This window comes from Nitrosococcus wardiae (genome assembly GCF_004421105.1).
Classification (GTDB): Bacteria; Pseudomonadota; Gammaproteobacteria; order Nitrosococcales; family Nitrosococcaceae; genus Nitrosococcus; species Nitrosococcus wardiae.
In genome coordinates this window covers 1,716,988-1,774,658 of sequence record NZ_CP038033.1, presented here as the reverse complement: position 1 = coordinate 1,774,658, position 57,671 = coordinate 1,716,988, and the positions used below count along the sequence as shown (strand labels likewise).

General features: G+C 49.7%; 55 protein-coding genes (1 of these 55 running past the window's edge). 22 read left to right on the top strand and 33 right to left on the bottom strand.

The genetic code is table 11. From position 1 onward, the window contains the following. Positions 1 to 172 precede the first annotated feature (172 nt). Entirely contained in the window at positions 173 to 691 is a 519-nt protein-coding gene (locus tag E3U44_RS08575) for a MauE/DoxX family redox-associated membrane protein (RefSeq protein WP_134357754.1), read from the bottom strand. A gap of 543 nt (positions 692 to 1,234) precedes the next feature. Here E3U44_RS08575 and E3U44_RS08570 point away from each other — a divergent pair. Then, positions 1,235 to 2,698, top strand: a complete 1,464-nt coding sequence (locus E3U44_RS08570; protein WP_166805046.1) for a DUF2254 domain-containing protein — start codon at positions 1,235 to 1,237, stop codon at positions 2,696 to 2,698. 407 nt (positions 2,699 to 3,105) lie between these two features. Here E3U44_RS08570 and E3U44_RS08565 read toward each other — a convergent pair whose 3' ends face one another. After that, on the bottom strand, positions 3,106 to 3,825 hold the full coding sequence (locus E3U44_RS08565; RefSeq protein WP_134357752.1) for a TPR end-of-group domain-containing protein: 720 nt from the start codon (positions 3,823 to 3,825) through the stop codon (positions 3,106 to 3,108). 166 nt (positions 3,826 to 3,991) lie between these two features. On the opposite strand from E3U44_RS08565, the gene E3U44_RS08560 reads away from it, so the two are divergent. Further along, complete coding sequence (locus E3U44_RS08560; RefSeq protein WP_240761782.1) at positions 3,992 to 4,327, top strand: hypothetical protein; 336 nt, start codon at positions 3,992 to 3,994, stop codon at positions 4,325 to 4,327. Positions 4,328 to 4,707: 380 nt separating this feature from the next. Here E3U44_RS08560 and E3U44_RS08555 read toward each other — a convergent pair whose 3' ends face one another. Next, a complete protein-coding gene (locus tag E3U44_RS08555; protein WP_134357751.1) occupies positions 4,708 to 5,169 on the bottom strand; it encodes a hypothetical protein in 462 nt (153 codons plus the stop codon). Between the two features lie 564 nt (positions 5,170 to 5,733). Here E3U44_RS08555 and E3U44_RS08550 point away from each other — a divergent pair. After that, positions 5,734 to 6,195 carry a hypothetical protein gene (locus E3U44_RS08550; RefSeq protein WP_134357750.1) on the top strand — a complete coding sequence of 154 codons (462 nt, stop codon included), beginning with the start codon at positions 5,734 to 5,736 and terminating at the stop codon, positions 6,193 to 6,195. A 79-nt stretch (positions 6,196 to 6,274) separates the two neighbouring features. Here E3U44_RS08550 and E3U44_RS08545 read toward each other — a convergent pair whose 3' ends face one another. The 3 genes from E3U44_RS08545 to E3U44_RS08535 form a co-directional block, all read right to left on the bottom strand. After that, complete coding sequence (locus E3U44_RS08545; protein ID WP_134357749.1) at positions 6,275 to 7,108, bottom strand: M23 family metallopeptidase; 834 nt, start codon at positions 7,106 to 7,108, stop codon at positions 6,275 to 6,277. Positions 7,109 to 7,164: 56 nt separating this feature from the next. Next, on the bottom strand, positions 7,165 to 7,407 hold the full coding sequence (gene yidD / locus E3U44_RS08540; RefSeq protein WP_134357748.1) for a membrane protein insertion efficiency factor YidD: 243 nt from the start codon (positions 7,405 to 7,407) through the stop codon (positions 7,165 to 7,167). A gap of 69 nt (positions 7,408 to 7,476) precedes the next feature. Then, entirely contained in the window at positions 7,477 to 7,743 is a 267-nt protein-coding gene (locus E3U44_RS08535) for a hypothetical protein (protein ID WP_134357747.1), read from the bottom strand. 164 nt (positions 7,744 to 7,907) lie between these two features. Between E3U44_RS08535 and E3U44_RS08530 the strand changes: the two genes are divergently transcribed. After that, a complete protein-coding gene (locus E3U44_RS08530; RefSeq protein ID WP_134357746.1) occupies positions 7,908 to 8,213 on the top strand; it encodes a DUF6763 family protein in 306 nt (101 codons plus the stop codon). Between the two features lie 435 nt (positions 8,214 to 8,648). Here E3U44_RS08530 and E3U44_RS08525 read toward each other — a convergent pair whose 3' ends face one another. Continuing rightward, on the bottom strand, positions 8,649 to 8,894 hold the full coding sequence (locus E3U44_RS08525; protein ID WP_134357745.1) for a DUF1496 domain-containing protein: 246 nt from the start codon (positions 8,892 to 8,894) through the stop codon (positions 8,649 to 8,651). Between the two features lie 349 nt (positions 8,895 to 9,243). Between E3U44_RS08525 and E3U44_RS08520 the strand changes: the two genes are divergently transcribed. Beyond that, positions 9,244 to 9,792 carry an HPF/RaiA family ribosome-associated protein gene (locus tag E3U44_RS08520; protein ID WP_134357744.1) on the top strand — a complete coding sequence of 183 codons (549 nt, stop codon included), beginning with the start codon at positions 9,244 to 9,246 and terminating at the stop codon, positions 9,790 to 9,792. A 130-nt stretch (positions 9,793 to 9,922) separates the two neighbouring features. Here E3U44_RS08520 and E3U44_RS08515 read toward each other — a convergent pair whose 3' ends face one another. Beyond that, entirely contained in the window at positions 9,923 to 10,117 is a 195-nt protein-coding gene (locus tag E3U44_RS08515; RefSeq protein ID WP_134357743.1) for a DUF6316 family protein, read from the bottom strand. Positions 10,118 to 10,442: 325 nt separating this feature from the next. On the opposite strand from E3U44_RS08515, the gene E3U44_RS08510 reads away from it, so the two are divergent. Both E3U44_RS08510 and E3U44_RS08505 read left to right on the top strand, forming a co-directional pair. Next, the gene (locus E3U44_RS08510; RefSeq protein WP_134357742.1) at positions 10,443 to 10,730 is read left to right on the top strand and encodes a F0F1 ATP synthase subunit gamma; all 288 of its coding nucleotides are present in this window, start codon (positions 10,443 to 10,445) and stop codon (positions 10,728 to 10,730) included. Positions 10,731 to 11,214: 484 nt separating this feature from the next. After that, positions 11,215 to 13,080 (top strand): S8 family serine peptidase, encoded by a 1,866-nt coding sequence (locus E3U44_RS08505; protein WP_134357741.1) that lies wholly within the window; start codon positions 11,215 to 11,217, stop codon positions 13,078 to 13,080. Positions 13,081 to 13,158: 78 nt separating this feature from the next. Here the strand turns inward: E3U44_RS08505 and E3U44_RS19585 are convergent, their stop codons facing one another. The 6 genes from E3U44_RS19585 to E3U44_RS08480 all read right to left on the bottom strand — a co-directional run bounded on the left by E3U44_RS19585 (position 13,159) and on the right by E3U44_RS08480 (position 18,083). Further along, positions 13,159 to 13,926, bottom strand: a complete 768-nt coding sequence (locus tag E3U44_RS19585) for a PEP-CTERM sorting domain-containing protein (RefSeq protein ID WP_206054927.1) — start codon at positions 13,924 to 13,926, stop codon at positions 13,159 to 13,161. 135 nt (positions 13,927 to 14,061) lie between these two features. Continuing rightward, a complete protein-coding gene (locus tag E3U44_RS19290) occupies positions 14,062 to 14,241 on the bottom strand; it encodes a hypothetical protein (protein WP_166805045.1) in 180 nt (59 codons plus the stop codon). A gap of 26 nt (positions 14,242 to 14,267) precedes the next feature. Continuing rightward, a complete protein-coding gene (locus E3U44_RS08495; protein WP_134357740.1) occupies positions 14,268 to 14,585 on the bottom strand; it encodes an ATP synthase subunit I in 318 nt (105 codons plus the stop codon). A gap of 51 nt (positions 14,586 to 14,636) precedes the next feature. Next, positions 14,637 to 15,998, bottom strand: coding sequence for a sigma 54-interacting transcriptional regulator (locus E3U44_RS08490; protein WP_134357739.1), 1,362 nt, complete (start codon positions 15,996 to 15,998; stop codon positions 14,637 to 14,639). Continuing rightward, on the bottom strand, positions 15,991 to 16,692 hold the full coding sequence (locus E3U44_RS08485; RefSeq protein WP_134357738.1) for a hypothetical protein: 702 nt from the start codon (positions 16,690 to 16,692) through the stop codon (positions 15,991 to 15,993). Before E3U44_RS08485 ends, E3U44_RS08490 begins: the two co-directional genes overlap by 8 nt. Then, complete coding sequence (locus tag E3U44_RS08480) at positions 16,689 to 18,083, bottom strand: HAMP domain-containing sensor histidine kinase (protein WP_240761781.1); 1,395 nt, start codon at positions 18,081 to 18,083, stop codon at positions 16,689 to 16,691. The genes E3U44_RS08485 and E3U44_RS08480 overlap by 4 nt, the downstream gene beginning before the upstream one ends. A 333-nt stretch (positions 18,084 to 18,416) precedes the next feature. Between E3U44_RS08480 and E3U44_RS08475 the strand changes: the two genes are divergently transcribed. From E3U44_RS08475 to asnB, 7 genes are all read left to right on the top strand, one after another. Further along, a complete protein-coding gene (locus E3U44_RS08475) occupies positions 18,417 to 18,908 on the top strand; it encodes a hypothetical protein (protein WP_134357737.1) in 492 nt (163 codons plus the stop codon). Beyond that, entirely contained in the window at positions 18,908 to 20,146 is a 1,239-nt protein-coding gene (locus E3U44_RS08470; protein WP_134357736.1) for a Zn-dependent hydrolase, read from the top strand. The genes E3U44_RS08475 and E3U44_RS08470 overlap by 1 nt, the downstream gene beginning before the upstream one ends. A gap of 18 nt (positions 20,147 to 20,164) precedes the next feature. Then, positions 20,165 to 20,896: a cysteine hydrolase family protein gene (locus tag E3U44_RS08465; RefSeq protein ID WP_134357735.1), complete on the top strand. Its 732-nt coding sequence runs from the start codon at positions 20,165 to 20,167 to the stop codon at positions 20,894 to 20,896. Then, positions 20,893 to 22,341, top strand: coding sequence for a sodium:solute symporter family protein (locus E3U44_RS08460; RefSeq protein ID WP_134357734.1), 1,449 nt, complete (start codon positions 20,893 to 20,895; stop codon positions 22,339 to 22,341). Before E3U44_RS08465 ends, E3U44_RS08460 begins: the two co-directional genes overlap by 4 nt. A 109-nt stretch (positions 22,342 to 22,450) precedes the next feature. Then, the gene (locus E3U44_RS08455; protein ID WP_134357733.1) at positions 22,451 to 23,533 is read left to right on the top strand and encodes an aspartate/ornithine carbamoyltransferase family protein; all 1,083 of its coding nucleotides are present in this window, start codon (positions 22,451 to 22,453) and stop codon (positions 23,531 to 23,533) included. A 78-nt stretch (positions 23,534 to 23,611) separates the two neighbouring features. Continuing rightward, positions 23,612 to 23,821, top strand: coding sequence for a hypothetical protein (locus tag E3U44_RS08450; protein ID WP_134357732.1), 210 nt, complete (start codon positions 23,612 to 23,614; stop codon positions 23,819 to 23,821). Positions 23,822 to 23,952: 131 nt separating this feature from the next. Next, positions 23,953 to 25,965, top strand: a complete 2,013-nt coding sequence (gene asnB, locus E3U44_RS08445) for an asparagine synthase (glutamine-hydrolyzing) (protein WP_134357731.1) — start codon at positions 23,953 to 23,955, stop codon at positions 25,963 to 25,965. Positions 25,966 to 25,975: 10 nt separating this feature from the next. Here asnB and rfbD read toward each other — a convergent pair whose 3' ends face one another. The 5 genes from rfbD to zwf all read right to left on the bottom strand — a co-directional run bounded on the left by rfbD (position 25,976) and on the right by zwf (position 31,038). Continuing rightward, positions 25,976 to 26,866 carry a dTDP-4-dehydrorhamnose reductase gene (rfbD, locus tag E3U44_RS08440; protein ID WP_134357730.1) on the bottom strand — a complete coding sequence of 297 codons (891 nt, stop codon included), beginning with the start codon at positions 26,864 to 26,866 and terminating at the stop codon, positions 25,976 to 25,978. Next, positions 26,866 to 27,408 (bottom strand): dTDP-4-dehydrorhamnose 3,5-epimerase, encoded by a 543-nt coding sequence (gene rfbC, locus E3U44_RS08435; RefSeq protein WP_134357729.1) that lies wholly within the window; start codon positions 27,406 to 27,408, stop codon positions 26,866 to 26,868. Before rfbC ends, rfbD begins: the two co-directional genes overlap by 1 nt. Positions 27,409 to 27,414: 6 nt before the next feature. Further along, on the bottom strand, positions 27,415 to 28,293 hold the full coding sequence (gene rfbA / locus E3U44_RS08430) for a glucose-1-phosphate thymidylyltransferase RfbA (RefSeq protein WP_134357728.1): 879 nt from the start codon (positions 28,291 to 28,293) through the stop codon (positions 27,415 to 27,417). Then, positions 28,286 to 29,362, bottom strand: a complete 1,077-nt coding sequence (gene rfbB, locus E3U44_RS08425; RefSeq protein ID WP_134357727.1) for a dTDP-glucose 4,6-dehydratase — start codon at positions 29,360 to 29,362, stop codon at positions 28,286 to 28,288. The genes rfbA and rfbB overlap by 8 nt, the downstream gene beginning before the upstream one ends. 203 nt (positions 29,363 to 29,565) lie before the next feature. Beyond that, positions 29,566 to 31,038 carry a glucose-6-phosphate dehydrogenase gene (gene zwf, locus E3U44_RS08420; protein ID WP_134357726.1) on the bottom strand — a complete coding sequence of 491 codons (1,473 nt, stop codon included), beginning with the start codon at positions 31,036 to 31,038 and terminating at the stop codon, positions 29,566 to 29,568. Between the two features lie 412 nt (positions 31,039 to 31,450). On the opposite strand from zwf, the gene glgA reads away from it, so the two are divergent. The 4 genes from glgA to E3U44_RS08400 all read left to right on the top strand — a co-directional run bounded on the left by glgA (position 31,451) and on the right by E3U44_RS08400 (position 37,212). Further along, a complete protein-coding gene (gene glgA, locus E3U44_RS08415; RefSeq protein WP_134357725.1) occupies positions 31,451 to 32,899 on the top strand; it encodes a glycogen synthase GlgA in 1,449 nt (482 codons plus the stop codon). A 99-nt stretch (positions 32,900 to 32,998) separates the two neighbouring features. Then, positions 32,999 to 35,875, top strand: a complete 2,877-nt coding sequence (gene ppc, locus E3U44_RS08410; RefSeq protein WP_240761780.1) for a phosphoenolpyruvate carboxylase — start codon at positions 32,999 to 33,001, stop codon at positions 35,873 to 35,875. A gap of 42 nt (positions 35,876 to 35,917) precedes the next feature. Next, a complete protein-coding gene (locus E3U44_RS08405; protein ID WP_134357724.1) occupies positions 35,918 to 36,331 on the top strand; it encodes an NUDIX domain-containing protein in 414 nt (137 codons plus the stop codon). Next, entirely contained in the window at positions 36,328 to 37,212 is an 885-nt protein-coding gene (locus tag E3U44_RS08400; protein WP_166805044.1) for an eIF2B alpha/beta/delta subunit family protein, read from the top strand. Before E3U44_RS08405 ends, E3U44_RS08400 begins: the two co-directional genes overlap by 4 nt. 171 nt (positions 37,213 to 37,383) lie before the next feature. Here E3U44_RS08400 and ggt read toward each other — a convergent pair whose 3' ends face one another. Continuing rightward, complete coding sequence (gene ggt / locus E3U44_RS08395) at positions 37,384 to 39,057, bottom strand: gamma-glutamyltransferase (RefSeq protein ID WP_134357722.1); 1,674 nt, start codon at positions 39,055 to 39,057, stop codon at positions 37,384 to 37,386. A 129-nt stretch (positions 39,058 to 39,186) separates the two neighbouring features. Here ggt and E3U44_RS08390 point away from each other — a divergent pair, with 129 nt between their 5' ends. After that, positions 39,187 to 40,050, top strand: a complete 864-nt coding sequence (locus tag E3U44_RS08390; RefSeq protein ID WP_134357721.1) for an aldo/keto reductase — start codon at positions 39,187 to 39,189, stop codon at positions 40,048 to 40,050. Between the two features lie 407 nt (positions 40,051 to 40,457). Here the strand turns inward: E3U44_RS08390 and E3U44_RS08385 are convergent, their stop codons facing one another. Genes E3U44_RS08385 through E3U44_RS08365 form a run of 5 tightly spaced genes read right to left on the bottom strand, consistent with a single transcriptional unit; the run spans position 40,458 to position 44,501 of the window. Next, a complete protein-coding gene (locus tag E3U44_RS08385) occupies positions 40,458 to 40,712 on the bottom strand; it encodes a YfhL family 4Fe-4S dicluster ferredoxin (protein ID WP_134357720.1) in 255 nt (84 codons plus the stop codon). Between the two features lie 37 nt (positions 40,713 to 40,749). Further along, a complete protein-coding gene (coaD, locus tag E3U44_RS08380) occupies positions 40,750 to 41,232 on the bottom strand; it encodes a pantetheine-phosphate adenylyltransferase (RefSeq protein ID WP_134357719.1) in 483 nt (160 codons plus the stop codon). A 27-nt stretch (positions 41,233 to 41,259) separates the two neighbouring features. Then, positions 41,260 to 41,844, bottom strand: coding sequence for a 16S rRNA (guanine(966)-N(2))-methyltransferase RsmD (gene rsmD, locus E3U44_RS08375; RefSeq protein ID WP_134357718.1), 585 nt, complete (start codon positions 41,842 to 41,844; stop codon positions 41,260 to 41,262). Further along, a complete protein-coding gene (locus E3U44_RS08370; protein WP_134357717.1) occupies positions 41,828 to 43,132 on the bottom strand; it encodes a M16 family metallopeptidase in 1,305 nt (434 codons plus the stop codon). Before E3U44_RS08370 ends, rsmD begins: the two co-directional genes overlap by 17 nt. Beyond that, positions 43,122 to 44,501 carry a M16 family metallopeptidase gene (locus tag E3U44_RS08365; RefSeq protein ID WP_134357716.1) on the bottom strand — a complete coding sequence of 460 codons (1,380 nt, stop codon included), beginning with the start codon at positions 44,499 to 44,501 and terminating at the stop codon, positions 43,122 to 43,124. Before E3U44_RS08365 ends, E3U44_RS08370 begins: the two co-directional genes overlap by 11 nt. A gap of 80 nt (positions 44,502 to 44,581) precedes the next feature. Here E3U44_RS08365 and ftsY point away from each other — a divergent pair, with 80 nt between their 5' ends. Then, positions 44,582 to 45,661 carry a signal recognition particle-docking protein FtsY gene (gene ftsY, locus E3U44_RS08360; protein ID WP_134357715.1) on the top strand — a complete coding sequence of 360 codons (1,080 nt, stop codon included), beginning with the start codon at positions 44,582 to 44,584 and terminating at the stop codon, positions 45,659 to 45,661. Between the two features lie 217 nt (positions 45,662 to 45,878). Then, a complete protein-coding gene (gene rpoH / locus E3U44_RS08355) occupies positions 45,879 to 46,742 on the top strand; it encodes an RNA polymerase sigma factor RpoH (RefSeq protein WP_134357714.1) in 864 nt (287 codons plus the stop codon). Positions 46,743 to 46,759: 17 nt separating this feature from the next. Here the strand turns inward: rpoH and E3U44_RS08350 are convergent, their stop codons facing one another. The 5 genes from E3U44_RS08350 to E3U44_RS08330 form a co-directional block, all read right to left on the bottom strand. Continuing rightward, positions 46,760 to 47,878: a nucleotidyltransferase domain-containing protein gene (locus E3U44_RS08350; RefSeq protein ID WP_134357713.1), complete on the bottom strand. Its 1,119-nt coding sequence runs from the start codon at positions 47,876 to 47,878 to the stop codon at positions 46,760 to 46,762. Continuing rightward, positions 47,868 to 48,788 (bottom strand): HprK-related kinase A, encoded by a 921-nt coding sequence (locus E3U44_RS08345; protein WP_134357712.1) that lies wholly within the window; start codon positions 48,786 to 48,788, stop codon positions 47,868 to 47,870. The genes E3U44_RS08350 and E3U44_RS08345 overlap by 11 nt, the downstream gene beginning before the upstream one ends. After that, positions 48,788 to 49,072 (bottom strand): HPr-rel-A system PqqD family peptide chaperone, encoded by a 285-nt coding sequence (locus tag E3U44_RS08340; protein WP_166805043.1) that lies wholly within the window; start codon positions 49,070 to 49,072, stop codon positions 48,788 to 48,790. Before E3U44_RS08340 ends, E3U44_RS08345 begins: the two co-directional genes overlap by 1 nt. A 26-nt stretch (positions 49,073 to 49,098) precedes the next feature. Next, positions 49,099 to 50,157, bottom strand: coding sequence for a hypothetical protein (locus E3U44_RS08335; protein WP_134357710.1), 1,059 nt, complete (start codon positions 50,155 to 50,157; stop codon positions 49,099 to 49,101). Between the two features lie 427 nt (positions 50,158 to 50,584). Next, entirely contained in the window at positions 50,585 to 51,313 is a 729-nt protein-coding gene (locus E3U44_RS08330) for a S1 family peptidase (RefSeq protein ID WP_240761813.1), read from the bottom strand. A 277-nt stretch (positions 51,314 to 51,590) separates the two neighbouring features. On the opposite strand from E3U44_RS08330, the gene E3U44_RS08325 reads away from it, so the two are divergent. Continuing rightward, the gene (locus tag E3U44_RS08325; RefSeq protein WP_134357709.1) at positions 51,591 to 54,734 is read left to right on the top strand and encodes an exo-rhamnogalacturonan lyase family protein; all 3,144 of its coding nucleotides are present in this window, start codon (positions 51,591 to 51,593) and stop codon (positions 54,732 to 54,734) included. Between the two features lie 161 nt (positions 54,735 to 54,895). Here E3U44_RS08325 and E3U44_RS08320 read toward each other — a convergent pair whose 3' ends face one another. From E3U44_RS08320 to E3U44_RS08310, 3 genes are all read right to left on the bottom strand, one after another. Further along, the gene (locus E3U44_RS08320; RefSeq protein ID WP_134357708.1) at positions 54,896 to 55,552 is read right to left on the bottom strand and encodes a class I SAM-dependent methyltransferase; all 657 of its coding nucleotides are present in this window, start codon (positions 55,550 to 55,552) and stop codon (positions 54,896 to 54,898) included. Between the two features lie 608 nt (positions 55,553 to 56,160). Continuing rightward, a complete protein-coding gene (locus E3U44_RS08315) occupies positions 56,161 to 57,444 on the bottom strand; it encodes a putative O-glycosylation ligase, exosortase A system-associated (protein ID WP_134357707.1) in 1,284 nt (427 codons plus the stop codon). Positions 57,445 to 57,505: 61 nt separating this feature from the next. Beyond that, positions 57,506 to 57,671, bottom strand: partial view of an IS1595 family transposase gene (locus E3U44_RS08310; protein WP_134357706.1) — the 3' portion only. It continues 719 nt past the right edge of the window; 166 of the gene's 885 nt are visible here — the last part of the coding sequence; its start codon lies beyond the right edge, outside the window; its stop codon occupies positions 57,506 to 57,508.

The window sequence follows — 57,671 nt, the reverse complement described above, 5'->3', positions numbered from 1 at the left end:
TCATTGGATGAGCTGAAGTGATCACATCTCGGACGAGCTGTCAAATGGAATGCGGACTGATATATCGGCTTAAACGACTATTTTATCTGCCATTACCCTTAAGAGGCAATGCGCCAAGCTTGGGCAATATTACCTTTTGAGCACTACCTACAATGTACTTAGGGGCTAACGCCTAGACAAATAGCAGAATCAGTGCCATGACCAACATCCCAATATCTTCCGTTAGCGTTACGGTAGAGAGCGGGACTGAGAGTACACTGCCCATACAGGGACAATTAATATCGAGCCCTTGTCTCAGTGCTATTACGACACCAATCGCTCCGAACCCGAAGACCACCACTGTAGCCCAGTAGGTAAAATTAGGCGCAATGAAATTTAAGTACATGATCGCAAGGGCCAGCTCAATAAAAGGATACGCGTATCCGTATGCCTTGACCCGCTTGGCCAGCAAGTCATACATCACAAAGCCGTCCTGAAATCCGCTCAAGTTGAAAATCTTCAATAATGCGAACACCAACAGGAAAACACCCATGTAAGCGTGCATAAATGTGCGCATATCAACGCTAGAGAAACCATCGGCGATTGCCCACGCCGCTAGCGCTGCGCCACCAATCAGCGAGATTAGCGGCCAGTAATCCGCAAGTGTCTCACCGCGGGTTTCATCACCTAATTTTGTCGCTGAGTCGCTCATAACTTCTCTCCTTGAGATAGCCGGCTAGCCCAAAACAAAAGACACGCAACATTTTGCCAACACGCGTCTAATGGGGCACGCTGATTTGGATTCACTGCGACGGCTTGCTTCACACCCATCGGCCTCAGCAACTCGTCAATCTCAGGCTAAACGTCGGCGGATATTCCCGACTCGTCTCTAACTACTAAAAGCATAGTTCAAAATATAGTAGTGCTCAAAAAGTAATGCTACTCAAGTCTAGCGTAGTACCTGTTGGCTGTAGGGATTTAAGTTCCTCGACAAAAATTTTGAAGTGACAGGGTATTCCTCTATAGAACTCCAGTTAGTAGAAAAATAAACTTTAAACTTAGGCATGTCTCTCTGTGTTGAGAGGCGGGAAAATTGCAGCATATTCTCTCTAACCCTCTAGCCCGGATCTCCTCCAGGCTTTTTTTATGGATCCCTATGCCAAGGGTTATCGCTGGCAGAGGCAGCCCAGTGGCTAGTAATTTGGAAAAGGGTCTCGATGATAGGGTTAACAAGACTATAAGGAGGGAAACTCCCTTGAAAAATATCCGCTTCGATATACACCGTGGCAGCCAGAATCTAACCCAGCTCTGGCGTTCCGGGGAAAAACTCAAGGGAAAGGGGATCAAGTTCTTTCTGAAAAGACTTTGGTACCGCTTTACCATTAATTATTGGTTTCTGCCTGCCCTGATCTTGCTAGGGGCGGTGCTGCTGTCCTTTCTGACCCTGTTCATTGATGATCGTTACGGCTCCGGCTGGGCCACCCAGTGGCGCTGGATCTACTCCCATGAACCGGCCGGAGCCCGAGCTATGCTCTCCACCGTGGCCGGTTCCATGATTACCGTGGCCGGTGTTGTGTTTTCCATCACCATTGTGGTGCTGACGTTAGCCTCCAACCAGTTTGGACCCCGGCTAATCCGTAACTTTATGCTCAATAAGGGCAATCAGCTGGTCCTGGGGGTGTTTACTGCCACTTATCTCTATTGCTTGCTGATCCTGCGCCGCATCCAGGCCGTTGATAATATCACTTTTGTGCCCAGCTTATCCCTGGTCACGGCCATACTGTTGGCTATTCTCAGTATTGCAGTGCTGATCTATTACATCCATCACGTCACTACTTTCATGCAGGTGGAGAATGTGCTCAACTCCGTGAGCCGGGAATTACATGGCACCTTGGAACGACTATTTACTGACAGGGAAAATTCCTCTGCCGACGGCCGGGAAATCACCACGATCACTGCTCCAATCTGCACCATCCCTATCAGCCAAAGTGGCTATATCCAGGCGGTGGATCATCAAAGTCTGGTGCGACTAGCCTACCACCGCAGCGGGCAACTGGAACTGCTCTATCGACCGGGATGCTATCTAGTGGCCGGGGCCACAGTGGCGCGCTTCGGCCCCTGTGCGGAGGCCGACGACGAGCTGGTCACGGCAGTCAATACCGCCCTGCTGCTAGGCTCCCATCCCACCCCGGAACAGGACCCAGAGTTTGCTGTGCGCCAGTTGGTAGAGGTAGCGGTTAGGGCTCTGTCCCGCGGGGTCAATGACCCCTTCACCGCCATGACCTGTATCGACCGGATCGCCACCGCGCTGGCTATAGCCGCTTCCCGAGTGCCCCCACCCACTGCCTACCGGGATAACGACGGTCAGGTTCGGCTAATCGATTACCCGGTCACCTTCGCCGACCTAGCCAAAGCGGCTTACAGTCCCCTGCGCCGCTACGGCGGAGAGCAGATCACCGTAGTGCTGAAGCTACTGGAAAGCCTGGCCATGATTCTACCCCTGACCTACCAGGAGCGGGACCAGCAGGTTCTATACGAGCACGGCACTTTGATCTACGAACGCTGCCTCGCTCGGGTGGAGCAGGATCAAGATCGTCGGGAACTGGATAACTGCTACCGGATACTCAAGAAACTAAACGATGCTCACCACAGAATGCTCCAAGGTCGCTGGAACTGTTCAAACTTGTCTAAGATATTCAACCGAAAGAGACGGATGTAGAACCGCAAAACGACTCGCCATCCGAATCGGTAGCTACTTTAGCTATCCCCAAATCAACAGCGAAAGAGGCACGCTTTCCTCACCGCCTTAAACAGCAGGACTTCCTCGGCATTTAATTTATCAGACAGTACATATAGCTCTCTACCCCACCAAACGTATACTGCTCAATGGCGCCGATATACCCGCCAAGGTGGGTCAGATAAGGCCTATCACGCTGATTTAGCCACTTTAGCTTCCATTATCTTGTCCCAAATATTCCTGCCATCTGTTTTCTAGTCCACCAGGGATCGATGTCAGGGGTGTTCTTATTTTTCTTTTTTACAGGGCTTGCTAAATCAGCAGCCCGGATGAAGCGAAAGGGGATCCAGGACACCCTATTTCCGATGTCCCAGTTCCTAACATGAACTTTATGAGCGCTTTAATCGACGCCACCAAGAACTAACCTCCCGGCTTTTTTCTGGCTGCTTTTCTGCCTCTACTTTCTTTTCTACAGCCTCTGCTTCCGAAGCCTTTATTTCTTCTTCCTCAGCAAGTTTTTCGAGAAAATTCTTAAACCATTTCTCATTTCTGACATTATCCAGATCTTTATCCACTTTAAGGTGTCTTAGGGGAGGAAGGTTATCCGCCTGATGCGCTTGCTCTAAATATTTTTGGCATGCCTTCTGCTCTCCGCGCAAACTATGGATACAAGCTAGGTTATAGGCCCCTACCCCCGGCTCCAAGGCCTCCGCAGCAGTAATTTTTTCTTTTGCTTCTCCATAAAAGGCTTCGGCACGTTTATCAGGTTTATTCTTGGCCTGCTCAATTAAGGCCGCGGCCCAATCATTCATGACCTTTGCGTTGTCCGGCTCAAGCCTGAGCGCCACTTCAAATTTTTCGCATGCTGTTTTATAAAGCTCCTTAGCGTCCTTACCCTGTTTGCGTTGGGCCTGGTCGTAAAGCACTAATCCCCAATAATGGAAAATTTCTGCATTACTATTATCCAGTAAAGCCGCCGAGGAAAGCTTCTTATAGGCGGCTTCAAACAAATCATCCGCCTTAGAATCTAAGGTTTTTCTTGCTTTCTCAGCTTGCAATTTCCCCCGCGCTAACTCATTTTTTGCTAATCGCCGCTTAATTCTTTTCATTGATAAAATTCCCTAAAAATGTGGTTTAAGCTTATTTTCCGCGTTTCTCTATAGAAAACACATCCTAACATTGATTTCCCTGCCGCCTGGAATAGGGTTAAAAAATCCTCCTAAAGGAGCTCCCTAAGTCCTGTAATATTGCCATTTTATCCAACAACATAGGCGAGTGTCTTCCTTTTTCCTGCTTAGCTTTGACTACCGCTCTAACGACCTCCCAGAGAATACAGTATCAATCCACCTGTTTGAATATTCTGGGCTGTTTAGATATCCCCAGCAGGGGGCTTATTTTTTTCAAGGGATCGAGGTGGGCAGACTATCCCGCAACCAACGTGCCCGGCTACGCCGCCACTATCTGGGATTCGTTTTTCAGGGCTTCAATTTGCTAAACCGCACCTCAGCCTTAGAAAATGTAGAGTTGCCCCTCATCTACCGAGGTATATCGGCGGCAGTGCGCCATGCTTGGGCTCGGAACGCCCTGGCGGCGGTGGGCTTAAATGGCTAGGAGCACCACACCCCTGGAGAACTTTCCGGTAATTCGATCTGGCCAAAGAGTAGAACCTGGTCTGTCTTCCGCCACAGCCCCCTTTGACGTGGATGAGGCCGAACCATTGCTAGGGAAATCAGCACTATTGCCGCCGTAGCCTCCTCTTCCTGTCGCTCCTTGACCGCTATCTTCGGCAATGAGAATTGGTCCACGGCAGTGACCGGCGTGGACAACTTTTGGTGGAAGCGGTGATGCTGTCCTCCTTGCCTCTGAAACTTGTAGCCAGGGAGTACGTGGGTTCTGGATGAGGGAGGACTATCTCCCCAGAAATGGACAGCAAAGCCTGGTTATTTGGGCACCCCATAGTCGCCCAAAATGTCGTCCAAAATCTTGTTAGTTTAATTATTACTATCCGCCGGCATTTGAGAATCCAAGGACGGCTGCCTGAGCATGAGGCCTTTGCGCTCTTGCTTAAACTGAAATTGTTGCTCTTGATGCTCCCGCCGAAAGCGCTGTTTCAGCTCTAGCTCTCCTCGGCGGGTGGGGTCAAGTCGATGACCTTGCTGCTGCCGTAAGAGGTTTTGCTCCAGGATTTGTTGGCGTTGCAAATCCCCTTGGCGTATTCTTTGTTGCTGGAGTCGTAGATTAAACCCGCGCTGCTTTGCCAGCGGAAGTTGGTCGCTTTGGAAGCGATGGCGAAAATGCTGCTGTTCCATGCGAAGGTCAAAAGCTCGTTCGTTATGACGGGCGCGTAGTTCACTAACGGTACCCGCTGAATGGGCTTCAGTAAATAAACCCGACATCATCAACAAGCAGCCAAGGAGAACCCGGCGAAGAGGTAAATGAACGGTAATAGGCATTAGCCAGCAAACACAAATTTAGAAATGGCGATATTAAATAAATAAACCACTCCTAAATAGACCGCTCCGCCACTGATAAGTGCGCGAGGATTTGCTTTTAGTACTCCCCTTTCGGTAGTTCACCTCATCCGGCCCCACCACCCCACCAGAAATAAGGAAATTCATGGCCTCATCAACAGTCCAATCAGTCGATATCAATCTGTCGATATAAGTACCTATAGAATAAAATATGAGGTGTTTTAGGAGCGAGCCGGAGGTGTTCCGCAAACCCGTTTTTCCTCCTGAAAAAAGGGTTTTCCGGGACTTCTCTGTCCCCTGGCTCCACGCCACCGGCTCGCTCCAGAAAGACCTCAAAACTTTCACTGAGTTTAGCATTTCTCGTTTATGGAAGCCGCTATATCCAACGATTTGGCTCTCTAACCCCTGTCAGGGCTATTCAGGCAAGCATCCCTTAGTCCATAATAACCACAAGGTTGGTGTATTTTTGCCAAACTCTACCTAAAACCTATACTTGGGTAATTATATAAATACCGTAACCACTGAATCATGTAAGAGGTAAAAGAGGTGAAAAAGTCCTTGAAATATCTTTGGATTTTTCTTCCTATCCTGGTGGTGGGAATAGCCGCAGCTAAAACCCAGTGGCTAGATTCAAACGAAATTACTCTACCCAATGGAGAAAACATCAGTCCGGAAGAACTACAATCTCAAGCGGCCCTTAACATTATCGCCGCACAGATCAATAAGGCGCTCCCTAAGAAGGTGGACAGAGAAACAGAGCTTCGCAGCGTTGAGGGACGAGACGGGGAACTTAGGTACAATTACATTAAAATAAATGCTTCTTCCGATCAGTTCGATAGCAACCAGTTTGTAGAGGAAACCAGCCCGAAAGCACTTGAATTGGCTTGCAACAGCCCGGATCTACATGTTTTCTTAGAACACGGAGTCAATGCTCGCTACTCTTTTCATGGCAAGGATCTTAAACCTATCGGCGAAATTGTCGTGACCCCCAGCCAATGCGGCTATTAAGCTATTAATAACTACCGAACTGGGATGTCTAAAATTATTGGTCTGACCCAGGATTTCCTAGCTAGGGAACGAGGACCGCTCATTCCCTAGCCCCCGTCGGCATTGGAGCAACCAAGAGCTGAGGATCAAGCCGAGTTTGAAAAAGGTTGATTCTCCAATCCAAATGAGCGCCGGTAACCCGTCCCGTGGCACCCACCTCGGCGATAATCTCTCCCTGGGTTACCCGCTCACCTTCTTCGACTAGAATCCGCCGCAAATGCAAAAACGCGGATGAAAGTCCATGCCCGTGATCGAGAATAAGCGTTCCTCCTGAAAAAAACATATCGGGATGGACCAAGGTAACGAGTCCATCCGAGGGGGCCCGTACAGGCGTTCCGGTAGGTGCCGCAATATCAATTCCATAATGGGGGCGCCGGGGCTGGCCATTCAGAATTCGCTGACTCCCATAAACGCCAGAGATAGCACCTTGCACAGGCCAAATAAACCCGCTTAAAAAATCAGTACGGGGATCATCCAGTTCCCGCGCCTTTCTAACCCAGGCAGCCTCTTTGCGGATACGCACTAAATCTTCGGTGCGGGGGGTCACCTTACGGGGAGGCAGCCCCTCAATATGCTGGGTTTGATACTGGCGCTGGGCGATCTCAAGTTCTCGGACCTCATGTGTACCATCGGGAAAAACAAGCTTAAGGGTCGCCTCCGGCTTGGCATCACGGCCAAAGCCCATCAAAAATAGCCCATCCTCGGAGACCCGCAGCTGACGCCCATCCAGGAATACCTCTATTCCCGGTTCAGTTTTCCCTATGAGCAAACTTCCTTGCTGTAAGGGTCCGTGAAATTCCAGGGCCAGTTCCGCCGCCCACCCATAGCTTAGGAGCAACAACCCAAACCCCAGCAATCCAGTCAGTCCATGCACAAGCCTATCCCCTCTTTGATTTGATTACAGGAAAACTTTTTTCCGCCCCCAGTAAGTCAATGCTTGGATCGCCATTGCTTTTGAGGGATATCCGGTACTGGATCAACGCCACCTGGATGAAAGGGATGGCAACGCAAAAGGCGTTTTAACCCGAGCCAGCCTCCCCGAAATCCACCATAGCGCTGGATAGCCTCCTGAGTATACGCTGAACAGGAGGGATAGTAACGACAGTGATTGCCCATTAGGGGGCTAATGCCATAGCGATAAGCAGCTATTAAAGACAATAAGATAGTTTTCATTGCAGATACGGCCTATTTACTAAAGCTTAACATCTCTACCCATCTCGCTTCCCTGCCAAAAACAGCTCCTTAAGTCGAGGACAAGCGAGTCTCTTCCCGCTTACCGCTGTCAAATAACGTCAGCTCCCACCGCCCTGATGCCACATCATGACGCAGGATATATATACTCCCATCCCCACTCCGGATTTTAAAATAACGGTAATCCGGTGCCAGCCAACGATCAACGACTTCTAATACCTCTACTGGCCTCCTACCGAGAAAGAAACGGCGGGGAGTTTCTTCCCCCTGATAGCCGGCATAACATTCAACCCGCACACTTAGATCAGTCTGGCCCATAGCTATTTCCTCTTCTACTTATATAATACCTTGAATATTATATTTAGCTTTTTGTTCCCCAACTTCCGCCCCGATATCTGCTCTCTAAATTCTTTAAAAGTTCATAAATACTAGTCTATGCTGGTTTGTGGCGTGATTTGCTGCAATCCCTAGGAGATATAACAATGGCAATTGAGATAGAGCCCATCCCAGGCGAGTGGTACGAAAATATCGAGACACACCAAATCTTTCGGGTTATCGATATAGATGAAACTAGTAGCCTCATCGAAATCCAGTATGTAGACGGTGATATTGGGGAAATGGATATGGTGGCCTGGGAAGGATCGGATTTAGAGTGGATCGAGCCGCCAGAAAATTGGACCACTCCCTATGATGATATCGAGCCGGATGATTTGGGGTATTCGGATACGGATACCCACCCGGAGGAGGAACCGAAGATTATCAAAAGATATGGGAATGAGGGTGAGTAAACGCCCCTTCCGGAATAGATTTTCTAGCCGGCGAGGGCTGTAAAGGGGACCAATCGAGTCTAACGCAAGCGGCGCCTCGACAGCCCTTCTTGGAAAAACGAGGGGTAGTGAAAATTTCTTACTAGCTTACGATAAGGAGACCTCCCCAATGTGGAAAATACAAAGCTTAACCTTAACACCTGCCTGTGGGCCTTTTCCTGATAGAGTGATGGAAAACGGGGGAAAGTCGCTACATGGAGACCCTGAGATTCCAACAGAATTCCCCCCGGAAATGCCTCCAGAGGAAGTACCCCAAGAAATCCCACCAGAAGCTCCACCCGAAGAACCTCCCCTACCGGAGGAGGTGCCGGAAGAAATTCCGCCAGAAATTCCTGAGCAGCCCCCCCGGAGAGAAATCGATTCCTCTAAACTTCTTCTCTCTATCAGATCGGCTACTCAGGGATTGTCCGGGTCACAAGGCCCCACCCGCACCCAAACGCCATAGTCACAACGAAGCAAAACACCACTACTACAAACATGGGTGCCATTTTTATAGCTTTGATTATTAAAGTAGCAGACGGGCTCACCCGGCACTTCCAACCGCAATACTTCAGTTTCTTCGTCGCTTTCCAAGGCGATGGGGGAATTTTTTAATTCTGGGTCGGGTGCACCCACATTGGGGACACCACTGCTTTCTGGCATACTAATCTCACTTTAAATTTAATTGACAATACCTTAGCTAATCTTCTTGATAAGCTTTCCAATTATTGACGCCGTTCTCTAAATTGAAATTTACTCTGCTGCCCTCTTTTCTTTTCTATCATGGATGGTCTATAAATCAAGTAAGGAGTGCAAACTGGTTTCTTTAGTTTAGCCAGAATATGTCCGAAAAGATTAGAAATAACCCATCATCCAATAAGCTCATATCTTTGAACTATTCTTACACTGCATTTAACAAATTAAAAAATCCAGGCCAGCAGGGCTGGATAATCTATCCACATCAATACCTTATTAAATTTTTGAAGCCCAACCTTGTCGGAGAGGCACCCGTATGCAATTACCTATACAAATTAGCTTTCGTCATATGGAGCCGTCCATCGCCGTAGAGGACAGAATTCGTGAAAAAGCCGCTAAATTAGAGCAGTTCTATGATCGTATTATGGGCTGCCGAGTGGTCGTTGAGGCCCCTCATCGGCACCGCCACCAAGGCAAACTTTATCATGTCCGCATCGACTTAACGGTGCCTGGCGGAGAACTGGTGGTCAGCCGCGAACACCATGGAAAAAAAGCTCACGAAGACGTTTATGTTGCGCTCCGAGATGCCTTTAACGCAGCCCAACGTCAACTTGAGAGTTTCTCCCAGCGGCAACGGGGCAACGTTAAGCATCATGAACCGCCCCCCTCTGGTCGGATATCGTTGCTAGTCCCTGAACAAGACTACGGGAAGATTGAAACTATTGATGGTCGGGAAATTTATTTTCACCGAAATAGTGTCTTGAATGAGGACTTCCAGGACTTACAAGTAGGCAAGGAAGTGCGCTTCACTGAAGAAGAGGGAGATTTAGGCCCTCAGGCAAGCACCGTCCACCTCAAGGGTTAGTAAACTATTCTCAGGGCGGCGTTACAGTTTATAGGTGAAAACGCCGCCCTTCTCTCCTCCTTACATACCTCACAACCTTCCCCTTCCTTGGCCAACAGCGATATCTATTTTAATCTGGGTAGTTAATTTCTTACGCTATTTTTCTGATCTCCTGCGGGACCCTTCCTTGTTGCTCCCTGCGGAGAATGATCATCTCATCAAGGTAGCGCTGGCACATTACTTCGGCTTCTCGCCGGGTATCGAAAGGACCGATACGGCCTTCCCGAGTCAGAAAATACCACCCTTTTTGGGCAACGCAACGGAAGCGGGTCTTTTTCCTAACCATGATCACTCCTTAGAACAATATCATAAACACCACCCGTAAAAGTTTCAGATCGCTTAAACGGGCTCATACAAAATAAGCTTTAGAAACTCGCGAACCAGACTTGAGTTAGAGGAGAATAAGCAGAGGTGCTGCAAAAAAATCATATTCCCAATACCTGAGCCACTAAAAAAATGACAACTCTTTGTGGCCTTCAATAAGCCAAATTCATACTTTAAGTATAGAACCTCGGATAGGCCGATAATATTAGGAGTTCTACCTATTTTTATCGGAGCAACTGGCTACACATATTGGAAAAATGGCTGTTGACCACCTCCAAAGATAAGCAATGAGCCGACGCAGGGAAATCAAGCAACACCTTCATTCCCTGCAGGAGATCAGTAGCATCATGGACAGCATGAAAATGCTTGCGCTGTTGGAGCCCCGCAAGCTCGGGCGTTTGCTCCCCGCCCAACAACAGGTGGTGAATAGCGTTAAGGCGGTTGCCGCTGACTTTCATCACTTCTACCCCCCACACCAACCCCTTGCCCAAGATTCCCGGCACATCTATCTGCTGATGGGTTCAGAACGGGGGTTCTGCGGGGATGTTAACGAGATGGAACTCCATCGGGCTTGAGGTCAACGTGACCAGACCGTCGGCGGCAGGGGTGAGCCGGGACCGTGGGTCCGGTGGACCCACGCAGACCGGTGAACGCCCGTCCAGGCAGGACTTGCCCGCCGGCAGGAAAGGCTGGCGTGGCAAGCCGACATCGAGCTTCCAGGAATGGATTGACAGCGTATCTGGTTACGCCTGCCGCTAAGAACCCCAAGCGCCTTAGGTCTCATTTAAACGAGAAATGCTATAAAACTCAAAAAGCAATAACAACGACTGCCGATGAACATCCTACCTAGCGACTACACTCCACTCCCCCATTTGTTTCACTGCGGTTTTCTGCCCACCCTATCTCCACCAATTCTCAAGGATGTGAAGCAACTCCCAATTGCCCCCATGAATTCTCGGTAAAACCTGCCGTTAAGGTTTTCAAGCTGAAGTTGCCGAACCCAGATTCGGTGATTTTCCGATCACCAAAGTTTTGTCCTGCAACCTAAAGGAGCCATTTATGGAACACTATATCGCGCGCCAAGGAGCGCGCTTTGCTTCACGCATCAAAACTGTCTCCATACTTTTTCTATTGGCAACCGCCCTCCCCCTATTCATGTCCCCGGCTCAAGCTGAGCCCCCAGCCAAGCCCTGGGCTCCCGGACGCCTCCTGGTGCAACCTAAGGCGGGATTGCCAGACTTAGAATTGAATAAAATCTTTGCCCGGGCGGGGGCTACCTCTAAGGGCCGTATCGGTCCCCTCAATGTCCATATCGTGAATGTGCCTGAACAAGCCGAAGATGCCGTGGCCCGGGCCCTGGCTCGCAATCCCCACATCAAGTTTGCCGAAAAAGATTGGGTGGTGGAGCTAAGTGAAACCATTCCCAATGATCCGAAATATCCAAGTGCGTGGCACTTGCCAAAGATCGCGGCGCCTTTAGCCTGGGACACTGCCTTCGGGGATAACATTACTGTGGCTGTTTTAGATACGGGGGTTGATGACACCCATCCCGATCTGTTTGGCAAAGTTCTCTCTGGGTGGAATACGGCCAGCAATAATAGCAACACCTGGGATATCCACGGCCATGGCACCAAGGTAGCTGGCACTGCCGCAGCCAGCAGCAACAATAGCCAGGGGGTCGCCTCCATCGCTTGGAATGCCCTCATTATGCCCCTTCGAGTCACGGATTCCAGTAATGGCTGGGCCTATTGGAGCGATATTGCAGAAGCCCTCACATGGGCGGCTGATCAAGGCGCCCAGGTGGCCAATATCAGCTATGATGTGACCAACAGCTCGACCGTCTCCAATGCCGCCCAATATTTCCGTAGCCTAGGGGGAATTGTGGTGGTCGCCGCCGGCAACAGTGGCAGCAACCCCGGTTACAGCGATAACCCCTACATGATTTCAGTTTCTGCCACCACCAGCAGCGACAGCAAAGCTAGTTGGTCTAGCTATGGCCACTATGTGGATGTCTCCGCTCCCGGTGAGGGAATCTGGACCACTACCCGGGGCGGCGGCTACGGCTCGGTTTCTGGCACTTCCTTTGCCAGTCCGGCTACTGCCGGGGTCGTTGCACTCATCCTATCCGCCAACCCCTTCCTCTCACCGGGAGAAATAGAATCCATTTTAGAAAGCACCGCCGATGACCTGGGTAGCAGCGGTTGGGATAGCTTCTACGGCTATGGCCGTATTAATGCTTACAGCGCCGTAATTGCCGCCAGCGAGACAAATTCTATCGATACCCAAGCCCCTTCGGTGGCCATCCTCTCTCCCAGCGAGGGAGCCACCGTGTCCGGTACCGTCGCCATCGACGTCAGTGCCGAGGATAACGCCGGTGTAACCCGAGTCGACCTTTATGCCAATGGCCAGTTCCTTGGCAGTGATACCACTTCCCTCTATGGCTTTAGCTGGGATTCCACAACGGTAGCCGATGGTTCAGTATCCCTTACCGCTTATGCCTATGATGCTGCCGGTAACGAAGGGGTTTCCTCCACCGTCACCGTACTCGTGGATAACACCCCGGATTCAAGCGATATCACCCCTCCCAGCGTGAGCATCACAGAACCTGCAGAAGGTAGCACCATTAGCGGTACAGTGCATATCACGGTGAATGCCAGCGATAACACCGCCCTTGCCGCCATTCAACTCTTCATCGACGGGGCAATGAGAAGCGCAACCGACACCAGCCCCCTCTCCTACAGTTGGAATACCCGTAAAGACACCATAGGGTTCCATAGCATCAGTGCAGTCGCCGAGGACAGGGCAGGAAATACCGCTACGACATTAATAATAGTCAACGTAGGTTCCGATAATAAAGGAGACTCCGGGGGAGGAAAAGGCAATAGCAATGGCAATGGCAATGAGAAGGGAGGTAAAAATAAATAACAGAAATCTGGTAGCAGAATTCAACCCCAAAGACACCGGCTTTAAGCCGGTGTCTATTTTTTATACAAAAATTTTGTTTTAAGCTAAATGCTTACGACGACGGCCAATGAGACCTAAGCTCAGAAGACCGGTGCCGAAGAGGGCCAGAACACCGGGTTCGGGGATTTCCTGGGGTCCGCCACCACCGCCTTCACTACTGCTGTAAATACCCAAAGCAAATCCACTATCGCTGCACTCACCCTCAGGACAAGTGATGCTATTCACTGCAAGTGACTGAAGATGAGCGCCCAATTGACCGGAACCCAAATCACCATCCGTACTCATCGAACTAGGCGCCATCAAAAAATCATCTGCTACAAAATCGCCAATGTTAGAAATCATTGTAAAACTCAATAACGTTAAATTATTAACATTTGGTCTTGAGCTTGAGTATTCAAATAAGAAATTTGGCGTAAAGGTCCCCCCACCTACAGTGTCGGCAGGCGACTGAATCAACCAGTTAGCTGGATCAAAATCGGTAAAATAAAAATCAGCACTTCCAGTATTTGATCCCGCTGACGGGTTTGTTTCAACTGTCCAAGGCGAATCAGAACTGACACCGTTAAACGGATCTCTTAGATTAAAATAAAACTCATGGAGCTTGATGTCGGGGTGGTCAGTTGTATCGACAGTAATATCCCACTCTGCAACATTACCGGTCACATCTATCAAAACATCGATCTGGAGCAAGTCAGGGTTATCAGCCCGGCCATCTCCCGTAAGCTGTGCGTTTATCAATACAGCTTGGGCTGAACCAGCTATAAATCCAAGAAACAGCAATAGACTAGACCATAAAAGTTTATGCATAATCTCCACCCATCGTATTCAGGCATAATCAACACCACATTATCCCTGAAGCTATGTTTTATGTTTTTATGAATGTCACCCTACTAAATAAAAGGGTACTTTCTGCCCACAAAAACACCTTTGCAAAAACAATGCCTAATCAGTAATTGCTTGTTTTTTAATATCTTTGAAATTAAATTTGCACCCTAACTGTAAATTTTTATGACAGCCAGAGTAGGATGGGTAGAGTTTTAGAGAGCATAAAAGTCTTTCATTTTTCCCTATTCCAGCAGAAAACAACCACCAGCTTACATATCCCAGCGCATCAAAAAACAATAGGTTCCCCTAACGCTTTACCGGCCCTATACTTGCTGTCTCCGGGATGAGGGGGGAGCCATCTCTTCGCTCTTTGGCCGGAGGCGACGTACGAAAAAGGTGCGGATAATCAGCATGCCCCCCAAAGCAGCCAGTATTTGTTCCCAGTGCCTCCCAAAGAGGAAATAGAAACCGGCAAGTACTACCGCGGAGCGCAGCATTAGGCTTAACATCATCCATAAGGCAGGATGCCCCACATAAGGCAAACGACGAACGGTAAACCAGAGCCCTCCAAAATAAAATCCGCCCAGGAGCATCCCCCCAAGAAGGGCCACGATAATGAGCCCAAATTCTGCGTACTCCATAACTCACTGCTCAAGAGATGGCATGCATTCGCGGCTTTATTAAATTAGTATTTACTGCTGCTTCACAGGCTTAAATGCAGAAGGATCCAAGTTATGACGTTGCAGAAGCTTATAAAAATCGGTGCGATTACGTTGGGCCAGACGAGCCGCCTGAGTCACATTGCCATTAGTGATTTTGAGTAGACCCGCCAGATATTCCTGCTCAAACTGCCTCCGGGCTTCAGCAAAGGAAGGAAATTGGCCTGACTGCTGCCGCAGTGCTTTTTTGACCAATTTAGCAGAAATAATGGGGGTAGTTGACAAAGCGACGGTTTGTTCCACAACATTATGGAGCTGGCGCACATTGCCGGGCCAAGGAGCACTCACCAATAGCTCTATGGCCTCGGCGGAAAACCCCCGAACATTTTTCTTGATTCCACTCCCAATAGTTGACAGAAAATGGCTAGCAAGAGGGAGGATATCTTCTCGCCGCTCAGCGAGGGGCGGAATCTCTAACATCACCACGTTAAGCCGATAGTAGAGATCTTCTCGAAAGTTGCCATCGCGCACTTCCGCATCCAGATCTCTGTGGGTGGCCGAGATAATACGCACATCCACCATAACAGTGGAAGTACTCCCTACCGGCCGTACTTGCTGCTCCTGCAAAGCCCGCAACAATTTTACCTGGAGCGAAAACGGCATATCCCCGATCTCATCCAGAAACAAGGTACCCCCATGGGCGGCCTGGAACAGTCCCGGATAGTCCCGGGTTGCACCAGTAAATGCGCCTTTAGCGTGGCCAAATAATTCAGACTCCAATAGCAATTCTGGAATGGCCGCACAGTTAACGGCAATAAAAGGTTGTTCGTTTCTGGAGCTGGCCTTATGGATAGCTTTGGCCAGTAACTCCTTGCCCGTTCCACTGTCACCTCGCAGACAAATGCTGGCGTCACTTTCAGCCACTAGCCGGGCCTGACTCAGGAGATCCTCCATCAGTGGACTGCGGGTGATGATCTCCTCGCGCCAATTCTCTGCCGGCTCTTTCTCCGAGTCGTAGTGGGTACCTGAAATCTGAAGCGCCTTCTCCACTTGGGCCAAGAGTTCCCGGCTATTGAAGGGCTTAGTTAGAAAAGCAAAGACTCCATTCTTAGTGGCATGCACTGCATCAGGGATCGAACCATGGGCAGTCAAAATAATCACGGGCAGTGCTGGGTTTTTGCGGTGAATGCAATCGGCCAACACCATCCCATCCATTCCTTCCATTCGCAAATCGGTGATCACGGCTTGAGGGCGGGCCAACTCCACCTGAGCCAAAGCCTCTTCCCCGCTTTCCGCTACCACAGTTTCGTAGCCACGCCCAGCCAAACGCAGTGATAGCAATCGCAGTAGATCACGGTCATCGTCTACCAACAGAATCCTATTTTTTTCACTCATCTAATTCTTTTCCCTGTTCGGGTAGTTCCAAACTCTCCTTAGATTGATTTCGGTGCTCTAACCTTTTTTCTATGGTTTTCAACGCTTCAAGCTTTTGTTCTAATGTTTCCGCTCTTCCTCGCTCGTCTTCTAGTTGCTTCTCCAAGCTCTTGGCCCACTCCTGCTCCTGCTTACGGCGACCATCAAGGTACTTCAGTCCACTTCTCAAGCGTCTCACTTGCTCCTCTTTTTGTTGAAGCTGTTCTTGAAGGAGACGGTAGTGACGTTTCTGTTGTGCCTCTTCCATTACAAACTCTTGGAGCAACAGGGCCAAATCACAGAGTCCTTCCGTATTCTCGGTCTCTAGAAAATCATGCAACATCTCCCGGGCTTGCTCCAAGTCCTGGAAGGGTGTCTCGGGCAAAGAAAGGAGCAAAATCAATCGCAAGCGATCAAAGGCTGTCGGTTCTTTGGCGGTCGCCTGCCAGGCTCGATCTAGTTCCTGCCGCAGCGCCACCTCTGACAAAGAGCGTAAACCACGATAGTAACGGAGCAGAAGTTCCAAATTATTCGGATCCGGTGCTAAGTGGTTGGGTGGCGGAATAGAAAGTTCATCAACAGGAGTTGGATATGCCAGCCTCACTGCAGAACAACTGCCTAATAGCAAAGCCAGCATAAATATCCCTAGCACTACTCCATAGCTTATCTCCCTCATGGGTGCTGCTCCGCCACTGTCAAGGGCAGAGTAACTCGAAAATGGGCTCCCTTTTGACCCCCATTGATAAGTTCAATATTACCTCCATGGGCGAGGACGCTTTCTTTTACAATTGAAAGGCCTAAACCGGTCCCTTTAATGGGGCCTAGGGGCTGCGCCCTGCCTTGATAGAAGGAATCAAATATCCGCTCTCCATCCTCAGACGCAACTCCTGGACCCGAATCACACACATCAAGGTGAACTTGATTGCTTTCTTGGACTAATTTGACCTTCACTGAACTATCAGGTGGTGAATACTTAAGGGCATTGGACATTAAATTATCAATAATGACTTTCAAACGCTCCCGGTCACCCAAAATCCTCACCGGCTTCAAATCCGCGATGAGCTTAACCCGCTTCGATAGAGTAGTGGGCTTGTGATCAGATAGCACGATTTTAACCAACTGATCCAGCCGCACGGCTTCGGGGACATGTTCGATTTGGCTACTCCCTGCTAGGCTAAAACTAAGCATATCCTCAATCAGCTTTTGCAAACGCAAACTATTGTCACGTAAGATCCGGGCCACTTCTAATTGCTGCGCATTTAAACGGCCCGTGACCTGATCACAAAGCAATTCCGCCCCTTCCCGCAGGGCGGCCAGAGGTGTTTTGAGTTCGTGGGAAACGTGGCGAAGAAACTTTGTTTTAGCTTCTTCTAGCTCGACCAAGCGTTGTCGTAACCAATCCAATTGTTGCCCTAGTGCTTCCAGATCCCGGGGACCCATCACCTCAATAGGGGTCTCAAAATCCCCATCACCCAGGCGTCTTATAGAGTTATCAAACTGACGAAAATACCGTCTAATCAAGACCGTAACCAAACCGGCCAGGACCACTGCCGCAGGAATGAGAATTAATGCTTGCCAAAAAAGCCACTCCTTCGCCTTGCGTGCCGTCTCTTGCAAAGCATTGACCTCTTCGCCCACTAACTGGTTACTCTCCGCTAGCAGTGCCTGTGCCTGGCGTGCCAAACCAGGAAACTGGTTGATAGCTTGTTTGCTGGCATCGGAATCTAAAATATTAAGCCTCAAAATATCGTAAATTTCGTTCTCTTTGCGCGCCAGTGCGCCAAATCCTTGCCGCTGCTCCTCGCTGAGAGGTAATTCTAACATTTGCCCTAGAATATCCTGGAATTTGCTGCGATTAGTCATATAGGCCTGATATAGCGCCGGGTCATTCAACACCTGAAACTGCCTCACAGCACGCTCCATCGCAATAAGCTGTTGTCCCAAAATTCGGCTTCCCTGGGTTACCCGAACGCTTTTATAAACAGCTGCCGTACTTTGGCGCGCCAAATATTCCATTTCCACAGTGGCGATAATTAGCCCGGTGGACAAGGGCAAGGCTACAATCAAGAATCCCCCTAAGATCAGTGCGATAAAAGAATTTGGGCGCGCCCAGTAGAAGCGCCCTAAGGGGGCTATTTTGGCCTGTACTAATTTGAACAGCCGCTGCCTAAATGGGACAATTCCAAACTTTCTGAAAATCCAAACGCCTTTTTTAGCACCAGACTTACGAGATCGGTCGTGAGCAGTAACGGATTGATTCTCCATTTATGGAACCTAGGACCTAAGCTTGTATAATGAAACAAGATTTGCCTTGGATATGATGACCCAACAACCCCTGGCCCGTTCGCCATATCTTCTGACATGGCAGGAGAAATAGGGCCGAAACAGCCGTAAATGATCATGAGGATTCGAGCTAGTATCACGGAAAAATTAAGATTAATTATTTCAGTTATTGTGGTCTTTCTCCCTATAGCCTCATCGGCATGGGCAACTGAAACGGCTGCCGTTGTCCCGGAACTCGTCTCTGACAGCCGTACTGCAACAGCAGGATTTTACCATTTAAAATGGCAGGGAAACGGATTGTTAGCCTCAAGCTATGAACTCCAAGAAGCCCATGATACGGAATTCACCCACCCCACAATAGTTTACCAAGGCCCTGATCAAGCGACCCTAATTAGCGGACGGGACAACGGCCAATATTTTTATCGGGTCCGTGCCCTGAACCAGGGACAGCCGACAAGCCCATGGAGTTCCCCAATAGCGGTAACCGTCAGGCACCATCCTCCCGAGCGCGCTTTTGCTTTCTTTACTGCTGGGGCCATAGTATTCCTTGCTACCCTAGTCCTTATCATCTCTGGTGCCCGGTCTAGTAAAAAAGAGAGGTCGAAGTAATGGCGAAGTCCCTCAGGGTAAACTTCGAGCGGCTTCAAGCGGATGTGGAGGCCTTGGCCCGCATTGGCCGGCATGAAAATTACAGCCTTTACCGCATGGCCTTTAGCGAAGGTGACCGAGCTGCCCGCGAATGGCTCCAAAAACGGATCCAAGAAGCAGGATTAGATCTGTATGTGGATGGCGCTGCCAATATCCATGCCCGCTTCAATTGGGATGGTCAGCGCCCCAGCATCATGATCGGCTCCCATATTGATACGGTACCGGGGGCCGGCCACCTCGATGGGGCCCTAGGGGTATTGGTTGGACTGGAGTGCCTGCGCCGCTTCAAGGAGCTGGGGCTGTCTTTGCGCTATGGGGTAGAAGCTACCGCTTTTACCGATGAGGAAGGGCGTTTCGGTGGCCTGCTAGGCTCTCAGGCCATCTGCGGTCAGCTTACCCCTGAGGCTATTTACAATGCCCGCGACCTGGACGGAATTAGCCTCTCCCAGGCGATGACGGCCCAGGGCCTTAATCCCTCGGATATCCTGCGGGCCCGGCGCAAGCCGGAAAGCCTGCTAGCCTTTCTAGAACTTCATATTGAGCAGGGCCCCGTCTTAGAACGAGAGGGGGTCAGTATTGGTGTGGTTGAAGGAATTGTCGGCTTGTTCAAATGGGAGGTCACCCTTAAGGGAACCGCCAACCATGCCGGCACCACGCCCATGGACATGCGCCAGGATGCCTTTCAAGGCCTGGCTGAGTTTGCTGGAGAAATCCCCCGGATCCTGGAAGAAAATGGCAGTGCTCGTAGCGTAGCGACTATTGGTCGGGTAGAGATTTTTCCTGGAGCTGCCAATGTGGTTCCGGGAAGCGTCAAATTCTCACTGGATGTGCGGGACACCGAGGCGGTCATTCTTAAGGATTTGGCCGATGCCTTCCGCCGTGCCCTCTCTGCGATTGCCCGTCGCCGAGGGCTCATGTTCGAATTTGAAGTGTTGAGTGAGATTGAACCCGTCAAGTGTGACCCAGGCCTCATGGAGGCCATTTTTGACGCGGCCCGAAATCTTGGAGTGGAGCCTTTGCAGATGCCAAGCGGAGCGGCCCACGATACCCAAATCATGGCAACTCTTACCCGGGCAGGTATGATTTTTGTCCCCAGCCAAGGAGGGCGTAGTCATTCCCCCGCCGAATGGACTCCCTGGGAGGATATCGAAACCGGAGCAAACGTAGCATTAAATACGCTCTATCAACTAGCCCACTAAGCTTTCATTAATACTATCATGGCCAATCCAAACTCATCCTCAAAAGAAAGTTTTGATCCATTACGGGACAGCTACCGGGAGACCGTGACAGAAATCCCTGCCGTTGTGGAATCCTTAGAAAGGGGCCGCACCGCGCTGCTGGTCGTAGACTTACAATATCTGGATGCAGCACCTGGCTATGGGGTTTTTGCCCATTTACCCAAGGAGCAAGTCCCTAAAGAGGTCCCCGAATTCTATTACTTTGACCAGCTAGAACGAATCGTCTTACCGAATGTACGGCGCCTACAAGACACCTTTCGAGCCAATGGCTTGGAGGTAATCCACACCCGCATCCAGTCCTTGACAAAAGACGGCCGTGATCGCGGCCCCCAACATAAACGCTTAGGACTCTATGCTCCACCAGGCTCTAAGGAGGCTGAATTTCTGCCAGAAATCGCTCCCCAAGGAGATGAAATCATTATTAATAAAACCGCCAGCGGCGTTTTTAGCTCCACCAATTTGTCCTATGTCTTGCGCAACTTAGGAATTACGGGCCTATTCGTAGCTGGAGTCTATAGCAATGAATGTGTCTCCACAGCTATTCGTGACGCCTGCGATCTCGGTTTCTATACGACTTTGATCGAGGATGGTTGCACCACGGTTACTCCTGAACTGCAAAAGGCGACCATACAAACTATGAAAGATCGTTATGCACGAGTCATGTCTACCCATGAGGCCATTGAAGAAATCAACCAGGTGGTACCCCCATGAATTCGATTAACAGCGCTATCCTAGAGCCTCGTTTGGGCTGGATCACTTTAGCCATTCTCAGCGTGATTTGGGTCTGGCTTGGCTGGTTCTGGGGCCGCAACGCCAAAGCCCTAGACGAATATGTGCTGGCCGGGCGCAGGGTAGGACTCGCCCTAGGTACTGCCACCGCCATGGCCACCTGGGTGACCAGCAATACCACCATGGCCGCCCCCCAGCTGGCCTTCCAGATGGGCATTTGGGGAATGCTGGGCTATTCCCTGGGAGCGGTGGGGCTGCTCATGTTTGCCCCGCTTGCCAAGCGGATCCGCACACTCATGCCCAATGGCTACACGAGCGGTGATTTTATCCGCTTGCGCTACGGAAAAACGGCCTGGCGGTTGTTTCTCCTTATCTCCCTGTTTTACGGCCTCGGCTGGCTAGTGAGCATGGGAATGGCGGGAGGTATCCTCATCAATGCTCTAACGGGTATCCCCTATCACTATGGCATGACCATTATTTTAACTATCTGTGTTAGCTACACCCTGTTGGGAGGCTTTCGCGCCGTCATCGGCACCGATTTTATCCAGTCGCTGCTGATTTTATCGGGACTGGTGGTTATCGCCTGGCTCGCCATCGATAACGTAGGTTTTGACCGCATCCATGCCGCAGTCATTGAAGAACGCCCCCAACTGCTTAATCTTCTGATGCCCGCCGCCCTCATGTTTCTTTTTAATAATCTATTATTTGGGATAGGTGAAGTTTTCCACTCTAACGTGTGGTGGAGCCGCGCTTTTTCCTTTCGAGAAGGAGTAGGATTTAAGGCCTATTTCACTGCCGGCATCCTATGGATGCCGATCCCGGTCGTGGCTGGTTTTATTGCCCTAGCGGTTCCCGCCCTGGATCTCAATATACCGGCAGCAGACATGGTTGGCCCCATGGTTGCCGGAGAATTGCTGGGTGTCACTGGCGCAGTTCTGGTACTGATTATGGTGTTCTCAGCCCTTTCATCAAGCTTAGATTCTTTATTGGCAGCGACCAGCATCTTGGTGGTGGAAGACCTCTACCGGCGCCACTTACGCCCTCATGCCACCGGTCAGCAACTCCGCCGAGTGACGGTGATCACCATAATCGGTCTTGGGATATTGACTTGGCTGCTATGCGTCCCCCGACTGGCTACACTCGCTGAATTGCTCTATTTCACCGGCGCGTTCGTGGCCAGCACCATCTGGCCCATTGCCGCAGGGCTCTATTGGCGCCGCACCAATCCCATGGGAGCAGTCGCAGCTATGGCCCTCGGTAGCATTGCCGGTCTCTCCAGTTATTTTGCCATCGGGTTTTATGTGGCTGCCCTGGTAGGGGCCTTCGTGTCCATGGTTATCGTGCTCTTAAGCACCTGGCTTTGGCCCAGAGATTTTAACTGGGATAGATTACAAGAAGCTCATCCGCAAGAGGAAACCCCATGCTAATATCGGCAGAATGGCTGACTGGGTTAGTTACGGCAGCCCTAATCATCACCTCCGCTGCGCCTTTAGTTTTGCTCGTATTGCTGCTTCGTGATTGGATAAAGGGACAATTATGGTGAAGAAATTCAACCCATTATTAAAGGAGCCTTTACAGCCCAAGGACGATACGGCCGGCATTGAACGGCCCTTGGCCCTCATGGAGCAGATTCCAGAAAATCCGGCGCCTTTGGTGGATCTGGCTAACCGTCCTGTGCTCAGCGCCCGCCAATTCGACCGGGAGAAGGTCATTCAACTCAGCCGTCTAGCGGCCCTTTACGAAACCACCCCCACCCGGATGCAATTGCCTCTCACCGGTAAGATCCTCATCAATGCCTTTTATGAACCCAGCACCCGTACCCGGCTTTCATTTGAGAGTGCCTGGCATCGACTAGGCGGCGATGTAATGTCCATTACCGACCCGGCCACTACGGGTATCGCCAAGGGGGAAACCCTAGCCGACGTGGCCGAGATGTTCAATAACTACGGGGATTTAGTCGTGCTACGGGATGGCAGCGAGGAGGCCGTCTACAAGATGCTGGAGTCCTTGCGTATTCCTATTATCAATGCGGGGAACGGCATCGATGAGCACCCTACCCAGGGCCTAGCCGACCTGTATACCTTGTTCAAGTGGCGACCTGAGTTGATAGCCTCGAAGGTCCCTGCCCAGGCCCAGATAAGGGTGGGCATCGTAGGGGTCCCCAGTTGCATGCGCACGGTGCGCAGTCTGCTGTTATTCCTAGCCTTATTTGCACCAGCGATAAAAGAAGTGGTGGTGATCTGCCATCAGGAAGAAGCATTTGCAAAAGATCAGCGGGAGGAGCTCGAGCTTTCCGGTCTTACCCTCCGGATAGCCCGTCATCTCAATCCCGAACTCCCCATCTTAGACGTGGTATATATCAATTCTATCGCTTGGGTGGGGGACAGCTTTGAAAAGCTTGGAAAAGGCTTAAGGCTTTGCCGGTCTTCTCCCCTAAAACCCGGGGCGATTATTCTCCATCCCTTAGCCCGGGGAGAGGAATTGTCCACTGATTTGGACAATACGGAGCATAATTGGTACTTTGCTCAGGCCCGGGGGGCCGTATTTATGCGTATGGCTTTACTGACTTCCCTGGTGCAACGTATCGATCAGGTGATGGATACCCCAGGGCAAAGCTAACTTGGATTTTTCACTACCAAGACATATGATTTATAACGGTTCCCATTTAGATAGAATTCCATTGGGCTTGGGATCAGCGTGACCAGACCGTCGGCGGCAAGGGTGAGCCGGGACCGTGGTTCCGATGGACCTACGCAGACCGGTGAACGCCCATCCCCGGAAGGGGCAAGCTGGGGACTTGCCCGCCAGGCAAGAACAGCTGGCGTGGCAAGCCAACGTCGAGCTTCCAGGGACGGATTGACAGCGTATCTGGTCACGCCTGCCCCGAGCGCCTTAGGTCTCATTTAAATTTGGTGTTCTTTGTGCCTTTGTGGTGAGCTCGTGAATTATCCGAGCTAAACTCCTTAACTCCCTTTTGGGGAGTCACCGCTTGCCATCCTCCTAGGAACTGATTCTCAACCCATAAAAGGAATGAAACCATGTGTGGTATTGCCGGTTACATACACCTCAACCCCTCCCATCCTATCGATCCCCAAACTCTAGTGGCCATGGCCGCCATTCAGCATCATCGCGGCCCGGACGGCTTTGGCTACAAAGTCCTCAATAACCAAGGGATCGGCTTCAGTCATGCTCGCCTCTCCATTATCGATCTGGAAGAGAACCGAGGCCAACAACCTTTTGCTTCTGAGGACGGTCGGTTGCTGCTCACCACCAATGGGGAATTTTATGATTACAAGCGAATCCGGGCCGATCTCACCTCCCGCGGTGCCCGCTTTCGAACCAAGAGTGATTCCGAGTTGGTACTCCATCTCTACCCCCGGCTAGGGCTACAGGGCATGTTACCCCACTTGCGGGGAGAGTTTGCCTTTGCCCTCTACGATCAAGAAAGGGACCGGCTAATGCTCGTGCGGGACCGTTTTGGTATCAAACCCCTCTATTGGACCCAAGTGAACGGCACCCTGGTGTTTGGTTCCGAACTCAAGGCCCTCTTTGCCCATCCTGAAGTTCCACGCCGCTTCAGCCCTGAAGGCCTCTTTCATCAATTGATGCAAACCATGGTACCCGGCAGTACCGCCTTCGAGAATATTCATCAAGTCAAACCCGGTCATGTGGTCATTGTGGAGCGCAAACAGGGGAATTTCCAGGTTTGGGAAGAGAAATACTGGGATCTTGATTTTCCCCGGCTATCGGATCACCCCGACTCCCTCCCGGAAGAGCACTATATTGAAGGAGTCCGGGCAAAGCTTACCGAGGCCGTGCAACTTCGACTGGAAGCAGACGTGCCGGTAGGGTGCTATCTCTCCGGAGGCATTGACTCCTGCATCGCCCTAGGTCTCTCGGCTGCCATCCAGCAGTCACCCGTCAAAGCTTTCACCATCGGTTTTGATGATGCGGATTATGATGAAACGCCCATCGCCCAGGAAATGGCGCGCTCAACAGGGGCTGATCAAGACATTATCCGGCTGCGGGCCGATCACCTTTATGACCACTTTGCCGAAACTCTCTGGCATACCGAGCGAACTATCTACAACACCCTCGGGGTTGCCAAACTGCTAATGAGCCGCCATGTCCACCAAGCCCAATATAAAGTGGTCGTCACCGGTGAAGGCTCGGACGAACTATTTGGGGGCTATCCCGCCTTCCGCCGAGATATGTTCCTCCACGGACTTGATATCCTCTCCCCCCAGGAACGAGCCCAATGGGAACAGGGCCTAGCCCAGAGCAACCAACTGTTCCGGGGGGCGATGCTGGCCGAGAGCGAAACCCAAGACTCGGCCCTGAACGCCTTGATAGGTTTTACCCCTAGCTGCCTCCAGCCTTGGCTCCATGCGGCTGAACATGTCCCCGCCTTGCTGAGCGCTCCGTTCCGGGAGCAACTAGAAAACTATAAACCGGGACAAGCTATCGCGGAGAATCTGGACGCAGATATGCTGGCTGACCGTCATCCTTTGGACAAGGCCCAGTATGTTTGGGTCAAAACCATGCTCGAGGGGCAGATCCTCACCTGGGGGGGAGACCGGGTGGATATGGCCAACTCCATGGAAGCTCGCCCCCCCTTCCTAGACCACCATCTGGCCGAACTCGCTACCCAACTGCCCCCCGCTATGCGGATTAAAGGACAGAAGGAAAAGTATGTCTTGCGGGAGGCCATGCGAGGGTTACTACCTAAGGTACTTTATGAACGAGAAAAATTTGCTTTCATGGCGCCACCTGCCCATACGGATCCCCAAAAGTGGGCAGCCGTGAACCAATTGGCTCAAAAATATCTTACCGAGGAGGCCATCGCCCAGGCTGGATTATTAGATGTTCAAGGGGTTAACACCCTGTTTGAATTACATGAGGCCGAAGCAACGCCAATATCCACTAAAGTGCGGCTAGATGCAGTCATCAATCACCTCCTGGGAGTGCAAATCCTGCATCAGCATTTTATTGCTACGGATATCCCGGCGCTGGCGCGACAACGGGCTCAAGAATTAGGTTGGGTCGCTTAATTCTTGATAGTCAATCTGAGAGCGCAAGCCCTAGCGCCTCCTTCCAATCGGGCAACTGAATCCCAAAGGTGTCCTGAACATGGGTATTGTCTAAACTAGAGAAGGCAGGGCGCGGGGCTGGGGTGGGATAACCTGAAGTCGGAATAGCCTCCAGCCTCGCCACCGGCGTGGTCCTTTGCGCTAACCGATCCAAAATGATCCGCGCAAAACCATACCAGGTGGTTTTTCCCCCACAACTCAGGTGGTAAGTACCTGCCTGTTGGCGAATATAGTCCTGCATCTGACCTCGGGACTGGGCAATAATTTGGGCCGTTCCTTCTGCTATCAAACGGCTCCAGGTGGGGGTGCCCCATTGGTCATCCACTACTTTGAGGCGTTCTCTCTCCTGGGCAAGTCGCTGCATGGTCAATAGGAAATTGCGGCCCCTTAACCCATAGACCCAGCTGGTTCGCAAGATCAAATAGGCTCCACCCACTGCGGCGATGGCCTCCTCCCCCGCCAATTTGGTTTGGCCATATACATTAAGGGGCCGGGGAGTATCCGTCTCCCGATAAGGGGAAGCGCTTTCCCCATCAAAGACATAGTCGGTGGAATAATGGATAAGCGCCGCACCCTGTTGGCGCGCTGTTTCAGCCAGAACTCCAGGGGCATCGCCATTGATGGCCATGGCCTGTTCCGGTTCCTCTTCTGCCTTGTCCACGGCAGTATAAGCCGCTGCATTGACAATTAAGGCCGGCTGAATATCGGCAAGGCAAGAGCCAATATTCTCTACTTGGGCCAGATCGAGACGATCTCGCCCCAAAGCAATCACCTCCCCTAAGGAAGCCAATGTCCGCTGCAGTTCCCAACCTACCTGGCCGTTCGCACCAAGTAAAAGTATCCGCTTCCGGGTATTGTTCATCAGAACAGCTCCGCCTCTTTAAAAGCAACACCGGCTTGATCCTTGAGGGACACCAACGGAGCCCCCTCCAAAGGCCAGTCTATGGCCAGATCCGGATCGTCCCAGCGAATGCAACGCTCGTACTCCGGGGCATAGTAGTCCGTAGTCTTATATAAGAACTCCGCACACTCACTTAATACCAAAAAACCGTGGGCAAACCCTTCCGGAACCCAGAGCTGGCACTTATTTTCCGCCGAGAGGTGGCAACCAACCCACTGACCCAAACTAGGAGAACTGCGCCGTAGATCAACGGCCACATCAAAGACTTCACCCGCGACGACCCGAACTAATTTACCTTGGGGCTGCCGAATCTGGTAGTGTAAACCTCGTAGGACGTGCCTTGCCGAGCAAGAATGATTGTCTTGTACAAACTCGGCCTGAATATCGGTAGCTGCCGCAAAAGCTATCTTGTTATAGCTTTCAAAGAAAAAGCCCCGCTTGTCACCAAAGACACGGGGTTCAAGGAGTAAAACCTCGGGGAGCTTAGTTGGCTTAGCTTTCATGGGTATTTAATAAACTTTTTCACGCAATAAATTCAACAAATAGTCACCATAACCGCTTTTTTGCAGCGGTCCGGCCAAGCGCTCTAACTCTGAATCGCAGATATAGCCCATTCGATAGGCAATCTCTTCGGGACAAGCAATCTTCAGCCCTTGGCGTTTTTCAATGGTATGGATGAATAAAGCGGCATCTAACAGGGAGTCATGGGTACCGGTATCAAGCCAAGCCATCCCCCGGCTCATCACTTCCACAAATAGTTGCCCTTGTTTTAAGTAATGTCGATTAACATCCGTGATCTCCAGTTCTCCCCGGGTTGAGGGATTCAGGGATTCTGCTATTTCCACCACTTGCTCATTATAAAAATACAGCCCTGTCACCGCATAACGAGATTTGGGTACGGCAGGTTTTTCCTCAATGCTCAAAACCTTATGGCCATCTTCAAATTCGACAACCCCGTAGCGCTCTGGATCATGAACAGGATAAGCAAATACTGTGGCTCCCGAATCCCGCTCGGCGGCCCCTTGAAGCAGTAAAGAAAGATCGTCCCCATGGAAAATATTGTCTCCAAGTATCAAGGCACAAGGCTCCCCCCTAATGAAGTCTTTGGCAAGGATAAAAGCTTGTGCAATTCCCTCGGGCCGAGGCTGCACCCGATAGGAAAAACTCAATCCCCATTGGGAACCATCCCCCAATAAGTGTTCGATACGAGGCAAATCCTGGGGGGTGGAAATCACCAAAATCTGCCGGATACCCGCTAGCATTAATACCGAGAGGGGATAGTAGATCATTGGCTTGTCATAGACAGGTAGCAGTTGCTTACAAACCGGCTGCGTGACGGGATATAACCGGGTCCCTGACCCCCCAGCAAGAATGATTCCCTTACGCATAGGCTTGCCCCCTAGTGCCCAAACGCTCTCGACGATAGCGACCATCAAGTACCCGCTGACACCAATTCTGATTATCCAAATACCATTGAAGGGTCTTGCGTAGCCCGGTCTCGAAGGTTTCCCGCGGTCTCCAACCTAATTCACGGGCGATCTTTCCCGCATCAATAGCATACCGTCGATCATGACCCGGTCGGTCCGACACAAAAGTGATGAGAGAACAATGGGGCCGATGGGGGGACTCGGGAAGCAACTCATCAAGCAGCCGACAAATGAGCCCCACCACTTCGATATTGGTCTGTTCGTTATGGCCACCAATATTATAGGTTTCTCCCGGCTGCCCCTGAGCCAGGACGATTTGCAAAGCTCGCACATGGTCTTCCACAAAAAGCCAATCCCGCACATTGTCACCCGCGCCATAAATAGGGAGGGGTTTACCCTCAATCCCATTAAGCACCATAAGGGGAATGAGCTTTTCCGGAAATTGGTAAGGGCCATAATTATTGGAACAATTTGTGATTAAAACCGGCAATCCGTAAGTATGATGCCACGCCCTCACCAGGTGATCAGAAGCGGCTTTGCTCGCTGCATAGGGTGAATTGGGTTGATAGGGTGAGTCTTCCCGAAATAAGCCCGTTTCACCTAAAGAGCCAAAAACCTCATCGGTGGAAATATGGTGAAAGCGAAACTGGGCTTGGGCACTCTTATCGAGTTTTCGCCAATAATCTAGGGCCGTTTCCAGTAAGGTATAAGTCCCTGCAATATTGGTATTGATAAAATCCACCGGACTATCAATGGAGCGATCCACATGGGATTCGGCAGCCAAGTGCAGCACGGCATGGGGCCGATATTGGGCAAATAACTGCGCCATCGCCTCCCCATCACAGATATCGGCATGAACAAATTCATAGCGGGGATGGGAGGCGATAGATTCCAAGGACTCCACATTACCGGCATAGGTGAGTTTATCCACATTAATCACCTTTTGGTTTGTGTTTTCAATGAAATGCCGTACTACGGCAGAGCCGATAAAACCAGCCCCCCCTGTGATCAGAAGTGTTTGTTGCGTCATAGACTTTTATCTCTAACCCGTATAATTCATGAGATCACCACAAAGGCACGAAGGGCATAAAGAAATCAAAACCTTAAAATAGATTAAAATCGTTGGCTTTATTAACCTCTATATAACTAAGGAATATCTCCCGTAATCTCTCTCAACTGACTTAGATTCTTCTATCTTCGCGTCCTTTGTGTCTTAGTGGTGAAGAATCCAGGCTAAAGAGTATTCCGCCAGCGTTGGTCATCACGGTCAAACAGGCGCGAGGTTTCAGACGGTCCCCAACTGCCCGCCCCATAACTATGGATAAACTCCCGCTCACTTGCCCACACCTTAAGGATGGGATCAACCACCCGCCAGGCCCAGCGCACTTCGTCATAACGCAAAAATAGAGAATTGTCCCCCTCAATGACATCCAAAAGCAGCGCCTCATAGGCATCCAATTTAATTTCCCCTTGACTGCAGTAGGCGGCATCCAGGGTCGTGGTGTAGGCCCGCATTTCCAGCCCTGGCTCTTTAACCTGTAATTCAAGCCGTAGGCACTCATTAGGTTGGATACCGAGCAAGAGCCAATTGGGTTCGATGCGATGGATGGGGGTTTGGCGAAATAGCTGTTGAGGCACATGTTTAAAACGGATCGAGATCTGGGAGGTGGTGGTGGCCATCCGTTTGCCCGTGCGCAAATAAAACGGCACACCACGCCAGCGCCAATTATCGATATAAAGCTTGAGGGCCGCATAAGTCTCCGTCGTACTATCCTCGGCGACCCCTTTTTCGTCCAAATAGCCTAGCACTTTTTCATTCTGGAGGGTGCCGGGTGCATACTGAGCCCGAAAAGCATGAGCATTGACAGCACTTGCAGGAATAGGGCGGATGGACTTTAATACCTTGACTTTCTCATCCCGCAAGGATTCTGGATCCATACTCGGCGGCGGTTCCATTGCCACGAGGGCAAGCATCTGTAGAAGGTGACTTTGGATCATATCTCGTAAGGCACCGGTCCCTTCGTAATACCCTGCCCGCCCCTCAAGCCCCCGTGTTTCCGCATGGGTGATTTGAATGTGATCAATATAATTACGGTTCCAGAGGGGTTCAAGCATCAAATTAGCAAAGCGGAAAACAAACACATTCTGCACCGTTCCCTTCCCCAAGTAATGGTCGATGCGAAAGATTTGACGCTCGGCAAAACATCGATGCAGCCGAGTTTCCAGGCTTTCGGCACTTTCCAGATCATAGCCAAAAGGTTTTTCCACCACCAACCGCCGCCAACCATCTTTTTCTGAGTTAAGGCCCACCATCCCTAGATTATCGGAAACCACTCCGAATTCTGCTGGGCGAATGGACATATAGAACACTATATTGCCAGGAAAGGCCTGAGATTCTCCTTCCAGGTAGGCCCTAAGCTGATGGTAGGTGTTCCCTTCCGTAAGATCTCCCTGAAAATAATACAGCCGTTGTTGAAAACGGGCTAAAATCGCCTTATCTAATCCGCCCCTCGCCTTGGATTCGATCTCTTCAGCCACCCATTGACGCCAGTGCTCAATATTCCAATCTTGACGTCCAAGACCGACAATTGCCATTTTATTGGGCAATTGTTGCTCCACCTCCAAATGATAGAGCGCAGGTAATAGCTTATTACGGCTTAGATTACCGGTAGCACCGAAAATTACGAAGGTACACGATTCGAGCATATCAACCTCGCCTGGCAACGATAAAGACCATAAGGAATCTGTAGCCTGATTAAGCTCGCCTTTCTCAGAATCCTCACCTGTTCGCTCAGTAGGAAGCAAGACCCACTCTGGAATATAAAATATATAGCATCTAGCTAATGTAGCAGCCTGCCAGCGCAGGCATTCTAAATGCTTGGGTTAGCACATGACATTAAATTTTGGTATACTGATGAGCTTTTGTTGAAAACATATGCCTAGTTTTACAGGCAATTTGTATTTGCCTAAAAAACTAGCCTCCTGGTGCGAGTATAATCGCTATACCTTAAGCTTAATTTTCCATTTTTAAAAACAAAAATATTAAAAATAATCTGTCTAATGTTAATGGCATACACCTTGTGGCCGAATAAGCTTTTTGATCTTTCGAGGCATCAAAGTGTATAAAATTCTTTTTGCAAGCAGTGAAGTCCATCCTCTAATTAAAACTGGCGGTTTGGCTGATGTTGCCGGCACCTTGCCGGTGGAGCTCGCCCATCTAGGGCAGGATGTAGGCATTATCCTACCAGCCTACCCTGCCTGCAAAACTCGTCTTGAAAACTTGACAGAAGTGGCCTGTTTGCAGATTCCCTCAGCACCAGAGCCCGTTCGTATCTTAAAAAGCCAACTCCCCGAGGGGCCAAACCCAATCTGGTTGGTAGACAGTCCTGAACACTTTGACCGGCCAGGTAATCCTTATGTAGACGAGAACGGCCAAGATTGGCCAGATAATGCCGCACGTTTTGCCACTTTCTGCCAAGCTATTGTTGCCTTTGCGAATCATCCAGCATTGGGTCGACAACCTGATATCATCCACTGTAATGATTGGCAAACAGGGTTGCTGCCTCCGCTTCTCACCCAAGCAAAAAACCGACCTGCAACCCTATTCACTATTCATAATCTCTCTTACCAAGGAGTATTCCCGCGCCAGCAGTTCAAAGCCTTAAAACTGCCCCCGAGGTGGTGGTCACCGGATGCTTTAGAATTTCACCATCAATTTTCCTTTATCAAGGGGGGACTGGTGTTTGCCGATTGGCTTACCACTGTCAGCCCTACCTATGCCCAGGAAATCCTGACCCCAGAGTTTGGGTGCGGCCTGGACGGCGTGCTTCGCAGGCGGACAGAACGCCTTACTGGCATTCTCAATGGCGCGGATTATCAACATTGGGACCCAGCCCACGATTCTTTCCTCGAAAAACCCTATAACCAAAGCTGTTGGCCCCATAAAGCTTTTAACAAGTTGGCACTGCAGCGCCACTATGGCTTACTTGAAGACGAAACTATCCCCTTGCTGGGTTTTGTCGGGCGGTTAGTAGAACAAAAAGGAATTGACCTTATCCTCAGGGCCTTACCTGAGCTACTCTCTGAAAAGATTCAAGTGGTTTTTTTAGGCCAAGGCGATGAAGACTATGAGAATGCCCTGCGACAACTTGCTTCCCGCTACCCCCAGCAAATGGGGTTATCCATCCACTATGACGAACGGCTCGCCCATGGTATCCAAGCTGGCGCTGATATCTTCCTCATGCCCTCTCGCTTTGAGCCCTGCGGCCTGACCCAACTTTACGCCTTACGTTATGGTACTGTGCCGATTGTGCGCTGCACTGGTGGTCTTTCCGATACCGTGGTAGACGCAACCGAAGAAAACCTCCGCCGGGGACGGGCCACAGGCTTTATCTTTACAGAGCCTACCCCCTCCAGGCTGCTTGCTACCATCCAACGGGCATTGACTTTGTATAATCAGCGCAGCTTATGGCGCCAACTCGCCCTGACCGGCATGGAACAGGACTTTAGCTGGCAAGCCAGTGCTAAGGCCTATCTCAACCTTTATCGCCGGCTCGTCCCAAGTTAAGCCCCATGCCAAAGTATAAATAGGGGTGCATCTGGCCTATGATACCCCATGAGGCCAGATGCGCCAGACCAAGCTACATAGGCTATAGTGATATCCATTATGAAACAGACCTCTGAAGCCCAACCCGCGCCAATAACTTCTGCGCCCTCAGAGCAAGCCAAACATGCTACTTCCTGGCGCGATAAGGAATTGCGTGCCCGAGTCAAGCTTTTTGGCAACCTACTGGGCCAAGTCATCCAAGCCCAATCAGGGGAAAAAATATTCGCCGCTGTGGAGGCTTTGCGTAAAGGCTATATCAACCTGCGCAAAAAAGAGAATCCAGAGAAACGAATCCAGCTGCTGCGTCTTATCAGCAAGCTAGATGTAGAGACAATTACCCAAGTGGTGCGGGCATTCAGCATCTACTTCAGTCTCGCAAACATTGCCGAGGAGGCTTACCAACACCGCCAGCGGCAACGCCGTATTGATGCGGGGGGACCTCTTTGGCGGGGTTCATTTGAGGAAACCCTACAGGAGGTACGAAATGCTGGAGTCGGACCTGAGCAACTTCAAATTCTGCTAGATAGTCTGGCTTATATTCCTGTTATTACTGCCCATCCTACTGAGGCCAAGCGGCGCACAGTAATGGAACACCTCCGCAAGATCTTTCTCACCAACAAACTTTTGGACGAGGCTCGACTGAGCCAGCGCGAGGAAGAAGCGCTGCACCGTCAGCTAGAACGACAGATTCAAGTCCTCTGGAAAACTGATGAAGTACGGGCTCACCGACCCCAGGTTCGAGACGAAATCATTAATGGCCTGTTTTACTTTAAAGTCAGCTTATTCCAAGCAGTCCCCGAAACCTATCGCCAACTGGAAGAAGCCATTGATAAAGTCTATGGGGATGATCTCTCCGAGAATACAAGGATCCGAGTCCCCAGCTTTTTGCACTTTGGATCCTGGATTGGAGGAGATCGAGACGGCAATCCCAATGTCAAACCGGAGACCACTGCCATGGCAGTGCGCTTGCAAATGCGGATGGCATTGCAGCATTACCTCGAGCGCATTTCGGAATTGACGCGCATCCTGACTCACTCCATTCCCCTCATCCAACCCTCCACAGCCCTGATAGACAGTATTAATCGGGATCTTAGTGACTGCCCTGAGACCTTCCTTGGCAATCCTACTCGCTTTAGTCACGAACCTTACCGGCGCAAGCTCTACCTAATGCACTACCGCCTGCTAGATAATTTACGGGCAGTGGAACTACATCTTAAGCCAGAGAGCGGGCTCAGCCCCCCCAGTGGTGTGGGGTATCCCTCTGAGGATCAATTCCTTCAAGATCTTTACCTCCTTCGTGACAGCCTTATCAGCCATGGTGATGGCAATATTGCAGCAGGGGAACTGCAAGATCTGATTCGCCTGGTAGAAAGCTTTGGTTTTTACCTCCTTAAACTAGATGTTCGCCAGGAATCCCGCTCTCATACGGAAGCAGTTGCTGAATTAGTAAAGCAGGCAGGGCTCCACCCCACCTACCTTGATCTTTCGGAGATCGAACGTCAACAGCTGCTTTCCGAACAGCTCGCCCGTGAAGAAGGAGTCCCCATTGACCGGGAACAACTGACTCCCCCTACTCGCGAAACCCTTGAAGTGTTTGATGTCATGGCCCAAATGCGCCGGGAGGTCAGCCCCCGGGTCTTTGGTGCCTACGTGATTTCCATGACCCATGCCGCCAGTCATGTCCTAGAGGTCATGTTCCTAGGTCATCTTGCCGGCTTGGCTAAACACCAGCAGGGTCAATGGCATTGCGACCTACAGATCTCCCCCTTGTTTGAAACTATCGAGGATTTGGAACATATCGAGCCTGTAATGACTGCCTTGCTCGATGATCCCAGTTATCAAGCCCTACTCCAGGCCTCTGGTAACCAGCAAGAGGTTATGATTGGCTACTCAGATTCTTGTAAGGATGGGGGAATTCTGGCCTCCTCCTGGAAACTATATGAAGCACAAAATAAGGTTACTGTCCTGACGAGCGACCGGGATGTAGATTGCCGCATCTTCCATGGCCGGGGGGGGACCATTGGCCGTGGTGGCGGTCCCACCTTCGACGCTATCCTGTCCCAACCTCGAGGTACGGTCCACGGTCAAATCAAATTCACGGAGCAAGGCGAAGTTCTCTCCTCTCGGTACAGCAACACCGAGACTGCCATTTATGAGCTAGACATGGGAATAAGCGGCTTGATTAAGGCAAGCGCTTGCCTCGTCCAGCCCCCCCAAGAGGAAAAGCGCGACTATCTCGGGGTCATGGATTTTTTAGCCGAAGCTGGCGAGCGAGCCTACCGGGCACTAACAGAAGAAACCCCTGGTTTCCAAGATTATTTCTACGAAGCCACTCCCGTCAATGAAATTGGGCTTTTGAACATTGGCTCCCGGCCCTCCCACCGGAAAAAGGGTGATCGCTCCAAGGCCTCAGTACGGGCCATTGCCTGGGTCTTTGGTTGGGCCCAAGCCCGCCATACTTTCCCTGCTTGGTACGGTATCGGCAGCGCCTTGGAGCAATGGCGGGCCGGCGCTCCCGATCGCCTCGCAAAACTCCAGGCCATGTACCAAAACTGGCCCTATTTTCGGGCCATGCTGAGCAATATCCAAATGTCTTTGGCTAAGGCCGAGCTGCGCATCGCCCAACAATACGCCGATTTGTGTCTCGATCCTGAAACGGGAGAGCGGATCTTTGCCATGCTCAGTGCCGAATATCAGCGCACAGTGACGCAAGTACTCCATATTGTGGGAGCTCACACGCTGCTGGAGGAAAACCCCTCCTTGGCCTTGTCCCTGAGGCGTCGGGATCCGTACCTGGACCCCCTCAACCATATCCAACTTACTCTCCTCAAGCGCACCCGTGACCCCATGCTCACCCCCGTAGAACGCCAAGCTTGGCTTGATCCCTTGCTGCGTTCTATCAATGCTATTGCCGCAGGGATGCGCAACACCGGCTAACCCGAATTGTTCATGGATTATCCGGACTAATCCAGCAGGGCGATGAAACCACCTACTCCCAAACCCATCCGCCAAGTTGTCACTGTTTTTCTGGAACATCAAGGCAAGATATTGTTGGTTCGCCGCAGCCAACGAGTGGGCAGCTATCAGGGACGCTGGTCAGGGATTAGCGGCTATTTAGAAGATCCCACCCCCCTAGCGCAGGCTCTCCGTGAGATCCAAGAAGAAACTGGACTAAAGGGAGCAGACGTTACCCTGCTCAAGAGTGGCCCGCCACTCTCTGTGGATGACCCTGATTCGCCGGTACTGTGGAAAGTTCACCCTTTCCTGTTCCTGGTTGAGCATCCCGAGACCATCCGTCTAAATTGGGAAAACACCAGGTTATGCTGGGTAGCCCTCTCAGCATTATCCGATTATTCCACCGTTCCTGCCCTTGCTCAAGTCTATCCACTATGAAAGATGAGATAAAAATCCTTGCCGAGGATCGGGAACATGGGGCCAGCGAATTGGCCCGGCGCAGTCTCGCCTTGCTGGCTGAACGAGCACAAACCAGCCCGGCCACAACCTGTGGCGACCTTATCGCCGAATTAAATCTCCTTGCAGACCAGTTCCGGCAAATCCGACCCAGTATCGCCCCCGTCCAAAATCTAGTGGGGCGCTGGCAATCCCTCCTCTCTCGTTTCCCCCAGGAAGAGGTGGTCAGCCTGCGTCCAAAAATAGTGGCCCTTGCCCAGCAATTACAGGATCAATCCCAGCAGGCGGTCACGGCCATCGCCCGGCAAACAGCAGCGCTGGTGGGTAGGGGCGCGACGGTGATGACCCACAGCCTCAGCTCTACGGTGGTGGCTTCTTTTAAGCTATTGAAAGATCAAGGGGTGGACGCCATTATTACCGAATCTCGGCCGCTCCTGGAAGGCTGTAGACTAGCCAGAAAGCTGTCCGAATGGGGAATTGCTACTACCTTGATTACCGACGCCCAGATGGGGCTCTTTGTAGGAAAGGCCAAGGGGGTTGTGGTGGGCGCAGACACCCTGCTCAAGGACGGCTCCGTGATCAACAAAGCCGGTACCTTGCTGCTCGCTTTGGCCGCCCGCCACCAAAATATTCCTTTTTATGTGGCCAGCGAAACCTTTAAGCGGGTATCTGCTTCGCCGACCCAGGCTCAGTTAGAGGAAAAAGCACCGGAAGAATTGGCCCTTGAATCCCCGCCCGGAATAACCCTGCGCAATATTTATTTTGATATTACGCCCCCAAATTTGATCAGTGCCTATATCACCGAGCAGGGAATTTACCGCCAGGCGAGTAAACTTCCTTTTTACAATAATGCACGCGAATAACCGCTTATAAAAAATTACCTTGAATTATTTTCTGGCGGCTCAACGCTTGTCTGTCTTTAAGCTATTGAAATATTTGCGTTCATAGGCGTTAATTCGCGGCTAAGTATTTTATTTATAAGAAAATTAACAAGCAGCGATGGATACCCTTGAATCAGCATCTATTTCCGGCTCTTAACGAACGACCGCCTGCCCCACTCCCCTGGGATCACTGGCTGCCTCAACCCGGTTCCGAAGCCGATCCCAAAACAGGGCTTGCATATTCCCCCACCGTCGCTCATAGGGTGTCAGGCGATGTCCCAAAGCCTGCAAGCGTCGAATCTGGGCTTTATCAAAGGCTTGGGGTTCATATTGCACCTCATCGGGGAAATATTGGTGGTGAAAACGGGGTTGCGATACTAAGTGGGTTAAATCTCTCCCCTCCACATGGTTCAGAATGCCAAGCAACACCATGGTGATAATACGGCTGCCCCCAGGCGTTCCCAATACCAATACGCCGCGTTCGTCCTCCACGAAGGTAGGGGTCATGCTAGATAAAGGTCTTTTCCCAGGGGCAATAGCATTGGCTTGATTGCCAATCAGGCCATAGACATTGGGTACGCCGGGGGCAGCCGCAAAGTCGTCCATCTCATCGTTGAGTAAGACCCCCGTACCAGGAGGCATGAAACCGGAACCAAAAGGATAGTTGATACTCAAGGTGGCGGCAACCCAATTCCCCTCCCGATCCATAATAGAAAAATGCGTGGTATGTCGTCCGGATTCCTGGTTTCCAATACCGGGGAGATGGGCGCTGGGAGTTACCCGGTCGAGGCGGATGCCGGCCCGCAATCCGGCGCCATAATAAGGATGGATTAACTTTTCCACTGGAATATCTACAAAATCTGGGTCCCCTAAGTACCGGGCCCGATCCCGGTAAGCGCGGCGCATGGCTTCGATAATGAAATGGGCACGAGTCGTCTCTGAGAAGGTGGAGAGATCCTCCTGGGCGAGGATATTTAACATGGTCAGCAAAGCGACGCCCCCAGAAGAAGGAGGACTTGCAGAAATAATGTTGAACCCCCGGTACTTACCCCGCACCGGTTCCCTCTCCACGACCTGATATTGGGCTAAATCTTCCAAGCGCCAAATACCCCCAGCGGCTCTCACACCATCGACTAAGGCTTCTGCCACCGATCCTTGGTAAAAACCTGCCGCCCCCTGTGCAGCCAGAGCTTCTAGGGTAGCCGCCAAGGCAGGTTGTTTAATCCGCTCCCCTAGCATGGGCACTTTTCCATTACTCAAAAATACCCGACTGGCAGCGGGCCAGCGCCTAAGCACAGGAAGCCGAAAGGTCACCTGGCGGCGGTAAGGCTCATCTACCTCAAAACCCTCGTTGGCATAGCCAATGGCAGGGGCTAGAGTTTTGGCAAGGGATAAACGGCCATAATGCTCTGACAGATAGGCCAGTGCTGCTGGTAGACCAGGGATTGCTGCTGCTAATGGCCCATCGATAGAGGCCCGGTCAATCAATTTACCTGTTTCATCAAGATACATTTGAGAAGTGGCTGCAAGGGGAGCCCGTTCTCGGCCGTCAATCATGATTTCGACATTATCCTCGGCACGATGGAGCAGCCAGAATCCTCCCCCTCCCAGCCCGGAGCTATAAGGTTCTACCACCGCCAGGGCTGCGCTTACTGCCACGGCCGCATCAAACGCATTCCCCCCCGCCTCCAGCACCCCATGCCCTGCACTAGTAGCGAGGGGATGGGCACTGGCGATAGCCGCTGCAGGGGGGGGGTTCTGGGCAACAGCTAAACCACTCCCCACAACCAGAAAAGCAAGAACTGCGATACGGAGGAAGATTGTCATGGTTATCTGTAAAAGCACGTTAGAATATTAAACAAGTGATATAAGGCTAAGAGCTATCCACCATACCATGGAAAACTCAAGTGTCTATATTTCCGGTAAACCTAACGCTTTCCATCTAGGGAGATTTTCATGAAAAGAGAGCTTGACGGGACAGGCTATCAACTTTATGCCATCGGCCTTGGAGCCATGCCTCTTTCCATTGCCGGGCGGCCGGAGAAAAAGAACGCCATGGAGGTCATTCGAGCATTTGTGGAAAACGGTGGCAATTTTATCGATACCGCGAATGTCTACTGTCTTGATGATGGAGAACTAGGTCATAACGAGCGCCTTATCCATTCCACCCTGACCCCACTTGGGGTGCGTAATGAAGTATTGGTTGCCACCAAGGGAGGCCTCCGGCGCCCTCGCGGAGAATGGGTCGTTGATGCCCATCCTGAATGGCTACGCACTTCCTGCGAACAAAGCTTGCAAGATCTCCACTGCGAAATTATCGACCTCTATTATCTCCATGCGCCTGATCCCAACATCCCCTTTGAGGAGTCCCTGGGGATGTTGATCCGGCTCAAGGAGGAAGGCAAAATCCGGCACTTAGGGCTCTCCAATATTGATTCCCGGCAATTGGAACTGGCTTTGAGTCAAGTTCCCATTGCCGCAGTACAAAATCGCTGTCACCCTTTCCACAAGCAGGATTTCCAGAGTGGACTGGTGGATCTGTGCCAAAACCGAGGCATCAGCTATATTCCTTATAGCCCTGTCGGAGGGCGGCGTCACCACGAGCGTTTAGCTACCCAACCTTTATTTCAAGCTCTTAGTGAAAAATACCAGGCCTCACCCTATCAAATTACGCTGGCTTGGCTATTACAAAAAGGAGAGCATGTCCTGCCTATCCCCGGAGCTAGCAAGATCGCCAGCGTGCAAAGCAGTATGGGAGCGGTCAAGGTTCAACTGGAGACAGAAGATAGGGAGGCCATCGACCAGCTAGCAGACGATTAAATCTCGATTCGGCTTTTAGCCACGAATGCACGCCAATAAACGCGAATAGAATTAACCTGGATTTTTCACCACCAAGACACAAAGGTGAGGGAAGCTCAGTCAGTTGAGAGAAATTGAGGTTATCTAAACCTATTTAAGTTTTTGAGTTCTTTGCGTTCTTCGTGCTTCTGTGGTGAGTTTAAATGATCTATCCAGGCTAACCGTATAAGTATCTCAGTAAAAGTTTTGCAGTATTCCTGGAGCGAGCCGGTGGCGTGGAGCCAGGGGACAGGGAAGTCCCCACAAACCCTTTTTTCAGGGAGGAAAAACGGATTTGCGGAACCACCTCCGGCTCGCTCCTAAAACACCTCATATTTTATTCATAGGTACTTATTGCAAAAAAGTTCAGCTATCAGAAAGACTTTAAGTTACTCCGATAGGGCCATAAGTGCTTTATACTTGCCCTCTAGCTCCTGTTGAGTTTCTTTACGGTCAGGGTCAGAAATAATACATTCCACTGGACAAACCTCGACGCATTGGGGAGTCTCAAAATGCCCGACACACTCCGTACAGAGCTTCGGTTCAATGACATAAATCTCCTCTCCTTGCGAAATCGCTCCATTAGGGCACTCGGGCTCGCAGACATCGCAATTGATGCACTCGTCGGTAATCAATAAAGCCATAGCTTATTCCTGACTAAAATACTCAATTATAAATATTCTAGCTTAATTTTTCAGTCAGCGCAGCCAGCACGCTAGGATGCACAAAAGGCGATACATCGCCTCCTAACGCGGCGACCTCCCGCACTAGACTAGCCGAAATAAAGGCATATTGTTCGGCAGGGGTCAGAAACAATGTTTCTACCTCCGGTACTAGGTGGCGATTCATGCTGGCTAATTGAAATTCGTACTCAAAGTCGGATACTGCCCGCAACCCTCGCAGCAACACGCGGGCACCACAATCGCGAGCAAAATCTGCCAACAAGATATCAAAGCCTCGCACTTCCACATTAGGGTGAGCCGCTAAAACCTCTTCCGCCAGAGATACCCGCTCTGCTAATGAAAAACAGGGTGCTTTCACGGGACTAGCGGCAACGGCCACAATAATCCGCTCAAATAGGGGGGCCGCGCGCGCCACCAAATCACTATGACCTCGGGTAATAGGGTCAAAGGTCCCTGGATAAACAGCAGTAATATTTGGCATAGTTTAGCGTTCTTGAATCAGCTGAGTTTAACTTCGGCGAGCCAAATAATACCCCACTTCCCCGGCCTGTTTGCTGTGCACCAACTTCCAGCTAGCAGGCAAAGGTGGTACTCCCCCCCGCCCTCGGGCCTCCAGATAAATGTAGGCACCAAGGGTCAGCCAACCGCCGCGTTCCAAGTGCTCGCAGCAGGGTCCTAATAACCCACTCTCAAAGGGAGGATCTAAAAAAGCAATATCAAAACTTTGAGCAGGACTACAGAGATAAGCCAAGGCGTCACTGGCGACCACTTCTATCCCCTTAGCAGCAAGTCGCGCCACCTGAGCACAAATTTCCCGATAGACCCGCGGATCTTTCTCCACCATGACCACTTGCGCCGCTCCCCGGGAACTGGCCTCCAAACCTAGGGCACCACTACCTGCAAATAGATCCAAACAGCGAGCCCCCCTAATTACCGGCTGAAGCCAATTAAATAAGGTCTCCCGAACCCGATCGGGGGTAGGACGCAGCCCTGGGCGAGCGGAAAAGATGAGTTTCCGACCGCGCCAGAGACCACCAATAATCCGAACTTGGCCTCGGGCTCGGGAGACTCCGGATCTACTCTTCGGCGGCACCGCCCACCATGACCGTGACCATCTTGTCTAGATTGACTCTTTTCTGAAAGGCCTCCCGGATCTGGGCCCCCGTGACCGCTTCCACCTGGGAAGTAAAGGTTTCCAAATAATCCAGCGGCAATCGATAGAAGCCGATCATGGCAAGATACTGGGCCTTTTCCCCATTACTGTCGATTCGCAGTGGGAACCCCCCCGTAATATTTTGCTTGGCAAGCTGGAGTTCCTCCTCACTGGGTCCGGTGGCCATAAAGCCTTTCAAGGTGTTGCGCAGCACCTGCAATGCTTCTTCCGCCTGCTCATTGCGGGTCTGTAACGCCAAAATATAGGGACCCCGGCGACGCATGGGGCTAAAATAGCTATAGGCGCTATAGGTCAGGCCCCGCTTTTCCCGTAGTTCTACGCTGATCCGTGATACCAGGCCGCTGCCACCCAATACATGGTTCCCCACATATAAGGGGAAATAATCAGGATCGCCACGGCGCAGACCTATCGTACCCAGGATGACCGTGGTCTGGGTGGAAGGATAAGTCATGACCTCCCTACTCGATTCTTTGATTCTAGGTACAGGAGGGAGAGTTGGCGCCGGCTTTCCGGCGGGCAAATCACCTATCACCTGCTCCGCTACCTGTTCGGCCTGAGTACGGTCCAGGGCGCCCACAATGGCCACTACCGCATTGCTACCCACATAGTGGCGCTGATGAAAAGCTAAGGCGTCATCCCGGCTCAGACTGGCCAGCCCTTCCTCGGTCCCAGAAGGCAGATGAGCATAAGGATAATCCCCGTAAAGGTGGCGGTAAAAGGCTCGGCTGGCAAGACTGCTCGGCGACTGCAACTGCCTTTGTAAGGCAGCCTCCATGCGTTTGCGCTCTCGCTCAAAAGCGACTGTCGGCATGGTAGGCTTGGCCAAAACCAAGGCCATGGTTTCCAATGCCGGCTGCAAAATTTCAGGCTGAGTCAGGCTGCGTAGACTCACTACCGCCATGTCCCGCTCGGCCTGGGTGCCAAATTGGGCACCCAAGCTATCGAAACGCTCGGCGATAGCATCGGCATCCAGGTCACCGGCACCCTCCGGCAATAAAGCGTTGCTCAATCGGGCCAATCCTGGTTGATCCCCATCCCGAGCCGCACCGGCATCAAAGACCACCTGGACATCCACCATGGGCAGCTCCTTGGCCTGGATAAAATAGACCCGCGCCCCGTTTGCCGTAGCCCAGTGCTGAATATCAGGGGCCGCCAAAACCGTTCCCGCGATACCCCATAGAATTAAAACAAGCAGATTACGAAACATGGCGGCCTCCCTCTGTAGGCTGAGTTGGGGGCGATTTTTCTCCCGGCTGAATAGGCAAAGGAATCAATTCCGCCCGGGTCAAATTGCTCTCCAGCAGATATTTTTGGGCAACCGCTTGAACTTGCTTAGCAGTGATGGCCCGCACCCTATCCACATAGGCATCGGCCAGCCGCCAATCTAAACCTACAGTCTCCAATAAACCCAACTGCATGGCCTGGAAAAACATGGAATCCTGCTCAAAGACCTTATGAGCCACGACTTGATTTTTAATTCGCTCCAGTTCCTCTTTGCTTACTAACTCTTTTTGCAGGCGCTGGATCTGAGCCCCCAAAGCCTCCTCCAACTCGGCAATGCTATGCCCCTGGGCCGGGACCCCAGCCATCACGAACTGGTCCTGGGCACGGGCATAAAGATCGTAGCTAACCCCTACGCTAGTGGCGATTTGACTACCCCGGATCAATTCCTTGGAGAAACGGGAACTGCGCCCCCCATCCAGGATTCCTGCCAATACTTCCAGGGCGTAGGCTTCCCAATCCTCTTCAGCAGTCTTAACGACGGGGACTTTCCAACCTAGCAGCAGATAAGGCAGCTCGGCAGGGGTCTTTACGAAGATCTCCCGACGGCCATTCTGGGGAACCTCCTGCTGGGGTTTCGGCGGAGTGATCGTCTCCGGCTCCAGGGGACCGAAATATTTTTTGGCCAAAGCATGGATGGCCTCTGGGTCCACATCGCCCACCACGACGACCGTGGCATTGTTAGGGGCGTACCACTGCTGATACCAGGCCTGCAAATCCTTTAGCCCATAATGTTGGATATCACTCATCCAGCCAATGACGGGATGGTGATAAGGACTACTCAGAAAGGCCGTGGCGTTAAAGCGCTCGTAGGTCAAGGCATTGGGGTTGTCTTCCGTGCGCATGCGCCGCTCCTCCATCACCACCTGCTTTTCCTTGCGTAACTCTTCAGGATCGAGCACCAGATTGCGCATGCGATCAGCCTCCAAGCGGAAGCTCACTTCCACTCGGTCATTGGCCATTTGCTCAAAATAGGCCGTGTAATCGCGGCCCGTAAAGGCATTCTCCTCGCCGCCGTTAGCAGAAATAATTTGCGAAAATTGGTTAGGCTCCAAGGTTTTGGTACCCTTAAACATCATATGCTCCAGCATATGAGAAATGCCGGTGATCCCACTGTGCTCATAGCTAGAGCCTACCTTGTACCACACTTGGGAAACCATCACGGGTGCGCGAGGGTCTTCCTTAACCAGGAGCTTTAACCCATTCTCCAGGGTAAATTCATGCACTTTGGCCACAGCCGCCAGCGGCAGCACCAAGACCAGAAAGATCCCTAACAAGCGTATGAATGGCGTCATCGTTTTCCTTCTTACTCTTAATCAAAATGGCAATAATGATAGGATATTTAGTCACTATTACCTAATGAGTCGTAGCAACCATGGTAAGTTTCTTTAAGCGAAAGGGAAAGAACCCAGCACCGGATCCAGAAATGGTGACCCCTGCCCCTGAGACGGCTGAAACCCCGGAAAAAGCTAATGGGGGCACGGAAACCGTGAAAAAGCGGCGGTTGTTCAAACGCCTGCGCAATCGCCTCGGTCGCACCCGCGGCAACTTGACTGGCGGTATCGCCGACTTGATGCTGGGCAAAAAAAACATTGACGATGAGTTACTGGAAGAGATTGAAACCCAATTGCTTGTTGCCGATGTGGGGGTAGAAGCCACCCAATCCATTATTGATAATCTCACCGTGCGAGTCTCCCGCAAACAACTCAAAGACCCAGCAGCCTTAATGGTAGCCTTAAGGGAGAATATGCAAGAGCTGCTGCTGCCCTCTAGCCACCCCCTGGTGATTCCCGAGGGCACCAAACCCTTCGTAATTCTCATGGTGGGCGTCAATGGAGTTGGCAAAACCACCACGATCGGTAAACTGGCCAAAAAATTCCAGGCGGAAGGCCGCTCGGTCATGCTAGCTGCAGGCGATACCTTCCGCGCCGCCGCGGTGGAACAGCTTCAAGCCTGGGGCGAGCGTAACCAGGTGCCTGTAATTGCCCAGCGCAGCGGGGCTGATTCTGCCTCGGTGATTTTTGATGCCCTACAATCGGCCCAGGCGCGAGGAATCGATGTCCTGGTTGCGGATACTGCAGGCCGCCTGCATACCCAGGCCAATCTCATGGAAGAACTCAAAAAAGTTAAACGGGTCATGGGGAAAGTAGATCCCCAGGCTCCCCATGAAATAATGCTGACCGTGGATGCCGGAACGGGCCAGAATGCCCTCAATCAGGCTAAGCAGTTCCATGAAGCCGTGGGTCTTACGGGGATTACCCTCACCAAGTTGGATGGCACCGCTAAAGGGGGGGTCATTTTCGCCATTGCTAAGAAGATGGCGCTCCCTATCCGCTTTATCGGCGTCGGTGAAGGAATCGACGATCTCCGTCCTTTCGACGCGGAGGAATTCGTGGCGGCCTTACTTACCCCCACCTCCGCGGAAGAGGGGGAGGAAGAAATCGCTTCAGAATGAAGAAGCCTAAACCTTTGAAATTTTCCTCCGGTGGCCGAATTTAATAGCGCAAACTAGTCACAAATAGGCTTGTCTAATTTTTTGTTCCCTGTGGCCGGTATTCAAAGGCCAACGTGCGCCACGGGCAGGAAACTTTTGCAATAAATTTACACTCAAAATTAGCACTCTTACTATTTGAGTGCTAATATAAAAAGAGCTTTTTTCTGAAGGGGAACTTATGGAACTGACTGTACGCAATAGTAATGGCTTCTTGGTGCCGGTGGCTGTGGGCGATCTGGATACCTACTGTCAAACTGTCCATAGTATTCCCATACTAAGCGCAGACCAGGAACGCAATCTTGCCCTTCGGCTTAGACATCACCATGATCTAGACGCAGCCCGGCAGCTGGTGCTTTCTCATCTTCGTTTCGTGGTCCGGATTGCTCGAGGATACAGTGGTTATGGACTTCCCCTAGCCGATTTAATCCAGGAGGGCAATATTGGCCTCATGAAGGCGGTCAAACGTTTCGATCCAGAGCAAGGGGTCCGTCTGGTGTCTTTTGCTGTGCATTGGATCCGGGCTGAAATTCATGAATTTATTCTTCGCAACTGGCGTATCGTCAAAGTAGCAACCACCAAAGCCCAGCGCAAACTATTCTTTAATTTGCGGAGCGCTAAAAAGCGCTTGGGTTGGCTAAATCGAAAAGAGGTGGATGAGGTTGCCCGTGATCTAGGGGTCAGCCCTGAGCAGGTCTTGGAAATGGAAGCGCGCTTAAGCAGCCAAGACACTCCCTTTGAGAGCTCCAACGCTGAAAATAGCGAAGATGATATCCCTGCGCCGATCGCCTATCTTTCTGATCCCAGTACCGATCCGGCCGGGCAAATGGAGCGGCTGGATCAAGAGCATTATTATGGTCAACGGCTGCAGCAGGCATTGGAAGCGCTGGACCCTCGGAGCCGCGCCATTATCCACCGTCGTTGGCTTCAAGAAAGCAAAAGCACCTTGCACGAACTGGCAGCGGAATACCAAATCTCTGCCGAGCGCATCCGCCAGTTGGAAAATAACGCTATCAAGAAATTGCGTTCTATGCTCAACGACTAACATACGAATGCGGCCAATTAGTTTGTCTTAAGATGGTGCAAATACTTGTTCTGGGCACGTCCAATAGCTTTGCGAGCCAGATGAGGCATCAACAAATGCATTGGCATGCGCAGATAATGGGAGCGAACATAAAGCAACCAGCAGGCAACTCCTGTAGACCAGCGAGGATGATCCGGATGCTCTGGAAACAACGCCCGCGGCACTAATTTATCCATCACCAAGGAGACCAGTACCGAAGGTTTTTCATTTTCAATCTCCCGGATAACATCAGCAGGAACAGGCGTCTCCAGCAAGTGCCGCGTATAACGCAGTGCATAAAATAGCGGTCTTTGTAACTCTAGCTGGATAGCCCGCGGTACCAGACTCTCCCAGAAGCTGAATTCACGGCCGAAGTGGCGCAGCAAACCATCTAGATCGACTAAATCTCGTAATTGACCATCCAGTTCTGAGTCATAAAACAAATGCGTTGCACTGTGAAGCACCATATCTACCGGTGCCAAAACTTTAAAGGGCGTCCCCTCAATCGACTGTGCAGCGTCCAAAAGCAAATCCGGATTAGGGTGCAAACGACTGGTCACAGGCAAAATTGTATGGTGGATATCGACCTCGACTTGCCTATCTCGGTGCCGCATAGGAGGCAATTCATGCATCCAACGACGATAATACTGCTGGTCATAATCATCAACTTTAGCGGCCTCCCAACCCCCTCGTTTCAGGGTTAACTCTACCGTTTTTAAATTCGTTTTGGGCACTAAAAGATCAACGTCGGCAAGTAGGCGGCCTCTGGCAACCGGCAATTTTGCTAGAAGATAAGCTCCTCCTTTGAGTAAGACACAAGGAATATGAATATCAGTCAAGGCCCTCTGCAAGCGGTTGATTTCCCATAGCACTTGGCGCTGACGCTGATTTGCCAGCGCCCGCGCTGCTGTCATATGCTCAGCCACCTTAAACGGCAATTGGTCAAGTAAAGCCCGTTGCTCTATCTGCTCTCCCAAGGAGGCCAAGAGACGGGCTTGGCGAGCCACACGTAATAATAAATCCCACTCCCCTACTTGCAGGGCAAACAAACTTTCTGGTTGACATAGCGCTTTGAGAAGGAGTTGCTCCGCGCCCGACAAAGGCTGCTTAACCAGCATATGAAGGGGCTACCAAAGCATCAAGTTTAGCAATAGCTTCATCTAGATCGCCGAAAGATAAGGCATAACATTGGCATGATCTGATCATTTTCGTGACAAGTTTGAAGCCATTTACACCAAGCACCTCATAATTGAAGGCATTGTTAGCCAATTTCAAAAACGCATAAGCTTGGGAATAGGACTCTAAAACAGTAGGTGCGCCGGTTTTATATCGGGGAAAGATAACTAGAGAAGGCGAAACAGTCTCTTCCATCCGTTCAACGCTAGATGTCGGTGGCCGTAGATGAGCAACAGTTCCTTTGCGGGTTTTCGGAAAGGACGGACCGATTACTGCATCCGGCGCAAACTCCCGGATCACTGCTATAGATTGATTTTTTAAAGAAATGGGGCGGGGTAAAGGGACTATCCTGCCGTCTTCCATATTCACCAATCCGAATTCATCAGAAAGCAATCGCCAGCCACGGTGAATTAATGCAGCACAAAGTGTGCTTTTCCCTGATCCTGGATAGGCAGGTAAGATAATGCCTTGCCCATTTTTCTCTACAATACCTGCATGCAGCATTAAGTAATGATGGGCCCGAGTCGCAATACACCAATTCATACCCCACTCCAATAGGGGTGTGGCGAGCTTGAGGGGGAAAGGTTCGAAAGGTATACGGCCATCAATTTGAAATAATACTTGAGGCCGCCACCAATAGCGCAAATTTCCAGGTTTTCTTAAAGAGATATGAAAATCTGCAATCACTTCACCTTTGGCGACAGGGAAGTCTGCGTAAAGTAATCGGATAATTTGCGGCAGGGTGCCAATTTGCCCCTGCAAACGGACAATAAAAGGTCCTGTTTTTAAATAAAGGCCAACACCAGAGAGGCGCTCTTTGAGTTCGGGAACCTTTAGACAAGCAACCTTCACTAGCAGCAGGGTTCAATTAATCCTAAGTTATCAAATTCTTTAAGCAGGCGCGACATGCGAGGCAGAAGCTCTTCGAGTTCGACTTCAAAGACTTCCCTCAAACGATCTGCAAGCTCCGCTTCACTCACCGGATAAATTTCTAAAATTCGTAATGCTTCCGCTGCAAGCTCATTGAGAAGATGGGTTTCACCTGAACTTTGGTTGAAAATGATATAATAATTGCCAAAAGATTCACAAAAAATACTTCTTTCATCAGGTACTTTCCAGGTAATAAATCTGCACACTATATTTCAAAGTATTTTTGCTACATCTATATGGTAGTGGGATTCACTGAATACCAACATGAACCCGTAATATGATTGAATTGGTCAGAAGGTCCAAAGCCTATTATCGCACCGGACTCATCTACTTGAGCAATGACATAGCGGGGAGTATCCTCTGTCACTATTAAAAAATTGCTATTCCCTGGTCCTATCATATAATTACCATTCTCTGTTTCTTCCATAGGAGCACCCATCCCTGTTTCTTCCTTAGGATTACCATTCCCTGCTTCTTCCGTACAATTACCATTCCCTGCTCCTTTCACAGGGTTACTATTCCCTGCGCCTTCCACAAAGATCCCTGCCTCCTCCCTTGCTCGCCGCGCCCATGCTATCCTAGCATCCTCACGGCTACCCATCCCTGCTTCTTCCGTACAATTACCATTCCCTGCTCCTTCCATAGGGTTATCATTCCTTGCTCTTCTCACAGGGTTATCATTCCTTGCTCTTCTCACAGGGTTACTATTCCCTGCGCCTTCCACATAGATCCCTGCCTCCTCCCTTGCTCGCCGCGCCCATGCTATCCTAGCATCCTCACGGCTACCCATCCCTGCTTCTTCCACAGGATCACTCATCCCTGCTTCTTCCACAGGATCACTCATCCCTGCTTCTTCCACAGGATCACTCATCCCTGCTTCTTCCACAGGATCACCACTTTGGGTGTAATAGTATCTGCCATACTCATCTAACCAACGATCTACATCCTCATGAGGCTGGTAAACCCAAAAAGGATCAGAGTAGCTATTAGATTGAAGCTGTCTAGCCTTCACCTCCTTACGTACCCAAGTATCCGTACTTTCAACTAGCCAATTGGGCTGCTCGTTCCAAGCTAATTGTTGATCTTTTGCTATGCACGCTTCTGAGTTGTAGCTGCTCATAGCCACTGCTGCCCCGCTCGGCAAAGTCATAATGACCGGCACCGCCGCAGCTCCTTTTAAAAGGGTACGCCGAGGTTTTGAGACGGAAGAAGAACGTTCATCTTGCCCTTGGAGTGATTCCGTCTTCAAAGCTTTAACGTCCTTTTTAGAATTATCTTGAGAGGTAATCATAACCCTCCATCTCCCTCATAATTGGTTTGAGAATATTATGCATCTAAAATATCTAAGGCAATATGCAATATATGCGCCAATATATAAGTTATTGTTTTTATGCCATATTTTTTTATCACTATCAACAGTACTCACCCATTCGCAAATTCTATTGACAGTTTGAACACAGCAACCCCAAAGAATAAAACAATATCTTATATATTCGCTCTCATTCTAAATAAGGCTTCAAAGTTGTAACCTTTTTCAACAACCCAAATTATCTTCTCCCCGGAATCATCATTATTGGCCCCTTCGAGTGCCAATTGCCATAAGAACATTCTAGATTATTAATTATAGACATCACCACATCATGTGTGGTGCATAAAATTCTACAATAAGGTGTTAATTATTTTGACAAAGCCAATATATTTTGGGAAAAAAGATTCATCTATGGTTTTAATCCTGCCCTACTAAGCAGTGTGCGAAGATGATCTACCGGAATAGCGTAAGTGATCCCACTCGGGTCCTTGAGTATATTTTCTTTGCTTTCCTTGACAAACACCATATTTACTACGCCTAATAATTTTCCTGTGTCCGGGTCATAGACTGGGCTACCACTATTGCCCGGATAGGCTGTAGCATCCAACTGAAACACTTTGAAAGGCTCAGAACGGAGATGCTGGATACGCTGGGGGTTAAGATCCCTTAAGACTCTTCCAGCCGAGGCAATTGGCGTAATTGCTGCCACAATACCCCGATGCGTCACCGGATATAAACCTAACACTGGCCCAATGGGAAATCCCGTGAAAGCCACTAAATCACCTTCACGTACCCGAGATGCATTACCTAAGGAGAATGCTGGAAGAGACGCTCCATCAATCTTCAGTAGGGCGAGATCATGTTTATGATCTACTACCACCTTCTCCGCTCGCCGTACTTTTCCTTGAATGCCAACAAACACCGCGATATGTTCACGGCGCTTGGCATTGAGTGAGGAGGGTAAGACATGAGCATTGGTGACTACATGCCGACCATCGGCCACCATGAACCCTGTCCCTCTATAACTTGCCTGAGATTGGTGGGTGGGTGTATAAGTGCCTATCCCAACCACGGCATGCTTGACACGATTAATAGTATCGGGAAGATCAGCTAAAATTTCTGCTTCCGGCAAGAACATCAAGATAATAAAAAGGAAAAGCAACAGCTGCTGCGGCATCCTGTGACCCCATTGTTTCACTATCTACCTCCTCTAAGCCGAATCCGAACAAACTTGCTTAATCTTCGCTTCGAGCTTATCCAGCAACAACGAACACTTGCTTAAAAACACCCTCTTGCCCTCAAGCGCTACTTCGATTGGCATCACAAATTTGATTTCTTTATTCTATAAGGATTATGCTCATAGAAACTAAAAAGATTTACTCTTAACCATCGTTTTCTGAGGCAAGAGGACTAAAGTGCATATCTCACTTAATTTAAGTTTCTTTTTTCTATTGACCATTATCACTTTAGCTTCAGGAGAAAACTCTGCTGCCTCCAACTCTAAGATTCATAAATTAGAGGAAAAATTAGATAGGCTATTGCTAAATTACACGGAATTGCATCCTGAGGTAGTGATATTAAAGCAAAAAATTGCTGATCTTAAGGAGGAAGTACGCCAAAAAAATCGCAGGCTTGAAGAAAACAATGCTAAAGCTCAGCCTAGCCAAACTCCAGCAGTGCATCCATCCCCTAAAAAAACACCACCTCCTACCAGTGACAAAAAACACACTGTAATCTCTAAACCAGACAAAAAAGGGCAACCAGCATTAGCGCGAAGAGAAGACCTCCCACCGCGAAAAATTAATGAAGACACTGATTTGTTTGGAAAAAAGGGCACCTTAAGAGTTCCATTACAAGTGAAAGAAACTGCAGGTGTCGTTGTCAAATCATATCCCATTACTACCGTTGTTCCCCTTCCCCTAGGTCAATACCATAACACCAAAGCATTTAGAATAATTGATTCTGCGGGTGATACTATACCTGCACAGTTCAACATAGTGAATCGTTGGTGGGCTAGAGACAATAGCATTCGTCATCTAATGATTAATTTCCAACCTACAGTAAGTGCTTTTAGCGGTCAGGGAACAGGCATTGCTCGCTATTATTTACAAGACGATAGTGCTGGTAATACTACAAAAACCCCCTTAAAAGTAAAACAAACAAGTAATCTTATTACAGTTATTACTGGACCAATCAAATTTACAGTAGATAAAAAGAAATTCAATATTCTTGATAAGGTTTGGTTCGATCAAAATCAAGATAATAAGTTTGATGATTCAGAAAAAATTATTTATTCAAATCAAAAAAATGGGGGTGTATTTCTAGGTCGTTTACCGGATGATGTTCAACTTGATTCCTCTCGTAATAATGTTGCTTTCGAGATAGAAGAATCTGGCCCCACAAGAGTAGTAATTAGAGCAGAAGCCGTGACAAAATATTTTAATACCAAAAAACACCTTCACGGCTTTGCTGTCAGGATATTTGCTTATGCAAATAAACCTTTTATAAAAATCGATTATCAATTACAAAATTCAGCAAAAAATAAAATCTTCTCCTGGCCTCTATATTTCGAAGCAATGAATATCGATTTTCGATTAAAATTGGACAACAATCCTAAGGTGCGGCTTGGAATAGGTGATGGCTCTATATACGAAAGAACACGAGAGAATGGACTTTATCTAGCACAAGAATCCCATGATAGTTTTAAAGTTTATGATAAAAAAACAAAATCTACTCTCTCCTCTGGAAAAATTGCTGATGGTTTTATCGATGTTAGCGACTCCGAAAAAGGAGTAACTGCGCTGACGCGCTATTTTTGGCAGACTTGGCCCAATGGCTTAGAAATCGACAGCGAAAACAAACTTTCCTTCCAGCTTTTTCCAGAGTGGAGTGCTCAATGGCAACAAAAATTAGCTACTCCACACTTTACAAAAACAGGACTATATTGGCTCGAAGACATGCAACATGTTTACAAAGAAATGTTGCTCTTTTTTCATGGTCCAAATACTGAAAATGAAGAGTTAATTAATTTAGCGAAGACATTTCAGTACCATCCGGTTGCTACTCTTCCTACAGCCTGGTATAAGGCTACCCGTGCTACTCTTGATATGGATGGCTTTATTCCTATTGATAAAAAAACATCGACTATCGACCAACGCCATTATCAATACAAATCATCAAATTTTAACATTGATAAAGCAACGCAATACAATTTCGGATGGGATCAGTTTCTTATTGATATCCATAGAAAATGGGGCGCTTCACAAGGTGGCGGCTGGCCTTACAGTGTAAGCTCTTTCATCGCTAGTGAAAATCCAAGTGATTATTACTTCGCAGAACAATTTGCGATGGGTGAACTTAATGTACGCCCTCAATGGATGGCACAATACAGCTTTGATAAAGATTGGAAATTTCTTCAACTCACGGAAAATCCTTATGCAGGATACAGTTGGAGAAAAATTAATGGAGGTAATTTTAGAAGACATTTTGATGCTCCGTTTATAGAAGGTACGGACATAGACGCAAAGCCAAGAGATGATCAACATGCATGGTTCTATCATATGGAGGAAGCCTATTATTTTACAGGAAACCCCTGGATTAAGGATTGGTATAAATTTGTAGGTGAGTTTAGAAAAACTTTTTTGCACCGTCTTGATCCCTATCCTGATCCTTCAACTCGAGGAACTGCTCATGCCCTAGCTCATGCCTTACAAGCTTATCGAATCACCGGTGATCCGGAATTAATTAATGCATATCAACAGTATATTAATAAATTACGCAAAAATCAGAGCCCAATACACGGCAGTATCAGCCGAATGTGGAATGGCGACTTTAGATCGGATAGAGCTTCCTGGGTTGGTTATTTAGCCCATACTATCATCACTTTTATGAACGAGGTCAAAGGAAAAAACTGGCAAGCTTATGCCGAAGCCTTCAATTTTCTCTCAGGCCTTATGGAATGGAACTATATTTATGGTAACTTTGCTTATCAAGTTAACTCAGATAAAGGACAAAGAGGATCTTCCAGTTACGGAGCACAGAATTTAGCTGATCCTCAAGCCTGGTATTTTTTACATACTGGGAAACAAAAATATCTTGACCACCTAAAAAAGTATGTTAAAGAAGGAATTAATGGAGGAGATAAAGTCTACTCAAATGCTCTTGAATGGAACGGGCAATTTCAAGGTCGCCATGTACAGTTTGTACGGGAATATAAAAAAGCTGATTTAATACCACCTAAAGCTATTTCAGATCTTAAAGCTATTCCTGAAGGTAGAAGAATTACCTTAACTTGGACGCCTCCTCTAGAAGCTGATCGTTATCATATTGTCTGGAGTGATAAGCCAATTTCAGAAGCGCCTACCACAGATAAAAAAATGACAAATTGGTGGGCAGCTAATGCCCTAGGTCCGGATCTTATCCCAACGCCAAATAAAAAGCAAAAAATTACTATTACTACATCAAGATCAATTCATTCCTTTTACGTTGCCATCTTTACTTTTGATAAAAATGATAATATGAGTCCAATGTCTAATGTTGTCTCTGCTAATTTTCATTGACCTTCATAAATTTTATGGATACGGATATTTAACAAAATACACAGATTAGATAATAGCCACAGTAAAGAAGCATATACCACTCTTATTTGAGATTTTTCTGAGATTCCTAAGGTGACAGGCTAATGTCGTGTATGATTTACCAAGAGCTTCCCTTTCCTACTTCAGTCAAACCGGTCCCGCATCAACACACAGCCAAAACCTGGCTTCCCGGGCCGCACCTCTGGGATGATTTCCGCCACATTAACCGCATCTCCTGCCGGGACCGACATCTGCACATATGACCAAACCTGCTGCATCTCTGGATTTAAGGTAATGTCGTCTAGACAAACAAGCTTGGGCCGGAGCAATGTGGAGTAGATCGTATAATTGAACAGGGTCGGCACAAATTTATGGTCGGCATCAATGAATAGGAAGTCAATAGGCTGGCCCCCAAAAAACTCCACAACCTGTTCAATCTGCTTCCGCTGATTGGCGTCCCCTCGGATCTTTTCAATGCCTTTGAAATCCTTCAAATACTTGTCACTTTCCTTCGTCACATCCAACGTCACTATAAGAGTATCTTCATCGCCTTCAAAACCTTGATACATAGCCCGAGTTGACCCTCCACAATGCGTACCTATCTCACAAATCCGACGGAAAGAAAAAAATCTTACTAAGCCAGCCAGCAAGTAGTAGTGTGAGCCAGGAGTATTCTTGATATCTCTTTTATTACCCCAATGAATACGTCCGTAACCTATATCTTCAAGGTTGATGCTCTGACCTATCGCCCAAGCTTCTTCCAAGATTTCAGTGAGGCTCTTATTGTTAAGTTCTCCCATGAATGTTCTCGCTAATGGTCTCTTTCAGTGCAAAAAAGCACATATTAATATTCTGGATAGTCTCGTAATTAAAGATAATCAGGTAATCGGAATCTGATTATTGGGTAAAGGGCCCTATTATCATAGTAAAAAATATCCAATAACGATTAACTATTGTTATTCGTTTTAAAATTCCCTTTTCCCAATGCCTCAAGATAAATCTGCTCCAGTGCTTCGACCGGTCGTACGGTGTGGTTTTTTTTGTCGTAATGTGAAAGTGCATAAGAACAGGAATTCTCAGAAGCTTAGCCGCGATGAGCTCGGGTGGCCTTCAGCCCATGGCACCCCCGTTTATATGATAAGATCCACTTTATGCTTGCGCAAGAATGCAGTGCTACGAACGACGTTAACTAGTAATCTGAAAAGATTACCGTCCCAATCATGTTTCTCACTTCTAACAGTTTCAATTCCCTGCCCCTTGAGCTTTACTTCAAGTGTCCCTGGTTTAGTTAGCACAGCTAAAAGGTTCAAGCCTTCTTTTATCTAGGCGGAATATAAAATTGAGCAAGGCACGGCTTGCACCACCCCAGTCTTCGTGTATCCCTAAGTAATAACAGATACGGGGATACTCATAAGACAGCTCTATTGTCAGGTCTCGGATAATTCCCTATTGGAGTTGAATATTCCGCTGATTCCTCTGCTAACGCCTTATTCAACAGTACCTTGCATATCACTATCAGGGCAATCAAAGTGTAAAAGAAATCGAAGTAAGCCAGCCCGAGGAAACTACCACCTGCAGCGTAGGCAATAAGAGATGCTTGTATCATCGCGGCAAGGTCTCTCATCCAGCGGATATCCTGCCGCTTCCCCACAATTTTTATGATTCGAGACGCACTCCGCCATGTGGTCAACCATAGCACTAGATAGAGCCCAAAACCAATAAACCCCTGCTCCCCCAACACCTCAAACCATATACTATGGGCTTCTACCCCGTGTTCAACATAGACCTCGAAACCTCCTCCTGTAAGAGGCTCAGAAAGCGCCTTATAATAGCCAAAAGACCAGGCATCAATTCGCTGTCTGGCTGAGGCATCCTGCTGTGCAGTTTGCTCCGGTGTAGTTAGCATCTCCATACGCTCTTTCCACTGGGCTGGCATGAAATAAAAAGCCAATGCCAACACCACCGCACCGAAGACAGCAAATAGTGCTGCTCCTCGGGTCTTCAAGGTCAACATTGCACCCATTGTCAACAGGCCAAGCAACCCACCGCGGGATTGTGTTCCTACTACCGCAAATACCGTTAACCCTATAGCCAAGGTAAAGGCCATACGGGCACTAGGATTTTGTGTCTGAAGCTGAAGATAACGCATTAACGGTATAACCATGTTCAGCGCTAGTGCGATTGCACCACGGGTTTCGATAAAAGATTGTGGCGGACCTAAAACCCTGGAAGAGCCGCCAGTGAAGATAGTGAAGAGCCCTCCCTTTACCCCATAAAAGCCAATCGACAACACAATTACCCAGACCAACAGAGTAATTCTCTGCTTGTCAGTAATCAACATCAGAGTAAGGAATACTATCAGCTGGATCTTCCAGACCTTGTCCCACTGCTCCCAGGCCAAATATGAGAATTGGGCATCAATGGTGGAGACAAGCATCCATAGAGTAAACAGCAAAAGCACCACTGTTTCTCTGGTCCATGGTATTCGCTTTGGCTCTTTCGACAAAAGAATGCTTAGAAACAGTGTCATTGCAACGACTTGCGCAAAAGGAAAGTCGTATGCAAATCCCCATGCAAGCCGGTGCGGATTCATGTAACCAATCCACGACAATACCAGGATTCCAACCCAAGGTCGGGCAAGGATAAAGGGTAACGTGCCGAAAACAGCTAAAAAAACAGCAAGGTCTCTCATGCTGCTTTAATCATCTAAAAAGCTTGTATATAAAACAAAATGCCTCTCACGAATTTTCAGCCTAGGATAATGGTATCGGGGCATGATCGACGCAGAGGTTGAGTAACCGGGAAGGAAGTTGAGGTCCCCAAAATCGGCGGTTAAAACGGTAATAAAACTCATTGAGGTACGCTTGCCAATAAGCTTTGGAAACGCCATGGTCAGTCCCCAGGATAAATCGCTTAAGG

Excerpts from the sequence above, each read along its gene's own strand:
- ppc (WP_240761780.1), top strand. The coding sequence starts at position 32,999 with ATGAAACAGACCTCTGAAGCCCAACCCGCGCCAATAACTTCTGCGCCC.
- E3U44_RS08525 (WP_134357745.1), bottom strand. The coding sequence starts at position 8,894 with ATGCCAGAAAGCAGTGGTGTCCCCAATGTGGGTGCACCCGACCCAGAA.
- E3U44_RS08330 (WP_240761813.1), bottom strand. The coding sequence starts at position 51,313 with ATGTTCTTGCCGGAAGCAGAAATTTTAGCTGATCTTCCCGATACTATT.
- E3U44_RS08505 (WP_134357741.1), top strand. The coding sequence starts at position 11,215 with ATGGAACACTATATCGCGCGCCAAGGAGCGCGCTTTGCTTCACGCATC.
- E3U44_RS08575 (WP_134357754.1), bottom strand. The coding sequence starts at position 691 with ATGAGCGACTCAGCGACAAAATTAGGTGATGAAACCCGCGGTGAGACA.
- E3U44_RS08555 (WP_134357751.1), bottom strand. The coding sequence starts at position 5,169 with ATGCCTATTACCGTTCATTTACCTCTTCGCCGGGTTCTCCTTGGCTGC.
- E3U44_RS08510 (WP_134357742.1), top strand. The coding sequence starts at position 10,443 with ATGAGCCGACGCAGGGAAATCAAGCAACACCTTCATTCCCTGCAGGAG.
- E3U44_RS08495 (WP_134357740.1), bottom strand. The coding sequence starts at position 14,585 with ATGGAGTACGCAGAATTTGGGCTCATTATCGTGGCCCTTCTTGGGGGG.
- E3U44_RS08315 (WP_134357707.1), bottom strand. The coding sequence starts at position 57,444 with ATGAGAGACCTTGCTGTTTTTTTAGCTGTTTTCGGCACGTTACCCTTT.
- E3U44_RS08520 (WP_134357744.1), top strand. The coding sequence starts at position 9,244 with ATGCAATTACCTATACAAATTAGCTTTCGTCATATGGAGCCGTCCATC.
- E3U44_RS08490 (WP_134357739.1), bottom strand. The coding sequence starts at position 15,998 with ATGAGTGAAAAAAATAGGATTCTGTTGGTAGACGATGACCGTGATCTA.
- E3U44_RS08475 (WP_134357737.1), top strand. The coding sequence starts at position 18,417 with ATGAGGATTCGAGCTAGTATCACGGAAAAATTAAGATTAATTATTTCA.
- E3U44_RS08365 (WP_134357716.1), bottom strand. The coding sequence starts at position 44,501 with ATGACGCCATTCATACGCTTGTTAGGGATCTTTCTGGTCTTGGTGCTG.
- E3U44_RS08385 (WP_134357720.1), bottom strand. The coding sequence starts at position 40,712 with ATGGCTTTATTGATTACCGACGAGTGCATCAATTGCGATGTCTGCGAG.
- E3U44_RS08320 (WP_134357708.1), bottom strand. The coding sequence starts at position 55,552 with ATGGGAGAACTTAACAATAAGAGCCTCACTGAAATCTTGGAAGAAGCT.
- E3U44_RS08405 (WP_134357724.1), top strand. The coding sequence starts at position 35,918 with ATGAAACCACCTACTCCCAAACCCATCCGCCAAGTTGTCACTGTTTTT.
- coaD (WP_134357719.1), bottom strand. The coding sequence starts at position 41,232 with ATGCCAAATATTACTGCTGTTTATCCAGGGACCTTTGACCCTATTACC.
- ftsY (WP_134357715.1), top strand. The coding sequence starts at position 44,582 with ATGGTAAGTTTCTTTAAGCGAAAGGGAAAGAACCCAGCACCGGATCCA.
- E3U44_RS08535 (WP_134357747.1), bottom strand. The coding sequence starts at position 7,743 with ATGGGCCAGACTGATCTAAGTGTGCGGGTTGAATGTTATGCCGGCTAT.
- E3U44_RS08515 (WP_134357743.1), bottom strand. The coding sequence starts at position 10,117 with ATGGTTAGGAAAAAGACCCGCTTCCGTTGCGTTGCCCAAAAAGGGTGG.
- ggt (WP_134357722.1), bottom strand. The coding sequence starts at position 39,057 with ATGACAATCTTCCTCCGTATCGCAGTTCTTGCTTTTCTGGTTGTGGGG.
- rfbD (WP_134357730.1), bottom strand. The coding sequence starts at position 26,866 with ATGAACAATACCCGGAAGCGGATACTTTTACTTGGTGCGAACGGCCAG.
- E3U44_RS08485 (WP_134357738.1), bottom strand. The coding sequence starts at position 16,692 with ATGAGGGAGATAAGCTATGGAGTAGTGCTAGGGATATTTATGCTGGCT.
- E3U44_RS08455 (WP_134357733.1), top strand. The coding sequence starts at position 22,451 with ATGGTGAAGAAATTCAACCCATTATTAAAGGAGCCTTTACAGCCCAAG.
- E3U44_RS08465 (WP_134357735.1), top strand. The coding sequence starts at position 20,165 with ATGGCCAATCCAAACTCATCCTCAAAAGAAAGTTTTGATCCATTACGG.
- yidD (WP_134357748.1), bottom strand. The coding sequence starts at position 7,407 with ATGAAAACTATCTTATTGTCTTTAATAGCTGCTTATCGCTATGGCATT.
- E3U44_RS08400 (WP_166805044.1), top strand. The coding sequence starts at position 36,328 with ATGAAAGATGAGATAAAAATCCTTGCCGAGGATCGGGAACATGGGGCC.
- E3U44_RS19585 (WP_206054927.1), bottom strand. The coding sequence starts at position 13,926 with ATGCATAAACTTTTATGGTCTAGTCTATTGCTGTTTCTTGGATTTATA.
- E3U44_RS08530 (WP_134357746.1), top strand. The coding sequence starts at position 7,908 with ATGGCAATTGAGATAGAGCCCATCCCAGGCGAGTGGTACGAAAATATC.
- rfbA (WP_134357728.1), bottom strand. The coding sequence starts at position 28,293 with ATGCGTAAGGGAATCATTCTTGCTGGGGGGTCAGGGACCCGGTTATAT.
- rfbB (WP_134357727.1), bottom strand. The coding sequence starts at position 29,362 with ATGACGCAACAAACACTTCTGATCACAGGGGGGGCTGGTTTTATCGGC.
- E3U44_RS08390 (WP_134357721.1), top strand. The coding sequence starts at position 39,187 with ATGAAAAGAGAGCTTGACGGGACAGGCTATCAACTTTATGCCATCGGC.
- E3U44_RS08350 (WP_134357713.1), bottom strand. The coding sequence starts at position 47,878 with ATGCTGGTTAAGCAGCCTTTGTCGGGCGCGGAGCAACTCCTTCTCAAA.
- asnB (WP_134357731.1), top strand. The coding sequence starts at position 23,953 with ATGTGTGGTATTGCCGGTTACATACACCTCAACCCCTCCCATCCTATC.
- E3U44_RS08335 (WP_134357710.1), bottom strand. The coding sequence starts at position 50,157 with ATGATTACCTCTCAAGATAATTCTAAAAAGGACGTTAAAGCTTTGAAG.
- rfbC (WP_134357729.1), bottom strand. The coding sequence starts at position 27,408 with ATGAAAGCTAAGCCAACTAAGCTCCCCGAGGTTTTACTCCTTGAACCC.
- zwf (WP_134357726.1), bottom strand. The coding sequence starts at position 31,038 with ATGCTCGAATCGTGTACCTTCGTAATTTTCGGTGCTACCGGTAATCTA.
- E3U44_RS08460 (WP_134357734.1), top strand. The coding sequence starts at position 20,893 with ATGAATTCGATTAACAGCGCTATCCTAGAGCCTCGTTTGGGCTGGATC.
- E3U44_RS08470 (WP_134357736.1), top strand. The coding sequence starts at position 18,908 with ATGGCGAAGTCCCTCAGGGTAAACTTCGAGCGGCTTCAAGCGGATGTG.
- E3U44_RS08565 (WP_134357752.1), bottom strand. The coding sequence starts at position 3,825 with ATGAAAAGAATTAAGCGGCGATTAGCAAAAAATGAGTTAGCGCGGGGG.
- rpoH (WP_134357714.1), top strand. The coding sequence starts at position 45,879 with ATGGAACTGACTGTACGCAATAGTAATGGCTTCTTGGTGCCGGTGGCT.
- E3U44_RS08370 (WP_134357717.1), bottom strand. The coding sequence starts at position 43,132 with ATGTTTCGTAATCTGCTTGTTTTAATTCTATGGGGTATCGCGGGAACG.